This is a genomic window from Desulfoluna spongiiphila, from assembly GCF_900101345.1.
Taxonomy (GTDB): Bacteria; Desulfobacterota; Desulfobacteria; order Desulfobacterales; family Desulfolunaceae; genus Desulfoluna; species Desulfoluna spongiiphila.
In genome coordinates, this window is record NZ_FMUX01000016.1 from 115,343 (window position 1) to 155,901 (window position 40,559).

Here is a 40,559-nt window from a genome sequence, read left to right on the forward strand (position 1 = left end):
CCGGCGGGAAGCAAATCCACCACAAGGGCATCGGGGACTGCCTCGGCAGCTGTCACGCGAAGATTCACCAGCATGAGGGTCCCCGACGGCAGGATCTCGGGATCCAGGCTTCGGCCTTCAAAATCGAAATACTCACGGACAACACGGATACGCTCATCCATGGGAGACGGAGGCGTTTTGGCGTAGCCCGTGACCACGGCCGAGGCAAACAGGGGGGCCTTGCCCCTGGATGTGAGGGACAACCCAGAGGCCAGGGTCTTGGCGGTGAGGTTCATGGCAAAGGGGCCTTTGCCCTTGACGTCCCGGGTATCCGGGCCTTCGGCCACAGCAAGGGAGACGGTATCGTCGTGTTCGGCAAAGGCCAGGGCCAGGCGAAACAGGGCAAAACGCTCCTGGGTGCTCAACCACCTCCGTTGCCTGAGGTCTGTCTCCAGGGTATCCAGGATGTCTGCCATGGCAGGCACCGAAATCTTGTGTTCCGTAAAAAGGGCCACGGTCATGGACAGATCCCGCAGGTTGCTGCCGTAGTCCCTTCGCCAGAGCCCGGCATCGGCCCTCAGGGCCAGGGCTTTTTCTGAGGCTATCCGGCTTCGCCTCTTGTCCCCGGAGGTTTTGAGGGCAAGGGCGAGGCGGGCCACTGCCAGGGCATCGGCCGCGTCGTTGAGATGGTTATCGGCAAGGGTGCGAAGGGTTGCCAGTTGCCCTTTTCGAACCCGGGACAGGTTGTGTGCGGCGTAGCTGCGGACGGCAAAGGAGGCGGCCCGATCGTTTCGCAACTCTCCGGTGGGCCCTTTCACCAGCCAGGTCCGCTGGCGTTCCAACCCTCGACGCAGGGCGTCCGTGGGCACCCTCACCCCCATCTCCCGAGCGGAGAGGAGAAAATCCACGGCATAGCAGGAGAGCCAGGGATCCTCTGGCCCCATGGCATTCCAGAGGCCGAAGCCGCCGGTGTATCGCTGCATGGAGACAATCCGCGCAACGGCATCATCCAGAATCTCCCGACGTTTCTCCAAGGGCAAGGGTTCAATGCCCATGGCCTTTGCCCGCTCAGGCAGGAGCCAGAGCTGGGGAAATGCACGGCTGACAACCTGTTCCAGGCAGCCGTAGGGGTATTGGAGCAAGTCGCGAACATAGGCGTCGCTGCTCAGGGGCAGTTTGGTGGAAACCGCAACGGCACCGCCCACGGTGGCGGGGATAAGCTCTGCCATGGACCGGGAGTCAAGGGTCAGGCTCTCGCCGGGGTTGAGGCGAAGGCGTGTCTCCCGGGCCTCGCCGGGGTACCCGGGGCGAACGGGGCATTGCGTGGAGACGCGTTTCACCATCCCGTCCCCCTTCACCGTCATCACCACCTCCCCCACCCCGTAGGGAGGCAGAGCCTCGTCACATGCCGCCGCCACAGACCAGGACCGGATCTCTCTTTTTCCGGCAGAGAGCCTTATCTCTTCGGGCTCGGTGTCGATGCAGACAGGCCCCCTGGCTTCCATGGTGAGGGTATACTCCGCTTCCCCGTCCACCATGCGCGTCAAGTCTGCCGTCAGGGTAGAGACATCCCCGGGGGCAAGGAACCTCGGGGCAGAAAGCTGCACCACCAGGGGCGGGGTTACCGTGGTTTCGAATTCCGAGGCCCCGAAGCTCGTGTCGTCAAAGGCCACGACCATGAGACGAACCGTTCCCGAAAAGTCGTCCAGGGGAATCTCCGTGGTGATCTTTCCGCTGCGGTCGGTCTCAAAGGGGCCCATGACGCGGGAAAAGAGCGTCACCTCCGCCTGGGGCTTTCCACCGCCCAGGGAGATGTCCCCGTCACCGCCGAAGCGAATGGCTGCTCCAAGGGCCGTATCGGTCTCGATAACCTTTCCAAAGAGGTCCGTGCTCTGCACGTCATACCACCTCCGGGCAAAAAACCAGCCATAGGGATCCGGGGTGGGAAAGCTGGTGATCCCGAGGATCCCCACGTCCACGGCAGCCACCCAGACGCGGCCGTAGTGGGCCTGCCCCTTTTTTTTCACCGTCACGGTGACGGGCAGGGGCGCCTCCTCCTTCCAGGTACGGCTCACAAGGACCTCCACATCCAGGGCCCGCGGGTCGCGATCCAGGGGAAGGTGAAGGACACCTATGGCGCGCAAGGGGGTCTCGGGCTCCTTTGGGGCTGTTTTGCGCAACACCACGACGCTTACATAGATGTCGTGACTCGACCAGGACTCGTCAACGGGGATCTCCACCACGGTGCCTTCCCTTTCAACGGCCGTGCGCCGGGCCCAGAGGAGGGTCTTTCCCTCCACCATCACCAGTGCCTCCCCCTCATCGGGGGGTACCACCTTCACCCGGGCCACGTCTCCGGCCCGGTAGCTTTTTTTATCAAAGAGAAGATTGACCCTGGCGGGATGGGGCGCACCGTCGGTGCCGCCGTAACCATGGCCGGAAGAAAGGGAAAGGGTTGTGGAGAGACCGGTGCCGGGATCCACGGCCTCGATGGTGTACTCGCCGGAGGGCAGGGTCAGGTTATGGGTAAGGATTCCTGCGGGCAGGTCAATGAAGGACTCGGCAAAGGTATAGCGTTTCTCCGTGACCCGATGCTGCCACCCGGCCCCTTCGGTGAATTCCCAGTAGCTGTTGCGGTCGTTGCGGATGACTTTAAGAAGAAGCTGCTTTACGGCAAGGGGTTTTCCCTCGGTATCTGCCACCACAAGGTCCAGGCTGTGCGTTTCGATCTCCCCTGCCCCGCCCTGGCCTCCCTGGTACCGAATCCCCGGCATGCGCCTGTCCGGCAGCCACAGCAGAGAAAAGCGCCGGGTTACCGGGCGTCCCCCGCTTTCAAACAGGCTCACCTCCGAGGTCACGGAGAGGGGCGACCGGCTCTTTCCCGCCTCTTCGTCCACGGCAAAGGCGCCGTTACCACTGGCGTCCAGGGTAAGGCTTCCCAGCTCCGAGACGGAGAGAAAGTCCGCGTCCTCTTCCAGGCCAAAGGAAAAATCCTTTAACGCCATCGGAAAACAGGCTCTCCGGGTCCGCAGGGTGAGCCGGCCCTCGGCCCTGTTCCCAGCCGCAGGGGCCCCGTACAGATACCGCCCGGCCACCTGAAGGGAGTGGGCCATCTTTTTAACCAGCACGGCTTTGTCGGACGAGAGATCCATGGCCATGCGCTCCGGCAGAAACTCCTCCACCTGAAACCCGAAGGTGGAAACCGGGCTCCCCTTGCCGGGTCGCAGCCGCACCTCGGCACGCCAGCGCCCCGTGGGGGCGTTGCCGGGAAGTGTCGCGGTGGTTTGAAAATATCCGGAAGTGCCCGAAGGTGCCAGGCTCACGTTGCCGAACACCTTGCCCCCCGGCTTGACCCAGCGAATGAACAGGTTTTTCACGTCCACGGGTTTGCCGTCGTTGTCCCGCACCAGAAACGAAAGGGGGACGGTCTCGGAGGGCCGGTAAAGATCTCGCGGGGCCATGACGAACACATCCACGGGGCTGTCTTTGCGACCGGTGACCTCAAACTCGGAGAGATCGTTTCGGGGTGCCCGGGTGGAGAGAAAGGCAAGGTCCCCGTTATCGCTTTCTCCGCGAATGAGGACGGTCTTTTTGGCCCGTGGGTCCCGGGTCCGGTACAACCCCAGCGCATCGGTCCGCCCCTCTCCCAGCTTTCGGCCCTTGTCATCAAAAAACGAGACCCGAATCCCGGACAAGGCGGTCCCGTAGGCAAGGGAAGAGGCTGTGGCCACGGTCTCCTTTGCGTAGGACCGCATGGAAAGGCCCATGTCGGTCACCATGAAAAAGGTACTCTGGTATGCGTAGGCAAAGGTGCCGGGCCGCTTCATCACGGCAAAATAGAGGCCGGTCTCCGAAAGGGCTGCGATCTCGCGGATGGGAATATGGCGCACCACCCGGCGGTTTTTCACAGGGTCCAGGTCAAAGCGGGCCGAGTAGACCAGCTCCCCGTACTGGGGCATGTCCTCCAGCTGGTAAAGCCCCATACTGTCAGTGGGGTTGCGCCACTGGGCAAAGGATCTCAACCCCTTTTCGTTGATACGGAAAAACTCCAGGTCCACCGCCTGAACATTCACCGTGGCCACGGGCAGGCCTCCGGTAAGCCCCCGGGGCAGCACCAGGCCGCTTCCGGCAAAGCCCACCATGGGCTCCACCTTCCGGGTCTCCACCTGACGTACAACCGGCTCACCCAGAGTCTTTCCTGCGGCGGAGGTCAGCCCTTCATCAACGGAGACCGTGTACGTGGTCTCGGCCTCCACATGGGGAAACCAGAGCCGCCGCCCGTCGTCCGAGAGTACCCAGCCCCCGTCGGCAAGGCCAGTGCCCACCGTTACCCGGAGAAACCCGCCCTGCAGGACATCCCGGGCAAGGGGATCGGAAAAGAGGACGGACAGCGCCGGGCCGTTTTCATACTCCCGCTCGCCGATGTCCAACACCCGAAACCTGTCGGCGGCAAGGGAAACCGAGGCCGACAGCACCATTACCAGACTGAACAGAAGACAGACGAATCGTTTCATGGTGGAATCCTTCGTGTAGAAAACAGCTTAAAAAACGTAAGGTATTCGTTTCCACAGCTACCACACCGCCGGTACTGCCGCCATGATCCGGCTCACACCATGTTAACTCACCATGGCGGCGTACCGGTCGGCTTCGGGGGCATCCCCCTTGCTTCGATAGATGTCGCTGACGGCCTGATATGCGTAAGAAGCCGTTGCGGGGTCCTCCATGGCAAGCTTTAAGTAACGCTCGATAAGGGAGACGGAGGTATCGCCGTCCTCTTTGAGCAGGTTGGCGTAGGTAAGCTGAATATGGGAGGGGGGACGTTTTCCGCAGCCGGTGCACAGACCCATGCTTTTTTCCAGGAGCTTCCGGGCTGCCGGGGCATCGCCGTTTCCCTTTTTCAGGTTGGCGAGAAAAAAGGCAAGGTTGTCGTCCCAGTTGTGTTCCAGTCGGTCTCCGACCCAGGCCTCGGCCGCCCCTGCCTGTCCGCACTCAGCCAGCAGCCGGCCTTTCAGCAGGGCGAGGTCCACGGGATACCCCTCCAGATCTTTCAGGTTTTCATCCAGGGTGGCAAGGGCTTTTTCGGGCTCCCCCCCTTCCAGATAGAGGTGGCACAAAAGCTCCACGCCGTGGGTATGCCTGGGGTGATGGGATAAAAAGGTAAGCAGCAGGGCTTCGGCCTTGTCTCTTTTTCCAAGGTTCAGGCAGGCGGCGGCAAGTTCCAGGGGAACGTACCCCTCTTCGCCGTTCTCCCCAAGGGCCGCATCCAGTGCCGCTTCTGCGTCGGCAAATTCACCGGAGTTCAATGCGTTGTACCCGTTCCTGAAGGCATCGCCGTACCCCATGTAGGCATCGCCCTGCTCCTCGGGAAGAGACATGCACAGGGCTTCGAAGGCCTGATCCGCCTCACTGTAAGGGGCATCGCCCCCGCCCTCTTCTTCGTCGTCGTCCCACTCCTCCCCTTCCCGTGCCATGGAGCTGCTCAACTCCCCTATAAGGGCCTCAATGGCCTCCTTGGTCTCGGCTTCCCGGGCCAGCTGACCAGCTAGGTGAAGAAGGTGGTGGGCTTCGGCGTCAATGCCCGATTCATGAAGGTCTGCAGCATTTGCCAGGTGCGCTTTGGCCAGGGACTCTCCGCAGCCTGCGTGCTTCTCTTCGATGCGGGCCAAAAGCGCTTCTTGGCCGGCCTCTTTCCCGGCCAGCTTCTCCAGGGCCCTGGCGTATTGGGTGCGGGCAGCACCGTAATGTTCGGACAGGACAAGGGCGTCACCCTTTTTTTCGAGGTCTTCGGGTGATTTGACAAAAAGAGAGAAAAGACCCATGGAGGCTCCTTAGCAAGTGTAAAAATGAGGTAAAAGGGAAAAAAGCGGTGTCTACGTCCGTCCGGGTAACCGCCAGTGACCATTGGCGTTGGATCAGAACGGCCTGTATTGCCTCCGGCGGCCCTGCCGGGGGCTAAACTTTTAAAAAGTTTAACAAACAGGTTTTAAAAAAATGGATTCAGGCCAATCCAAGTCAAAGGCGAATGTGATTTCCCCCGAGGAATGAGGGGGAAAGCGCATTCGCAAGCTGCTTTCAAGGTGGCTCATCTTGCCGCCGGAGACATCGCTTTTGAATGTTTTATCTTACGCCCCGCCGTTGAAAAACGTTGCGTGCAACGCGCGTACCGAGGCCTTTAAATCCTCTTCACGGACGATGAAATACAGAGCCACCGGCGAGGGGCCGAAGGCGATCATCTCCACGTTGATCCCGGCATCGTCCATGGCGGAAAAACAGCGGGCGGCGACTCCTTTGCGGGCGTTCAGACCTTCCCCCACCATGCTGATCAGGGCCACGTCATCTTCTCTTTCCACCTTGCGGAAGGGATTGGGAGTGAGCTTTTCAAGGGCCCCGTACCCCCGGTCCATGTCTTTCTTGTCCAGGAGAATGGAGATACACGTCTGGGACGTGACCACGGACCGGATGTTGATGCCGCTGTCGGTGACGCAGCCCGTCACCTCGGAGAGCATGCCCGGCCGGGCGCCCATGCCGGACGCGTACACCTTGATGATGCCCACGTCGGTATTCTGGGTGACGCTCTTCACCACATGGGGTGCCTCGGGGCTGCTTTTGGTGATGAGGCTCCCTTCGGCATCGGGGTCCAAGGTGCTCTTGATGGCGATGTCCAGGCCGTAACGGCGAACCGGCTCCACGGCACGGGGGTGAAGGATCTTTGCTCCAAAATAACACAACTCGGCGGCTTCAGCATAGGAGAGAACGGAAATCAACTCCGCCTCAGGCACCATGCGCGGGTCGGCGCTCATAAACCCGGCCACATCCTTCCAGAACTCCAGAACCTCGGCCTCCATGGCCACGGTAGCCACGGCCGCAGAGTAATCGGTGCCTCCCCTGCCGTAGGTCGTGATGTTGCCCTCTTCGCTGATGCCGTAAAACCCGGGCATAAAGACCAGGGTCCCCTCATCAAGCAATGGGCTCAGGTGCTCCTGAAAATTTGTCCGGGTCACCTCAAGGTCTGCGGTGGCATCTTCGTACTTTCCGTCGGTGATCATCCCGATATTCTGGGGCATCCGGCAGACGGCCCGGACGCCCCGTGCGCTCATGGCGCAAGTCAGAAGCTCGGCGCTGAAGCGCTCTCCGTAGCTGCTGATGAGATCGCGCATCTTGGGAGTGCTCTCACCGGTATAGCTCAGGCCGTAGTAGTAACGCTCCAGTCGCTGAAGGGCCTTTCCAAAGGTTTTGGAAAACGCCTTCTGAAGGTCGGCATCGGCGATGATGTGCCGTGCCGTTGCCATGTGTTTGGTCCGCAGGCGGCTCATCAGCGGAGGGATGTTCTCTTCATCGGCCAGGGCATCGGCCATGCCGTCGATGAGCATGTCGGTGATGCCGTTCAACGCCGAAACAACGATGATATCGCCACCCACCCGACCTGCGAGGAGATCGAGGATCGATTCAATGGTCTTCTTGCCCTTGAGGCAGCCGCCGCCAATTTTTATCACTTTCATGGTGCTCGGGATTCTCCGTGAGGTTGCATCGTCAATAAGAATTGGTTTGTCTTACCATACTCATCCGGTAGCAAACAAGGGCAAGGTGAACCACCTTGAACGCCAGAATTGCGAATGGGCCCGGGCCCCTGTCGCGCCTCTGTTCGCACGGCGAGAAACAAAATGCATCGTGACGCAGGGCGCCTGCCAGGAAGGGGGAGAAACAAAAAAAGCCTTCCACCGTTAAAACACGCACAGTGGAAGGCCTTAGAAAATCTTCTTGCTTGAATATCGCTTTAAAGGCGGATGCGATTTATCCCGGAGGGCAAATCGCATTCGCAACCTGCTTTCACGGTGGCACACCTTGCCGCCGGAGGCAGCCAAGTTAAAGATGCCTCCGGCGGCCCTGCCGGGGGCCAAACTTTTGAAAAGTTTGATAAACAGCCCCCCCAAAAAAACAGATTCCGTTTAATCTGAACCAAAGGCGAATGTGATTTTCCCTGAGGAACGAAGGGGAAAGCGCATTCGCTACCTGCTTTCGAGGTGGCTCACCTCGCCGCCGGAGGCAAGCTTTTTCCACCCACTTTAACCATAGAAGGCACGTTTTTGTTTTTGTGTGATTTACCCGATGGGAAGCACCACACGACCGTATTGTTCATTGAGCACCTCGGCCATGGCCAGGTAGATGGCGCTCAGGCCGCAGATGATGCCTTCAAAACCGGCAATCACGCCGATGCGCTCGGAGCCGGTCCAGTGGTGGGCGGCCAGAAGGACAAACAGGATGGTCAGGGATCCGAATACAAACTGGAGCCCCCTGTTGGCCTTGAGGGTGCCGAAAAACATGAAAAAGGTAAAAAGCCCCCACATAAAAAGATACCACCCCATAAAATGGTGCTCCGTGGCTTCAATCCATCCGAATTTCGGCATGAGGATCAGCGCCACCAGGGTGAGCCAGAAATGCCCGAATGAGATAAAGGCGGTCACCCCGAAGGTGTTGCCCTTTTTGAATTCAAGGATCCCTGCGATGATCTGCGCCATGCCCCCGTAAAAAAGGCCCATGGCCAGGATCATGGCGCTCATGGGGAAAAAACCTGCGTTGTGAATGTTTAAAAGAACGGTCGTCATTCCAAAACCCATCAACCCCAGAGGTCCCGGGTTTGCCAAAGCATTGTCCTTCATGAATCTGTGTCTCCTTACCTGCCTGTTGCTCCATTTCTTTTTAAAACGCCGAAACCACGCCCTTGCACGTGGACAATGGGCCCGTCCGTTGCGTCACGTCCGGTGTCCCGCCAAGGGATTTGCGGCCACGGTGCCTCACCCTATATGCCGTATACACTCTGACAGGGAAGCCTTACCGCTTTCGTCCCGTCTGGGACGGGTCTCACGTATTTGGCGACCGCCTGTCGTTTATCCTGTCGGCACCTTCATTCTCTTCACGGAAAATAACGATGGGTTATATCAGAACCCTCCTGATGCTGGCAATCAAAATAGACCATTGTTCACATTCCTGCTCACCATTTCTACCCAGACAGGCCCACGTTTCCCTTGAGAGAGCCTCCACGCAGGTCTTCATTCACAATTGTCTGCTCGATTTCCTCACCCTTCGGGTGCCCTCCTTCTGCGTGACCAGAGCGTTGAAGGAAAAAGCTACATCTGCAGCTCTTGTGCCTTGAGTATGGGTGCACTCGACTCGTAAAATATCCGGTCTAATGGGTCGAGGCACGGATTCGGCAGTGCGACGATCTTACTTCGGGGGGAATTGATCCAGGATTTTTTTCACCAGCTTGTTGAGGGACTTGATGGCCTTGTCCGGGTCTTTGTATTCGGCGTAGCGCTGGGCGCCGGTCCCCCGCCAGTACAGGACTGAAGGGTCGCTGCCCACGAAATCAATGGTGAGGGACTCCTCGTCGTAATCGCTGACATTGGTTCCCGTGCTGAGGCCGATGCCGCCGTAACGGCCATGGCTGCCCCTGCCGAACCCTACGCTGCCGCCGGATCCGCTTGACTGGATTTTCATGCGAAGGACATACTCATACCGGAGAAAAAACGTCGCGCTTCCGTCGGTTGCCTTCTTCAGCCCCTTTGCCTTGAGCTGGCCCTCAATCGCAGCCCGGGTTCGGGTGTCACGCAAGGGGTTGTCGATGCGGGGGTCACCGGTCATGCCCTGGGTTTCCGAAGCCCAGTCATAGCTTTTGAGCCCACCGAAATGGTTGGACGGGTCGTAGTCCTGATTGACCCGGATCCCCGAACACCCGCCCAGCACAAGAGCCATCGCGACCATCCAAAACCATGTATTTTTCATGAATACCTCCTGGAAAATAAGATAACAGGCACGCCAACACGTTGCCCGCGGTACAAGGACCGCGACACCAACAGGGGGTTTATCAGGAAGAGAAGCCGGAATCCCGCCGGGAGATACCGGCCGAACACATCGAAGTCACTCTGGTATCCTATCACAGAACGCGCATCCATCCCAAGCCCCCGATCCTGCCGCTCCCACCCGGAAACTGGGGAGAGGGAAACGGGTCCGCAATTTTCTACAAGAAATATGGTCAGACACCTGATAGAATCGGCAGACCTTGACCAACACGAGATAATAACCGGTGTCTGCCCCATGAGAAAGTCTGAAAACACAACGTTTTATCGCCATCACGAGCTTAAGGGAATTGAAGTCACACGAGCCATTGAGAGCCATCACATTTTCCCCAAGCATGCCCATGACAACACCTATACCCTCGTTCTCGCGGACAGGGGGGCAAGTTACTGCGTGGGGCCTGAGGAGCACGAGGCCGTCGTCGACAGGCAAAGCGTTGCGCTGATCAACCCGGCCCAGGTCCACTCCGGCATTCCCATCGGCCGGGAGCAACTCTCGTACTGGTCCGTCAACATCATGCTTGATGTGATGACCGCATCCTTCCGGGATGTCTCCGGAAAAGACGCAGCAGCACCGGAATTCAAACGCATGGTGGTTCGTGACCCGGTCCTTCAGGGTCATCTCCTGCATTTTTTCCACCGCATGACCATGCATGGGGGGCGACTGTCCCTGGAAACAGCGCTGCTGGAGTCCCTTGGGCATCTTCTGATTCGTTACGGAAACGCTCAAACCCCCGAAGCCTTTCGGGGTGAGTCACACCGTGTCTGCCGTGCCAAGGAGTATCTCTCCGAGGAGCTGGGCCGTAAAATGTCCCTGGACGAGGTGGCCGAAGCCGTCGGCCTGAGCCGATACCATTTCCTCCGTGTCTTCAAGAATGCCACGGGTATTGCGCCCCACGCCTTTCGCACCCAGCGCCGCATTGACCTCTCCCAGCGCCTGATACGGCAAGGGATGCCCTTCTCCCAGGTCGCCCTGGAAACCGGGTTCAGCGACCAAAGCCATTTCACCAAACGGTTCAAACAGTTCACCGGGGCAACCCCCAGGCAATATATGACAAATCTATAATGGACCCGGCACAAAGCCAGCCCCACCGCAATTTCATACAATACCCTCCTTTTCCGATGCGATAGGGTTTGTATCAACCCTACACACAGGAGAGCTTCCCATGGAGACAGCCCAGGCCCGTTTGCACACCGAACCCCTCACACCCCCTTCCCCGCAACGCCTTCTCTTGCCGGTGGCGGCACTTCTGGCAGCTGTCCTGCTCTGGGGCGGCTCCTTTGCCGCCATGAGGATTGCCGTTGCGGTCCTGAACCCCTGGTCTGTCATGTGGCTCCGAATGACCACGGCCCTGCTCCTGCTGGCCCCTTTTGTCGGCAAATCCGCCTTTGCGGGCTATCGGACCGGGGACTGGAAACTGCTTCTCCCCATGGTCCTGTTTCAGCCCTGCCTCTATTTTCTGCTGGAATCCTACGCCCTCACCTACACGACATCCTCCCAGGCCGGCGTGATCTCGGCGCTGGTCCCCCTGTTCGTTGCCTTCGGGGCCTGGCTCTTCCTCAAGGAAAAGATCAACGGCCACCTCATCACAGGCCTCGGGATCACCATCACCGGCGTCATCGCCCTCACGATCCTGGACTCCCCGGGCAGCAAGGCCCAAAACCCTCTTCTGGGAAACGGCCTTGAACTTTGTGCCATGGTAAGCGCGGCCATCAACATGGTCATCGTCAAGCAGCTGTGCCAGCGCTACAATCCCTGGAGCCTCACCGGCATGCAATTGCTGGCAGGCACCCTCTTTTTCACACCCGGCCTGCCCCTTCTCCTTCAGACACCCTCGTCGGCCTGGACCCCGGAGCTCATGTTTGCCATGGCGTTTCTCGGGTTCTTTGTAACCCTCGGAGCCTTCGGCCTCTACAACTGGGGGATGAGCCATGTACCGGCCTCCAGGGCATCGATTTTCATCAACCTGGTCCCCGTCAATGCGGTGTTGATCGGGTGGGTGATACTGGGAGAAGCCCTCTCCTCCCTGCAGCTTCTCATGGCAGGGGCTGTGCTGATAGGTGTTGTGTTCAGCCAGCGCGCCGCGTAACAACCACCCTCCAAATCCGCGGGTGTGAGGTATTTTTACCCACACTCCCACCCCAGTGTCCCGAAACCACCCACTCCCCGGGACCACCACGGGGCACCCATACCGGCCCCCCCACGGCCACTCCCATAGAATTTCAGACGGTTCCCCGGGCATCTCCCCAACTGGCATGCCCGTTGCTACTCATTCTGACATCATGGCTTCACGCCCGGCAGCCAATCGCCTCCGCGGCGGGCCTGTGTGACCCTGCGCGGTCACCATGGTCCGCCCCTTACTCTCACACAAGGAACCCGATCCCCATGCACCATAGACACCCCCTCCGGCCCCTCACCACAGGCATCCTGTCCGTTTCTTTTGCTCTTCTCCTCATGGGATGCAGCTCGCCCCAAAAAATCCAAAGCGCCTGGCAACCCGTTGACACCCTCAGAATAGACGGCCAGGTTGACGAGTGGGAAGAGGTACGGCCCCAGTATTATGACGAAGACAGCCGTCTCGCCGTCCGAACCATGAACAATGCCGACAGCCTCTTTATCTGTGTCACCGTGGGATCGAGAAGCATGGCAAGGAAGGTTATGCACAGCGGCCTGACCCTCACCCTCGACCTGGATGACACCCAGGAGCCCGATGTGGCGCTGGAGATCAAGCCCTCCGACCTTCCTGAAAGAAACGCGCATGAAAAGAAGGATCCTTCACGCTCCCGAAACACCATGGCCTCCCCTGCCACCATCGCGATCACGATACCCCCTTCCGGGATCTCCATGGCCCTTACGCCGTCGGAAGCCCGCAAAAAAGGCATTGATGCACGGATGGCACAAGACAGGTTCGACCGACTGGTCATGGAGGCCAAACTCAACCTCAAGACCATGGCCCTTATGGCAAACACCACACCAGAGACCAAAATCACCCTTGGCATTGAGTCTCCTGAGACAAGCCCTGCCGACAGATCAGGAGACAAAAAATCGGGACGCAAAGGGGGACGGGGCGGCAGGGGCCGATCGAGAAGCGTTGCAACACCCCTGAAGGCTGAGTTGGAAGTCACCCTGGCTTCGCCTGACAGATGAGAGGCAGTTGTTGATCATTGGACCCTGACCTCATATAATGAAGCATTGAAATACGTTATTCATGCCCGGTTCTTTGCACCATGGGCTGCTGAGCCCTTGCCCTTCCCGAAGGGCGGCGCTCAGTGCCCCATAAAGCATCCTGAAAATTCACACGCCTTTTCACCCTCCCCTGAGACTCAACAGACTGACCTTCAACCGTTTGACATGGGTGCCTCTCCGGCATGAACCGCACAGGGCATATCGTGATAAAAAAACCGGTGAATCCAATCGTTGCGGCGGGCGCCATTGCCGTTCTCCTGATCTTTCTGCCCCTTCTTGGGGCCTGGCTCAACGGAAGCCCGCTTCTCCCCTACCTGTCGCTGACCTCGATACCGGAGTACATCCCTCCGGCCCCCTTTTCCCCCACGGCATTTGTCTGTCTTGTCATCCTTCTCACCCTGACCCTGGCGCCCTTTCTCAGGCATCTGGTCAGGTTTCAGGGGAGCGTTGCCAGGCAAAAAAAAACGCCCCTCGGTACACTGCCCTGGTGGGGACGCCTCGGCATTCTTCTGCTTTTGGGGTCATGGGTGCTTGCCTGGACCCGGTTCCCGTGGTTTGAGCCCTTTCAGGCCCATACCTTTGAGCCTCTCTGGCTCTCCTTTATCCTGGTGGCAAACGGATACACCCACAAGAGAACCGGGCGGAGCCTGCTGACACACGAGCCGGTCGCCCTGCTTTGCCTTTTCGTGGCGAGCGCTTTGTTCTGGTGGTTTTTTGAGTACCTGAACCGCTTTGCCACGAACTGGTATTATTACCGTGGCCCGGGCGAACCGATTGCCTTGAAAGCCTACGCCAGCCTCGCCTTTTCAACGGTCCTTCCCGGAATTGCAAGCACCTGCGATCTCCTGGCGTCCTTTCCCCGCACCCGGGCGGGTATGGACCGTTTTGTCAAAATAGACGTGCATGGAAACCCTTTTTCCCCCTGGCTTATGATTCTGTTGTCCTGCGCCGTTCTCATGGGCATCGGCATCCGGCCGGACCTTCTCTTCCCCGCCCTGTGGGTGTGCCCCCTTCTCCTTGGTGTGGCGGGACAACACCTGGCCGGGTACGAGACCATCTTCAGCCCCTTGAAAACCGGAGACTGGACGCAGCCCTGGCTCATGGCGGTGTCCGCCCTTGCCTGTGGGTTTTTGTGGGAGCTGTGGAACGCTTTGAGCCTGTCACACTGGGAATACGCCATTCCGTATGTGGGGCGCTTCCACCTCTTTGAGATGCCCATTCTGGGGTATGGCGGTTACCTCCCCTTCGGGCTGGAATGTGCGGTGATCTGTGATGGTGTGCGACGCCTGGCAAAAAAGGGAGGCAGGCCGTGACCGACCCGTATATTTTTTATACACACCTTTCCCGGGATGCATACAAACGACACACCGCCTGTCCCGTGCCCATGCCTCCCCGACACCCTGGGCAGCGATCCGATATTGAATTCACAAGCAATTCAAAAAGCCCATACCTGCTGGCATGGCCGTTGCTTTACTACGCTGTGGGGCGAGGCCCTCTTGCTGGGCGCCGTAACTGGGCAAAGAGGGGCCACGCAGACCAGGAGAAACAACAACCCTTTTTTACTATAGGAAAACCAGGGACAAGGATGAGCGGAGGGGCAGGCGATAATTCATTTTTCTTTTTGGGATCACGCTTATATAGTGAATGCCGGTGCGCGACCAGACAAAAAAAGGCACCCCAAAATGGAGTGCCTTTGTCTTTTTTTATGGTACGCCTGGCAGGATTCGAACCTGCGGCCATCCGCTTAGAAGGCGGATGCTCTATCCAACTGAGCTACAGGCGCATTAATTGATGCGAGAAGCTATTTAGCAGACGGTATTTCGTTTGTCCACACAAAAAACCGAGCCCCCCGAAAAAGGCCCCTTCCCGGGCCTTCATGCCTCCACCGAGGCGTGTCGGCCCGTTGCGAAACGGCCACACACATCAGATGACGACACAGAAAAGGTACCTTGGGAGGTCATGGGTGCTCGCTTTCGTTAAAATCCGGTCCGTTAAAAGAATTCGCCCGGTCAACCGATGGAAATCACGACCTCTTCAAGGGAGCGGTGTTTCCAAGGTTGGCAATTTGCCCCACTGTGATATATCGGGGATCGGGGAATGCAGACTTTTCACATAATCATCATTTCATGATACATTCAGAAAAGGCGACATCCACAACGAGAAATGCTCAACGGTTTTACGGCGGTATCCACGGGAGGTGCCCCACGCACAGGCGGCATGAAAGAAAGCCGATGATTCCCCTTTATTTTTAGTGATAATGTTCCGATATGAATATCAAAAGAGACAACAACAGCGTTTCCGAAAAAACCGATAAAAACGCTTCGCAAAGAGATCCTATGACATCTGAACCTGAGGTCATCGCCAAGGCTGCCCCAAAGAAGAAGCCTGCGTCAAAAAATAAAAATCTGCCTGTCAAGTCGTCCGGCGGCAATGCCGTCACGAAATTTGACCCGCTCCAGAGCTATCTTTCGGAGATCAGCAAGTACAAGCTGCTCACCCGTGACGAAGAGATTGAACTGGGTATCCGCATTCAGGAACACGAAGATCCCGATGCTGCCTACCAGCTGGTCACCGCAAACTTGCGCCTTGTGGTCAAGATTGCCCTGGATTTCCAGCGCGTCTGGATGCAAAACCTGCTTGACCTTATTCAGGAGGGCAACATCGGCCTCATGCAGGCCGTACGAAAATTCGACCCGTATAAAAACGTAAAATTTTCCTACTATGCCTCGTTCTGGATCAAAGCCTATATCCTGAAGTTCATCATGGACAACTGGCGCCTGGTCAAAATCGGCACCACCCAGGGCCAGCGAAAGCTCTTTTTCAAATTGAAAAAGGAGAAACAAAAACTCATCGAGCAGGGCTTTGACCCCAAACCGAAGCTTCTTGCCGAACGGCTCGGCGTCTCCCCGAAGGAGATCATCGACATGGACCAGCGCCTGGACGGCTGGGACGTCTCGCTGGATGCTCCCTTAAAGGAGGATTCCGACACGGAGCGGATTGAGTTCCTCAACTCCGAATCCGACTCGGCGGAAGATCAGGTTGCACGGAAGGAGTTGGAATCGTTGCTCCACAATAAGGTGGAGGCATTCAAGAAAGACCTTGCCGAAAGGGAACTGGAGATCTTCAACTCCCGTATCTTCTCCGAAGACCCCCTGACCCTTCAGGAGATCGGTGAAAAATACAACATATCCCGGGAACGGGTCCGTCAAATTGAAAAAAACATCACCCGACGGATGAAGGACTTCTTTCAAAGCGAACTTCCTGATTTTCATCTGTACACCGATCGGTCCGAATAGCTCCCTTCCTCAACAACATGGAACGGAATTTATGAACTTTTTTTCAGCCACGATCCGGGGGCTTCGACACGCCCCGGCCTTGATGTCGGCCCTGATTCTGTCGGTACTTCTCCTGTCGGGGTGCAGCCCTTCGGCCCGGGGCGGGCTCACCTCCGCCACATCCCCCCCCATGGCCCCCGGAGAAGCAACCGCCGAAGAGATCGACAGCCCAGACACCTGGTCCGGTTACCGCCTCTACATTGAGGCGATGCTGGCCCGCAAAGCCGAAGACTACGCCACTTCTGCGGCGTACCTCACCGCCGCCTCCCAAAAAGATCCCTCGGCCCTGATCCTCAAGCGGGAGCTGGCCGTGGTGTATCTCCTGGAAGGCGACAAGGCCAAAGCCATGGAGGTCATCGACGGCATCCTCGAAACCAACCCCGATGATGCAGACTCCCTTCTGCTTCTGGTCCGCATCCGCCTGGCCGAAAGAAGGGCCGGGCAAGCCGAAAAGCTCCTGCAACGGGTCATCGAATCGGACCCCACGCGGGAAGAAGCTTATTACCGGCTCGGGATGCTCCAGACCACCATCGGCAAACGGGACAAAGCCCTTGCGACCTACCTGAAACTCCTTGAAGCTTACCCGTACGCCTATGCAGGCCACTACTATGCCGCCCTTTTGTACAAAGATAAAGGCGAGACCGACAAGGCCGTGTCCCATCTCGAAGAGAGCTTGAGCATCGCACCGGAGTTCATGGAGGCCCGCCTGGAGCTGGCCGACATCCTTGTGGCCGAAAAAAAATACGATGAGGCCAAGGGGCAATACAGACTGGCCCTCACCCACAAACCGGGGGACATCCAGGCCAGCCTTGCCATGGCCCTTCTCCACCAGGCCTTAGGGGAAGAGGAGATGGCCCGGGAGCTCTTTGCGGAGCTCACCCAATCCGCAGACCGCTGGCCGGAGATCTACACCCTCATCAACCAGCAGTACATCGAACGCCGGAGATACTCCGAAGCCCACCGGCTCTTAACCGGTGTCATGGACGCCTATAAGGACAACTCCGAGTTCAACTACATGCTGGGGTTTGTCTGTGAAAAACTCGGAGACTCCGAAGAAGCCATCCAGTGCTTCACCCGCATTTCTCCGGCATCGGACTATTACGAACGGGCAATTCTTTTTGTCAGCGTCCAGCTCTGGGAACAGGACAGGCGGGAAGAGGCGATCCAGACCCTTGAGGAGGCCCGCGTGCAGCAACCCGAAAGCATCGAGATCCTCAGCTACCTGGCCTCCTTCTATGAGGAGATAAAGGCCTACGATAAAGCGGAAGCCTGCCTCGTCAAGGCCATTGAGATCAATGGCGAGGATCCGTCCCTGTACTTCCGTATCGGGGTCCTCTACGACAAGTGGGGCAAAAGCGAAGCCTCCACCAGCGCCATGAAAAAGGCCCTGGAGCTGGATCCTGAAGACCCCAACGCGTTGAACTACCTGGGCTATACCTACGCACGCCAGGGAATCAATCTTGAAGACGCGGAACGGCTCATTAAAAAAGCCCTGGAGCACAAGCCCGGAGACGGCTACATCACCGACTCCCTGGGATGGGTCTACTACCAGAAGGGACAGTATTCCAAAGCCCTGAGCACCCTGAGGGAGGCCGCGGCCCTCCTGCCCGAAGACCCCGTGGTCATGGAACACCTGGGGGACGCCCTGGTGCAGAACAACCTGAACCAGGAGGCCCTGAACTACTACCGGGAATCCCTGAAACTGGGCCATGAAGACGCCCCGGCCATCCATGAAAAAATCCGGTCCCTTGAAACAAAGGACGCAGCCAAAGACTAAGGGGTCACACTAAAAATAGATGTAAAAATCATGGTAGCCATTCAGCGTATGCCTCCGGCGGCCCTGCCGGGGGCTAACAATATTAAAAGCGCATTCGCAATCTGCTTTCAAGGTGGCACACCTTGCCGCCGGAGGCATCGTTTTTTCGTATGTTTTGGTTTTGCGCCGTCCATATTAAGATGTCGGCTGAGGCCATAGGCCTGTGCCATGGCGTTGCCCGCGCCCTTATCACTCAACCAGAGAAAGCAATCACCCATGCAACGCCCCGTTCTGATCCTCATCGTGCTCTTTGTCCTGCCCCTGTTTTCAGCCTGCTCCCTCTTCAGCCCCCACCCCGTCCGTTTTGAACAAGACGGTGCCGAAGAGGAGCTCATGCGCCTCTCCCGCCTCAATGAAGGGGTGACCACCTTCAAGGGGACCGGGTCGGTGGTCACCACCGACAAGGGTGAAACCCGGCGCTTTCGCATCGCCTGGGCCGGTGCCGCGCCCAACCTCCTGCGACTGGAGATCATCGCCTCGGCGACCCCCGTTGAATCCCTGGCCTACGACGGCACGCGCCTCAGGCTTCGGTCCAACGTGGGAAGCCACGCACCCTACGCAAAAAAAGTAGAAGACCCTTCCCTGGCACGTGCAACGGGCATTCCCCTGACCCTGTCCGAGATCCACGCCCTGCTCTCGGGCAAATTCCTGGTGGGTCCCTTTGAGTCCGCCCGGCTCCTTACCCCGGATCAGGGCCCCGAAACCCTCGTTCTCCGGCCCGACCGCAGCCGAACCAAAACCATCACCCTCAATGCCCACCGCCTCCCCACCCGCGCCACCCTCTCCAAGGCCGGTAAAACGATCTACGACCTTCGTCTCACCCCCAAGGCCGACCCGGGCGGCACCAACCGGTTCCGCACCATTGAGCTCACCACGGCCAAAGGGGTAAGCGCCACCATCCGCATCGACCGCATGTTCGTCAACCCTTCGGTGGACCAGACCATTTTTACCCTGGAACAGTGACACCGTAAGAAAAAGCCAAAAAGATGCCTTCTATGGTTAAAGCCTGATGAACCACAGGGGCAAGATGGCTCAGGTAAACACAAAGGCGATGCCTCCGTGCCACCTCGAAAGCAGATTGCGAATGCGCTTTCCCCTTCGTTCCTCAGGGAAAATCACATTCGCCTTTGATTCAGGTTTAATTGAATCTACTTTTTAAAACTTGTTTATTAAACTTTTTAAAAGTTTAGCCCCCGGCAGGGCCGCCGGAGGCATCTTTAACCGAACGGCCTCCGGCGACACGGATTTTTAAAACACAACAGGCGCGATCCATAACGAATCACGCCTGCTGACGAACATTGGAATGTCTTGTGCCCGGGCCCTTTGTCGCTTAGCCTTCGATGATGTTTTTCAGGGTCTCGACGTCTAAAAGGGCTTTTTCAATGGAGATCTGCTCCCACCCTTCGTCGCGGATCCGGGTGAGTTCTTCGATGAGCTTGCCAAGGGTTTTGCTGTACCGGGCACCACAGGCAAGGGACGAGGTGTTTCGGCCCTTGAGCTCTCCGCTCTCCCGCCTTATTTCCTGCATCTCGTTGAAGGCCTGGTTGATGGACTTTTCCCCGGACTCCACGGCTTCGCGAATGGAATCGTCGGCGTGTTCCATCACCTTTTTGGCCTTGTCGATCTTGCTTTCACTGGTGCCCAGTTCGCTTGCACGCTCCTTGATCTTTTCTCTTTTGGTGCGCTTTTCTCCGTCACTCTCCCCACGGGCCTCATCGATGGTATCCAGAAGCTGAAGGCAGCGCAGGATGTCCTCATCGGCCAGGTTCCTCCGGTTTCGCTGGAGGTGAAAAGCGTAGAGGATGGCGTCGTCTTCGTTTTCAAAATTCCGGATCAGGACGGGGACCGTTTCAAGCCCCACGGCCAGGGCCGCGGTAAACCGGGTGTGCCCGTCCACCACAATCCCCTTTTCTTCCCACACAATAATGGGAAACGCGTCGTCGTACCCGTTGGACTCCATATCCAGGCGGATTCCCTCAAGGGTGTCTTCCCCCACGGGAAAAAGGGTTGAAAAGGGCTCTTCCACCTTCAAGTCGGTGATGGGCATGGTGCTGATGTTCATGTTCTCTCTCCCATAAAGCCTCGCCACCCGGTTCCTTCGAACGGCACGAGACGTAAAAAACTGCCTCCGGCGGCCCTGCCGGGCCAACCATCTTGAAACGCTTGGCAAACAGGTTTTGAGTCGTTACTCGGTTAGGTCAACTGCCGGAGGCTTTTCGCTATACCGCCATGGCGCATTCACCACCAAAATGCTCTTCCCTCTCCTTTGCGACATCGGCGCTTGCCAGGTAGTCGTCAAAATCCATGAGCCGGTCCAGGCTGCCCCGGGGGGTGAGCTCCACGATGCGGTTGGCCACGGTGGAAACAAACTCATGGTCGTGGGAGGCAAAGAGGATCACCTCGGGAAAGGCTATGAGCCCTTCGTTCAATGCCGTGATGGATTCCAGGTCCAGGTGGTTGGTGGGCTCATCCATGACCAGCACGTTGGCGTCGGAGAGCATCATGCGCGACAGCATGCAGCGCACCTTCTCCCCGCCGGAGAGAACCCCGGTCTTTTTCATGGCCTCTTCCCCGGAGAAAAGCATACGACCGAGAAAACCCCGCGCAAAACTCTCGCCCTCGTCGGGGGGCGCGTACTGAAGCAGCCACTGCACCAGGGTCATATCGGTCTCGAAGTACTGCCGGTTCTCTTTAAGGAAAAAAGAGGGGCTGATGGTCTGTCCCCAGCGGAAGCTGCCGGAGTCCGGCTCCATTTCCCCTGAAAGGATCTGGAACAGGGTGCTCTTGGCAAGGCCGTTGTCTCCCACAAAGGCAATTTTGTCCCCGTTGTTGACCACCATGCTGAAATTACTCAACACCTCCTGGCCGTCGATGGTCTTGCTCAGGTTATCGATTTCGAGGATGACGTTGCCACAGGGGCGTTCCGGCTTGAAAGCCACCCAGGGGTATCGCCGTGACGAGACGGGCATGTCTTCCAGGGTCAATTTTTCCAGGAGCTTTTTACGGGAGGTGGCCTGCTTGGCCTTGGAGGCGTTGGAGCTGAAGCGCTGGATAAAGGAGGTGAGTTCCTTGGCCTTGTCTGCGGTTTTCTTGTTTTCGTTCTGCTTCTGCTTCTGAATCAGGCGGCTGGCCTGGCACCAGAAGTCGTAGTTGCCCACGAAGACCTGGATCTTGCCGTAGTCGATGTCGGCAATATGGGTGCACACCTGGTTGAGAAAATGACGGTCGTGGGAGACCACGATGACGGTATTCTGGAACCGGTCCAGGAAATCTTCCAGCCAGGCTATGGACTTCAGGTCCAAATGGTTGGTGGGTTCGTCAAGGAGCAGCACGTCGGGGTTGCCGAACAGGGCCTGGGCAAGGAGCACCCGCACCTTGTCCCCGCCTTCCAGCTCTTTCATCTTCAAATGGCGCATCTCTTCGGAGATGCCCAGCCCGTTGAGGAGAACCGCGGCCTCGGCCTCGGCCTCGTAGCCGTTCATCTCGGCAAATTCCGCCTCCAGATCACCGGAACGGATGCCGTCCTCTTCGGTGAACTCCGCCTTGGCGTAGATGGCATCCCGCTCCACCATGATATCGTAGAGCCGCTGATGGCCCATGATCACCGTGTTGATGACCGTCTCTTCATCAAAGGCGAACTGATCCTGCTTCAGCACGGCAATACGCTCGCCGGGCCCGACGCTGATATCCCCCTTGTCGGATTCGATCTCACCGGCGAGAATTTTGAGAAAGGTTGATTTGCCCGCACCGTTGGCGCCGATGAGGCCGTAGCAGTTGCCGGGGGTAAACTTGATATTGACGTCTTTAAACAGAACACGCTTGCCATAGGCAAGCGCCACGTTGGATGCGCTGATCATAGATGGTTCCTCAATTTGAACAATAAAAAAACCACGGGTCGTTCCAACCCGTGGTTCATGCGACGCCTGCTTATAACGTATCGCACTTAAATCAGCAATCTTTTTTCACGATTCATCAGGGGCTCTCCTCAAACATGGCCCCGGCCTCCCCCAGGGTCACGATGCCCAGATACCCGTCCACGGTCAAATAATCCCCGGTATCGATACGCGCCGTGGCATCGGATACCCCGGTCACGCACGGCAGGCCGTATTCCCGGGCAATGATGGCCCCGTGGATGAGCATCCCCCCACGGCGTTCCACGATCCCTGCGGCCAGGGGGACCACATGGGTCATGGTGGGGTCCACCACGTCACACACCAGAATCTCGCCGTATTTCAAGTCGGCAAGATCCCCGGGCCTGCGGATCACCCGGGCCTTTCCCCGGGCCAGCCCCTGCCCTGCGGGCTGCCCCATGATCTGACGGGCCTTGGCGGCCGAGGCACCGCCCGCCCCCAGGGCCGAAGCGCTTTGGATGGTGGGGCGACGCCCGAAGTGCTCCAGCTCCTCCCGAAGAGGCTCCACATCGGTCCCCGGCCCTTTCAGGTCAAGTCGCCTGCGCCCCTCCTCCACCCCGCGAAAGAGCTCGGCTTCAAGGCGGCCCATGTAGATGTTGTCATCGTCCCGGAGGCGATAACTGGACCGTCCCAGGGCCAGCACCCCTCGGGCGTACTCCCCGTCTTCAAGGGGAAAAGAGGCCAGGAACCGCTCTTCCAGGTGTGAGGTGTCCCCGACCATGGCCTCGGAAACGGGCGGGTGAGCCGCCATCTCAAGCAGCAGTGACACCAGGGCCTGCCGGGGCGACAGGTTCGAAGCGCCCGTTGCCCCCGCCCAGGACAGCTCTCCGTAGTCCTCAATGAACGCCGACACGGCGGCCTCGACCTCAGGGGGAAGCGAGTCACCGTGAAAGCCTGCCCCCCCGTTCCAATCGGGATGCTCCCGGATCAGGGACGCCAGCGCCCCCAGGCATCTGTTTCTCGCCATTCCCACAAGGGGTGTATGGGTGAGAAGCAGGGTAAATTCAAAAGGATCATCAGGTTTAACGGCATCGTTGTAGACCTGGCCGAACAGCCGGATCCCATGGGCGTACGGGATAAACTCCGACCAGTACACCCCCACCCACCGCTCGTTGATCTCAAGGCGCCGCCGGATCTCATGGGCCAAATCCAGGTTGGTGAGGGCCTCAAGGGAAACCCGGGCAAGCTCCTCTGCGGTTTCCGTCATCTCCGGCAAAAGCCGGGTCTCGATGTTCTCCCGCATGCGGCACAGGTTGTCGTAACTTCGATGCAGGCCTTTGTACCATGCCTGCCGATCCGAGGCCTCCCTGGAGTCAAGGGTGGTGATGGGCCGGGATTGAAGGGCGTGGACCCGTCCGCCTGCCAGGGTCCACTCCATATCCTGGGGAGCGCCGAACAGGGACTCCATGCGACATGCCACGGCAAAAAGATCCGCCACCTCTTCCGGTGCCAGCGGGGGTCGAGACGCCTTGGCGTCCGGGAGCAAAACCGTGCGGACCCCCGTATTTCCCACCCCGAGGCATGCGGCCCTGCATTCGGGAGCCCGGTGCTCAAGGACCCTTCCGGTGGCACGATCCAGCCGCCAGTGATCCGGCTCGATGGTGCCGTCCACCAGCCCCTGGTTCAGGCCATACACCGCCTCCACCACGCCCTCGGAGGCTGCCTGGGGACTTCGGCTGAAGGCTACCCCGGAGGCCTCGCCCGTGACCAGGCGCTGAACAAGGACAGCCATGGTCCCGAAATGAGCAGCCTCCCCCTGCTCCCGACGGTAGAGAAGCGCCCCGTCCGACCAGAGGGACGCCCAGACCCGTTTGATATGTTCAAGGGTGGGCCCCAGACCGCGGACATTGACATACGATTCGTGCAGCCCTGCAAAGGAGGCCCCTGCAGAGTCCTCCTCGGGGCATGAGGAGCGCACCACAAGGGGCCCGTCGCCCACAAAAGCGGCCAACCCGTCGGAAAGCGCCTCATGCAGCGCCGCAGGCCAGGGGGCCGTCAGGAAAAGGTTGCGGATCCGAAGGGCCGCGTCCCAGACCTCTTCCCACCTCATCTCGGAAAAAGGCTTGCGCTCCAGCTCCATGAGGATGCGCTCGGAAAGCCCGGCCTCGGCAACAAACACACCATAGGCATTGGAGGTCACGCAGACGGCATCCGGCACCAGAACACCGCTTTGTTTCATACGGGCCAGGGCCACGGCCTTTCCCCCCACCGTCCCGGCAGAGTCGGCACCGATCCGGGCAAGATCCACAAGAAAGGTCATGACGTCACCTCGTAGTCGGTGACATTCTGGAACCGCTCCACAAGGACGCAGCGCCGGACCGTCACCACCATAAAGGCACAGGTGGGGGCCGCCAGAAAGTCGTTGAGGTAGGGGTGACGTGCGAGATAGAGTTTTTTAAAGGGAGCGGCATCGGGGCCCGACGATTCGGACACCCGGCCCGTCACCGTCACGGCGCGGGCTTCATGGAAGTCGGTTTCCCCGTTGGACCGGCTGTCGATGAGCATTGCCACCCGGTCGTCAACGGCCATGTTGCCGTATTTTCGCGTAGAACGGGGGGTTGCGAAAAAAAGATGGGAAAGATCCTCCGTGAACCCGAAGGCCACAAGGGAAGCATAGGGGTGCCCCTGGCAATGGGTGCTCAGCACCCCCAGCCGCTGGGCTTCAAGGAGGGTTCGGATCGTATGGACCACGGCTGTGTCATGGGTCATGCGGGCCTGCCTTTTTATGGGATTTACCTACGAGGCGTAAAAGTGAAAGGATGCTTCATTATATCAGATGTATTGGCAGACGCCAGCCCCATCTCCCAGCCTCGGTGGTCCGTTGGCTTTTGGGCTTGACATGGCAGAACAGTCATTTTAATTTAGCCCATTGCCAACCCCAAAGGACAGGACCATGCCCCGCAGCAAAGAGTACGACCATCAGGACGTTTTGGACGCGGCCACCTCACAGTTCCTGGACAAGGGCTACAAAGGCGTCTCCGTCAACGACCTCGTCAAAGCGACAAAGCTCAACAAACACAGCATGTATCAGGAATTCGGCAACAAGGAAGGGCTCTTTTGTGCGTGCATCGACAATTACGTACAGACCGTCTACCGGAGCTTCGGGCATATCCTTCGCCGTCACCCCCTGGGCCTGACGAACATCGACGATTTTTTCCGCCACCGCATCGACTACGCCTACTCAGGCAAAGGCAACGGGTGCCTTTTGCTCACCACGGTGGCTGAAAAAGAGCAGGTGGACAAGGTGGTCCTGGACCGCGTACAGCATCACTGGACCCTGCAAAAGGCAGATTTCAAGCTCTGCCTGGACGCTGCCCGGGAGCGTGGAGACATCCCGGAGCACAAGGACACCGACATCCTTTCCAACCACCTGTTCTGTCAACTTATCGGCATGGTTATCATGATAAAAGGCGGGACCGATCGGCAAACCGTCGAGATGATGATCGACATGATCCTGGCCCACGTGCGGCAGTAAGCAGCCGGGCAGGCCACGGAAAGGAAACCGGCCCGGCAAACCCTGTAGATTCCCCGGACCAGATTCTCACCGTTTTTCGTATCCCCTACAGCTTAAAGTGTTCGACCATCCTTCTGAGCTGATCCGACAGGTCGTGGAGATCTTCGGCATTTTGCTTCACCCCGGCACTGCTCCCGGACATCTCTTCGGCCGCATCATTGACACTGCCAATATCCCGAGCCATGGACACTGCGACACCGGAACTCTCGGCCACGTTGTCGCTTACCTCGGTCATCCCCTGGGACGCCTGGGCAATGCTGTCAGCTATTTCACGGGTGGCAACCGACTGCTCGTCCACCTCCTCTGCAATAAAAGAGACAATTTCATTGGTCCGAAAGATCACCTCGGAGATGTGCTCGATCTCCTTGACGGTGTCATCGGTGGAGACCTGGATGCCGTTGATCTTCTGCTTGATCTCCTGGGTGGCTTCGGCGGTCTGGTGCGCCAGGTGCTTGATCTCGGTTGCCACCACGGCAAACCCCTTGCCGGCTTCTCCGGCCCGGGCCGCCTCAATGGTGGCGTTCAGGGCAAGCAGGTTGGTCTGGGCAGAGATCTCGGTGATCGCCTCGGTCACCGTGTTGATCTCGTGGGCCACGGCCCCCAAGGCCTTCACCTTCTCGGACGACCGTTTGGCGCTGGAGACCGCCTCTTTGCTGACGTGGCGCGCCTCCTCCGAATTGCCGGCAATTTTTTCAATGGTCCCTGTGATCTGCTCCGTCGCCGCAGCGACCCGGCTGATGTTCTGGGAGGACTGCTCCGCAGCCGCGGCAACAGAGGTCATGTTGGTGCTCAGCTCTTCAGCTGCAGCGGCCGACGTGTTTGTCTTTTCCATGGTTTCACGTGCACCGGAGGACATCTGCGCCGAAACCGCGGAGAGATCCGAGGAGGACGACGCAAGCTGGCTCACCCCTGCGGACACATCCCGGAACATGTCACCAAGGGTGCCGACCATGGTATTCAAGGCTCCCACAAGGGTACCGATCTCATCTTGCCTCCGGGTGGAAAGGGTTCGGCTAAAGTCGCCCCTTGCCACTGTCTCGGCAAAGTCCACAGCCCGCACAATGGGCCGGGTGGCACGCCCCGTGATAAAATAGACCGTGGCCACAAGGAGCAGCATCGCAACCAGGGCAACCGCAAGGCAGACATACCGTATGTTATGCGCTTTTTTCAAAACCATCGCCTTGGGGATGCTGATCATGGCCGTCCATGGCGTATCGGTCCTGCCGATGGAGATGGGGGCACTCGTCCGGACCACCTCGCGGCCCAGGGTCTCGGAAAAGTTGGCCGTTTGAAAGGCCTTCCCGCCCTTGATATCCTGCTCAAACGTCCCGCCCCAGGAGGTTGCCCTGTAAAAATTTTTCCCGAGCCGGTCCCCGTTGGGATGGGAAACATACACGCCCCCGTTGGAGATAATGGACAGATACCCCGTCCCGTAAACCTTTATTCCGGCAAAAGCGTCCTGAAACGTCTTCAGGGCAATATCCACGCCCACCACACCCAGGACGCTGCCGCCCACCACAATGGGGACGCTCACCGTTGTCATCAGGTGATCCCGACCACCGATGTTGACGGCATAGGGCTCGGCAAGAACCTCTCTGCCGGTTCGTTTCGGGACAAGGTAGTAGTTCCCGTCCCCCTCCCGCTGGTAGTTCAGGCTGGCTCTCAGCTGCAGGGAGCCTGAACTGCGGCTCCAGATAGGTACGAATCGCCCGGTGGCGTCATGGCCCTCGGCATTGACAAAATCGGCATCCCTGCCGTCCAGGGCGTTGGGTTCCCAAATCGTCCACACACCGTAAAAACCGGGGTTCTTGACGATCACCTGTTTCATCAGGTGCGTCAAAAATTCGCGACGGGGCAGGTCCCCTTCCATCTTGTCAAGGCCGGTGACCACCCCGCCAAAAACCTGGGCCAGGGTTCGTGCCGAGTCTGCTGCGACCTCCACTTCCGCTTTGACCACGCCGCCGTACCGGTGGGCCATCTGCTCCGCTTTTTCCAGCGCTTCCGTTTCTGCAAGGTTACCGGACATCATGGCAACGATCCCGATGGTAACCGTAAAGGCCAGTGCCATGACCGAACATATGCCCAAAAGCATGCGGGTTCTTAATTTCATTTTAGTCAACACGTCATATTCCTTCATGATGAAAACCAAGGCTCACACAAGCCTTGCAGTATGCCGTTCCATCGCCCCACAGAAGCGTACTTGCCTCAAAAAAGCGGGTCCCCCCCGGACATCGGCGGTTCAAACACAGGATCCATATCAAAACAAATGTTCTGTTTGGCGCAAAAAAAATCAGCCAGCCTCTCTCCCTGACCGTCGCCGTGCTCCCCAGGCCCTTTCAGGACGCATGTCGGGGAATCGCTTTCCCAGATAACGGATGTGCTCTTGCAACAGCACCACAAGACCATATCATCCGCCAAAAACCATTTGTTAGACGATGCGTCGAGCCATCGCCACTTGTCAACGGCACGATGCGCGGTGTTTTCTAAAATGAAAGTTCTGCAATGTCAATACAGAAAAGAAACAACGTTCCGCCTCATCCCCGGGTCCTGCGGAACCATAGACAAAAAAAGGGACGTGTTCACACAGAACACGTCCCCTTCGCGTAAGATCAAGGCAACGACTCAGCCCATACGATAACGAAAGAACCTCCGGCGGCCCTGCCCGGGCCAACCGGTTAAAAACCGTTGATAAACAGATTTAAAAAATCAAGCTCGCCCGAAGTCTCCCGACAGGAGCACCGGATCAATACCAAGGCGATCCAGGGCGTTTTCCCAGCGCATCTCCGCCGGGACATCAAAAATCAGGTCGCTTCCGGATTCCACGGTCAGCCACACGTTGCCCACAAGTTCCCCTTCGAGCTGGCCGGCGGCCCAGCCTGAGCTGCCGAGAAAGATGGCCACCTTCTCGGGCCCCTCTCCTTTGGCCACAGCGGACAGGGTCGCCATGGAGTTTGACAGGGCAACCTCCCCTCCCATGGGAAAGGTGCCTTCGGTGTCAAAGGGAGGGCCGTGCAGGAGAAAGATCTCATCGAGCTGCACGGGCCCGCCTGTGTACACAGGCACCCCTGCGGCGGTATCCACATGCTCCAGCTTAAACTCCTTATAGACGTCAAGGGCCGCCATCAGGTGACTTGGGCGGTTGACGATAAACCCCATGGCCCCGTCCACGGTGTGCTCACAGAGGTAGACCACGGTCCGCGAGAAGTTCGGGTCCTTCATGGACGGCATGGCCAGGAGAAAGTGCCCCTTAAAGGATTGAAACGCATCTCCGCTCATCGTTGGTCCCCACCTTCTGAATGGTCTGTTGTCATCACGACGCGGCTCACCACCATGCGCCTTCCAGCCGCAACTTATCGGCCGTAGTTATCTTCCAGCCGGACGATATCGTCTTCCCCGAGATAGCTGCCCGACTGCACCTCAATAAGTTCCAGGGGAATCTTCCCCGGGTTTTCCAATCGATGGACCGTGCCCAGGGAGATGTAGGTGGATTCGTCCTCCTTGAGAAGGATTTTTTCTTCATCCCGGGTGACGATGGCTGTTCCCCGAACCACCACCCAGTGCTCGGCGCGATGAAAATGCTTCTGAAGGGAGAGCTCGGCCCCGGGCTTGACGGTGATACGTTTTACCTGAAAGCGGTCGGCATTGTCGATACCCTCGTAGGACCCCCAGGGCCTGTAGACCACGGTGTGGAGCTGCGCCTCAGGGCGGGTGTCGGCCTTGAGCTGGCTGACAATCTTCTTCACGTCCTGTCCGCGGTCCCTTGGTGCCACCAGCACGGCGTCCTTGGTCTCCACAACGATCATGTCTTCGATGCCCACGGCTGCAATCATGCGGCTCTCTCCCTGGAGCAGGGAGGAGGAGACATCGTGGGTGATGACATCCCCTTTCACCACGTTGCCGTTTTCATCTTTTTTCCCGATATGCCAGATGGCATCCCAGGAGCCCACGTCGTTCCACCCGGCGGAAAGGGCAATCATCACGCCCTTGTCGGTCTTCTCCATCACCGCATAGTCAATGGAGTCCTCGGGACAGGCGGAAAACGCGTTGCTGTCCAGGCGAAAGAAATCGAGGTCTGCGGCCCCTTTTGCCACGGCTTCCCGACAGGAGGTCACGATCTCCGGGGCAAACCGTTCAAGCTCGCCCAGGACCTCCCGGCTGCCGAACATAAACATGCCGCTGTTCCAGCAGTAATCCCCCGAGTCCACATACGCCTTGGCCGTGTCAAGATCCGGTTTTTCAACGAATCGATCGATGATCACGGCGTCCCCTCCGTTCACCGGAGCGCCCTTGCGGATGTACCCGTAGCCCGTCTCAGCAGACTCCGGAACGATCCCGAAGGTGATGAGGCGTCCGCTTTCGGCCAAGGCGAGCCCCTCGCGCATGGCATCGTAAAGCTTGTCGGTGTGGGCGATGGTGTGGTCTGCCGGGAGTACAAGGAGGGTGGGGTTTTCGTCAATCTCAAGGGCTTTGCAGGCTGCGGCGGCCAGGGCCGGGGCCGTGTTCCTGCCCACGGGCTCCAGCATGATCGCCAGGGGGTCGATGCCGATGCTGCGCAGCTGCTCTGCCACCATGAACCGATGGTTCTCGTTGCAGATCACAATGGGGCGTCCCACCCCCTCAAACCCTGCGAGTCGCAGTACCGTATTTTGCAGCATGGTGTACTCATCGATGAGGCCGATGAGCTGCTTGGGATGAAGTTCGCGGGAAAGGGGCCAGAGCCGGGTTCCTGATCCGCCGGCAAGGATAACAGGTATCACCATGGTGAGTCCTCATTTGATGTCGATGATTGACGTTTTTCTTCTCATGCGGTTGCCGGTTGCGCAAAAAAAACCGGAAAAACAGATTCCAGTTGCAAGGGTCCGGTTTCCAAAGCACCGCACCTGTTCCAGACTAAGCCAGCTGCAAGGGCAAGTCAAGGGAGGGCTCCCCTGCGTTGACAATGGGATGACAACATGGTTTTCTAAATTGACGGATGCCCCACAACCGGCCCTGTTGAACCGATTGGCCCCTCAGACGCTGACCCTGCCCGGGCCGCCGGCGAACTGAATCGTGATAACAAAACTAAGGAGCGGTATGCCCGACCCCAAGCCCCCCGAACACGAGCCCTTAAAGCAAACCATCTGGCCGCCGGTTTTTCGGGCCTCCATCCTCGGAGCGGTCATCGCAAAGCAGGTCAACTACGTGGGATTTGCCGACAGGCGGGCGGCAACGGTCATCACCGTCAACTCATTTCTCATCCCCATCGCCCTGTCCGGCCTGGTGCGGCCACACTGGCACTGGGGCATCCTTTTCGGGGTCTCCGCCTCGGTCCTCAGCATCTTTTTTGCCGTGCTGAGCCTCATCCCCAGGCGCTACACGAGAAAAGGGGACCAAAAGCCCCCCTTGCTTCACTTTTCAAGCATTGCCGAGTACACCGAAGAGGCCTATATCGAAAAAATGGCCGAAATGCTGGACGATTCGGCAACCATCGGGACCATGGTGGCCCGGGACCTCTACCGCATGAGCACCGTGATCCTCACCCCGAAATTCAAACTGCTCAAGCTCAGCTACATCAGCTTCCTGGCCGGCTACGCCCTGGCCCTGGTCGCCATCTTTGCAGGTCAATTTCAGATTATGTAAGGGGCGGTACAAAAATAAAACATACAAACGCAATGCCTCCGGCGGCAAGGTGAGCCACCTTGAAAGCTGGTTGCCGCTGCGCTATGACCTGTCACCTGTTCCCCCTACCCCCATCCTTTGGGCCAATTTCACCCACTCGATCTCCTGAAGATTCTGGACGGTGTTGTGGATCAACCCCTTTTTGATGGTCTCGCGCTTTTCGGCCCGATCCGTGATGCCGTGGTAGGGCAGCATGGCCATGAGCGCTTTGTCCTTGGCCTTCTCATCCGGGGTCAGCACATCGCTCCGCCGGGTAAAAAACGGATCCTCGCCTTCGGCGCACGGGGTGTCGAAGACGTTAAAGTGACGGCAGGCCAGGGGACGCATGGGGTGAATACCGCAGCCTCCGTTCACAAGGAACGGGCACCCGGCCCCCGGTTGAAACCGGGCCAGCTGCCCCTGGATGATCGCAAAGGCCTCCCCTTCAAGGCACTCGATTGCATACCAGTAGATGCCCGCAAGTTCCAGGGGGTACACAGGGATGGTGACGTGTGTGGAACAGCAGGTGGAGCACCCTTTGGCGCATGCCAGCCGCCGCCCTTTTTTGAGTTGTGCCTCCACGCTGGCATGGATACCCTTGTCGGCAATGATGTAGGCGTCCAGAAGCATGGAAAGCCACGAGTGGGAGGTTTCCGCTTCAGGATAGGAGAGCCGCTTCGGCTCGGGGTAGTTGCTTGATCTCTTTTTCTTTGCCATGACGTCTCTGACAGAACCCGGCGGTTGTATGGGGGTGGTTGCGTACCCTGCGGTTGGGGCATCCGTTGCCGGGTTGCTGCATCATCGTCTGCCCCCACCAAAGCGGGCCTACCCTATTGAGGCAAAGCCCCGGAACCTTTGTTACCGGGGCTCGTAATCGAAAATAATTTTTTCCATTCTCGGTAAAAACAGGTAATGAATGGTCTCTTTAACCCACGCCCAGTAGGCATCACACTCTCCGTCCATGCCCAGGAACCGTGCATAGGTGGAGCTTGCACCAAGGTAATTGGCCGCAAGAACGGTGAAGCTGTAGACGAACTTACTGACCTCTTCGTCGGATGCGTTGTGGTGGACTTTCTGCCTGAAAGTCTTCAGGAAACTGTCATGGAACACCGCATACTGGGCCGAGGCCGGAAACTGATCAAAATTCTCCACATGGGCCGTGTTCTGCATGAGCGTCCGGAAAAGATCCTTGTTGGAGAGATGGAACGCAATGATCCGCTCAATAAAAACGGCCAGGCCCTTGTCTGTCGTGTAGGCGTCCAGGCCGTCAAACCAGTGCTCCATGAACACGCGGAACTCCGCCACATGCTCTTCCATGACGCACTCGAAAAGACCGGCTTTTTTCGGGAAGTAGTAGTGAATGATCGGATGATCAAAACCGCCTGCCTTCCCCACCATCCGGACACTGGCCGCATGGTAGGGGTGCTCTGAAAAAACCTTTCTGGCGGCGTCCAGAATGCGCCGCCGGGTGGCCTCTCCCTTGGTCAGGTTGCGGGGAGCGTTCTTCCCTGTTGCTTTGGATGTATCCATAGTCTCCATCGGGTTCATGGTCATTGGAATGATAAACGACAAAACACGGGCGTCTCCCTCACCGAAGGAGAGAGCAACTTTTTTACCACACGTTCAGGAATTATTAAAGCGAAACCGCCAAAAGCCTGACTTACCGCAGGGACTCCTTTCGAAAATCCGTCGGCTTCATGGGCAGGTTGTACCGGATTTCCTGGAGGAGAAGGCGTGTCTGTCCCCCTTCCGGTGCCCGGCTCATCACCACCTCATAGGGGGTCAGGATGCCGTCAACGGTCCGGATGTCCTTGTTCTCCAAAAACTTTAAGAGCTTGCCCTTGGAATAATAGTCCATTTTCCGCAGGAACCAGTCCTTTTCACTGATATAGAGCACCGTCTTGTCATACACCTTCTTTCCCCGGGTCCTGACACTCTCCACCTTGTAGCAGGGCTCACCGGCAACGGTTTCCTTGCCCAGAAGGGTGTAGGCGTAATCGTCCACGTCCCGGGACGAAATGTCTTCGTAGGTGAAGTGGGAGTTGACAAAGGCCTTCTTTTTCGAAGATTGGCTGATGCGCTTGACCCGGCCCGACGACATCTGAAGCCACTGATCGTCGTCCTTGGCCTTGTGAGTATGGGTGAGCAGCTTGATCCGAGACGGCTTGTGAAAGGCAATAAGGGCACGGTCCTCCCCGCTTTCATCATCCATGGCGGTGAGGGTAAAGGTCTTTTCCGTCACCTTGCCCTTCTTCTGGATCTCCATGACCACCTCGCTGGTGGCTGTGTCCGGGCTGGCAATCTCCTCCGACCGGTCCACCACCTCGCGCCCCGTCAAGGCAAAGGCCCCGGTGTGAATCATCACCCCTGCAACTGCGTAAACCATCACTTTTTGTACGGTCTTCATATCGTCCTCTCTTTCATTCTAACGTGCATCGCTGTGCTGCCCGCGGCACCCCTTTGTTTACTGTAACCGGAAACGTTAAAAAAACGGTAACTATTCAAATTATATCAACGAAAGCGCCTCCGGCGGCCCTGCCGGGGGCTAAACGTTTAAAAAGTTTAACAAACAGGTTTTAAAAACAGATTCAGTTCAATCTGACTCAAAGGCGAATGTGATTTTCCCTGAGGAACGAAGGGGAAAGCGCATTCGCAACCTGCTTTCAAGGTGGCACACCTTGCCGCCGGAGGCATCTTTTTGGTTTTTACTCTGAGCCCTCTTGCCCCTGTGGTTCATCCGACTTTAACCATAGAAGGCTGCTTTTTATTAAAATTGGTAATCCACCGTCACCATGAACAGGTCCCGATCCCTCAGGTACCAGAAAGGGGACCCCACCTCGTTCAGATCCGGAGCCGACCCGTCGTAAAAGACCAGAGAGCCTTCCACCAAAAGGCCGTTTTGAAAATCATACCCCACCTTGGCCCAGGTCATCTGCCCCTCGGCCTCTCCGTCCATCACCCAGAAAAGGGAGACGGGGACGTGGCTGCCGAAAAAACTGTCCTGATACCTGAAGGCAAGGGTTTCATCGTAAAAAGGGTCCCCCAGCCCGCTCCGCGTGTAGCCGGACCGATGGGCCTCCACCGTCATCACGGACTCCCCTTCATGGGCGGGAAACCAGTCCACCACGGGAAGAAACCAGTTCAACCCGGCCGACACGGACCAGAAATCCGAGTCCACAATCTCGTAAGGAAACACAATGGCAGACGGATCACTTGTGCCCTGGGTGACATACCCCTGTTTATCGAAGCTCCAGGCCCCTTCCACCTGAACCACGCACTGGCCGAGGTCAGCGGAGACGTCGGCGCCCACGGAGGTCACATCCCCATGGAAGGACCGGGCCACAACGGTCACCGGTTCCCCCGGGGCAATGGTCACCCGGTCCGGGGCCATGAGGGGCTCACGGTCCGGCCCGTGGTACGCACTCACGGACAGGTCGCAGCTGCCCATACTTCGGGCGGCTTTCATCCCCACCCCCGCGTTTTCTATTCGCACATCGGGCTCTTCATTTTCGGTGTGTTTCACGGGCAGGGAAAAGTTGTCGGGTTCGATGTAAAAATAATCTCCCTCCCAGGCATTGAGGCGTGCCACCCCCACGGGCATCAGCACCGCTTCCACGGAATAGTCCCCGATAAACCGCAGCATGGAGACCGCCGGCACCCCTTGAAGCAAAGCGTCCTCTTCTTTCAAAAAGAGCTCCCGGAGATCTTCGGGGTTAAAGTAGCTGGTGGGGTTAATGAAATCAGCGGTTCCCCAGGCAAAGACCTGGTTGCCCACCCGCCAGCGGCTCGTGTCCGTTTCCTTTTCCACGTAGAGTTCCCGGAACGAAAGCTCCGCCCCCCGGGACGACAGGGTAAGGTTTCGCCTCAGGGTGGTCCCGCTGTCGCTGTAGCGGATCTCCCCTCCCGGAGAGTCGCTGCTCACGGCATCGTTGATCCTCAATTCCGGGGTTGCATAGACGGAAAACCCCTCACACGCCCAGAAAAGCGCTCCTTCCACCCTCACCTCGTTGCTGATCATGCTGTCTTCGACATATTCCGTATTTTTCATGGGTGCCATGCTCTTGGCACCGATGGTCCACTCGGCTTCCACATCGTCCGGCAACCAGGCACACACCGGAAAAACCCATCCCACACACACGGCCCAGACCAGCACAACACAGACCACAACCCTACAACGCATCAGACACATCTCCCTGGGGCATCGCCTCAGCCTCTTCCCTGCACAGCGCAGGTTTTACAAGATAAATCAACGCCGGCAGGATCAGAAGATCCCCCAGCAACGCAAAAAACATGGACAGCCCCGCCAGCGCCCCAAAGGCGATGACGGGTTTCACAGAGCCCGTCATAAACACAAAGTAAGCCGTGCAGAGGACCACCGAGGTCATCACAATGGGCTTGCCCGTGTCCCGAAAGGTTTTGAGAAGGGCTTCCCGGGTGCAGAGACCGGCCTCGCAGTTCCGCCGGAACCAGGTGACAAAATGGATGGTGTCATCCACGGCAATGCCGATGGTAACGCTTGCGATCATGATGGTGGAGGTATCCAGGGGAATGCCGACCCATCCCATGATCCCCAGGGTGGTGCAGATGGGAAACAGATTGGGCACCATGCTGATCACAGCCAGAAGCGGGCTCCGGCACACAAAAAACATCATCACGAAAATCAGCACAAACGCGGTGCCGAAGCTGCGGATCTGGCTGATTTTCAGGTTCCTGTCCATGGTGTTGTAAAGGGAGGAGAGCCCTGTGAACCGGTACCGATAGCCATCTCCCAGGATCTGCCCCACCCGCGCCTCGGCAAAGGCCCGGACCTTTTCGGCGTTGGCGTTGGACCCGAACTTGGAGGCAAAGGAGATGCGCGCCATGCGGTAATCCGGGGACACCGTCCGCTCCAGCACCTCGGGGTCTGCCAGCTCGTAATAGTCCCGAAGGTCCATGCGGCTCTCCGGCAGGGCCCCTTTTCCGCTCTCCCCGCCGGTAAAGGCTTCATGGATCTCGGCAATATAATCAGCAACGGAAAACACATGGGTATACTGCCCTGCCATATGGGCCATAATCTCTTCCGCCACCTCATCCAGGACCTTCAACCCGTGGGGATGGGTAAAATCCGTCTCCGGGCTCACCGCCTCAATCACCATCTCCACGGGGACGGTCCCCCTGATGTTGCTCTCCACAAAACGAATATCCTCTTTGACCCGGTTTCCATCTTTCAGGTACGCGGCAAAATCCGTGTCAAACCGAAGGCGGGTCATACCGTACCCGACACCGGCCGCCGCCACAAGAAACAAGAGCATCACGGCCCCGCTGTGGCTCACCACCCACTCCCCCAGCCATGAGAGCAAACCGATGACAGGATCCCCCGACTCCCGAGCCAAAGGGGCCTTTTCCCTGTTTCTTTTCACGACGGATTTGCGAAACCCCATCAAAAAGGCAGGCAGGACCAGCACCGACATAAAAAAAGCGATCATCACGCCCATGGCCGTAAACACCCCCACGATCTTCACGGGCCTGACCGTGGTGGTGACAAAGGAGAGATAGCCCATGCCGGTGGTGAGACTGGTAAACAGACAGGGTCGCCAGAGGTTGCGGGCCGCCTCCCCCACCGCAGCCCGATGATCGCGGCCGTTACGGGTGTACAGGGTGCGGTAGTGGGAAAGGATATGGATGGAGTCGGCAATGGAGATGGCCAGAAGCACCGGTGCGATCACCACCGTTACCGTGTTGACAACCTCTCCGCACATCACGAGAAGCCCGACGCCCCATAAAACAATGATCACGATGTTCACCTGACCGAGAAGCGACAGGGCCGTATTTCTCAGCATGAGATAAACGATGACCATGATAATCAGAAAGGTCACGGGAGTAAAGAGCATGTTGTCGCGCCTCGTCAACGCGTTGATCTCCACCTCCACGCAGGGACCGCCCGAATACCGGAGACGCCGCCCCCCGGAAACCGCATCCGCTGCCGCCTGAATGCTCCGGATGACCTTCCCCTTCTCTTCATTGGACTCAAAAGGAAGCAGCTCCACCAGAAGGCAGGTGGTGGTGCCATCGGCGGAGATGACCTGACCGGTAAGGATGGCGTGGGACAGGGCCATGGCCCGGGACGCCTCCGCCACCTCGGGCGTCACCTCCCCGTCGGGCAGAACGGGCTCAAAGGCCACCGTGTCCTCTTCCCCCAGGGCGACCTCGGCGTTTGTAAGGGAGAGCACCCGCTGCACCCCGTCGTGCCGTTCGATGATATCGGTAAGACCCCGGATAAAGGCCAGGGTCTCGGGGGTAAAGATATCCGTATCCCTGAACACCACGGCCATCACCTCGTCGTTGCCGAACACCTCCTGAAAGGCCGTGTAATAGGCGATGTCCGCATCATCATCTTCAAAGAAATCGTTGATATGGTTACGAAAGCTCTGGTGTGCGTAAAACCAGAGAAAAGGGAGCGTCGCCAGGAACACCAGGAGCAGGACAAGGCGATAGCGTGACACCGCAACATCGATAAGTCGATTCATGGGACCTCTTTGCTGAAGGCACATCCAGGGGGCCATGTCCCGCTTCGGGACACAATGACAAACAGTCATGACAGGGGGGAAAACCCTAAAGGATGTACCGTGTCCCTTTTGCAGTGTCAACGAGTTATTAACAACGTTCACTATACAAACCACAAACCTCATAGAAAAAATACATACACCGACGTTTGAGCCCCCGACGAACCTTGTCAGTATGGCCGCCCATGGGGTATCCTGAGCGTCAAGAAAGGCCTCCCCACGCGGGGCCTTGCACACACCCTCTGCAACCAGGCGACCCGATACGCCGCATCAGGAAAACGACGCATCCATGAAAGACGCACAGACACTCCGGGAGACCCTCCGCCGTATCGACGGCAGGGGGTACAAAGCGTACAAAGAGCTTCAAGGGACCTACGCCTTCGAGGCCTTCACCCTCTTCATCGACCATGTCCAGGGAGATCCCTTTGCCCAGCCCTCGCGTCTCCGGGTCCGGGTGGACCGAACCGCCTCCGGTTTTGACGCCTCTTTCACCTCCGGACCGAGCCGCACCGTGGCCCTCTGCGACTACCTGACACGGCTCTTTTCACGCACCGCGCGCCGCGTAACCAAAGGCATCCGAGGCACAGGCAAGGGGGGGCTCATCCTCATCGACACCCCGGCACAGGAGATCCTGCCCCGCACCGCCATGTCCGTCACAGATAATCACGTGGAGGCCCGCTTCTTTCTGGGGCTCCCCGCCTTCGGGCGCCGCATCGCCGGACGGGATGCCATGGAGATGCTCCTCTCGGAACTGCCGGCCATCGCCACCGAAGCCCTCTTTTTCAAAGAAGACCGGCGCGCCGCCCTCACCGCCCACGTGGAATGCTGCGAAGACGCCGATGCCCTGAGAGAAAAACTTTCCGCCCTAAATCGAGTAGCTTTTCTGGCCAACGGAGCCCTGCTCCCCCGGGCCAGCGGCATCGACCCCCGCCCCCTTGGCTCAGGAGCCATTCCCTTCTCCTCCCCGGCCACCCTGCGCATGGAGGTGGAGCTTCCCAACCGGGGCAAGGTGACGGGCATGGGCATCCCCGAGGGGGTCACCCTCATCGTCGGAGGCGGATTCCACGGGAAATCCACCCTCTTAAACGCCCTGGAACTGGGTGTCTACAACCACATCCCCGGGGACGGCCGCGAGCTGGTCGTTACCCGGCCGGACGCCCTGAAAATCCGAGCAGCCGACGGCCGAAGCATCTCGGGGACGGACATCTCGCCTTTCATCAACAACCTCCCCTTCGGACGAAGCACCACGGCCTTTCACACCCAAAACGCCAGCGGCAGCACCTCCCAGGCCGCAGGGATCTGCGAAGGGATCGAAGCAGGGGCCCGGCTCCTCCTCCTTGATGAGGACACCTCCGCCACCAACTTCATGATCCGCGATGAAAAAATGCAGCACCTGGTGGCCTCGGAAAACGAACCCATCACCCCCTTCATCGACCGGGTCAAAGAACTCCACGACAGCCAGGGGGTCTCCACCATCCTTGTCATGGGCGGCTCCGGCGACTACTTTGCCACGGCCGATCATGTTATCCAGATGACGGACTATGCCCCCGAGGACGTCACCGAAAAAGCCCACGGTATCGCAAAGGAACATGCCGATGGACGCATGGTGGAGACAACAGGCCCCTTGCGCCCCGTGACCCACCGCAGCCCGCGTCCCAAAAGCATCCCCCTTGAGGAGCGGCGGGGACGGGTCAAAATCACCACCTACGGTCGCCACGAGATGGTCCTCGGCACCACCCGCATCACCTTTGACGACGTGGAGCAGATCGTGGAACCTTCCCAAACCCGCGCCCTGGCCCAGGCCGTTGCCATGGCAACCCCCCTCATGGACGGTGCCCGAACCCTCACAGACATCCTGGACCGGGTCATGGAGACAGTGGCGACCCAAGGCCTCGAATCCCTCTCCGACATCCTGCGGGGCGATCTGGCCGCCTTTCGAAAACTCGAACTCGCCGCCGTCATCAACCGCGCCCGAACATTAAAAACCGTGCCGTCTGAGGTCAACGGCGGACCCAAAAACATGCCTCCGGCGGCAAGGGACTGAACCCCTTGACATGTGCTGACGGGCTACGCCCGTGAGTGGCGCCCCATGTGTGTTCGTGCCACTCACTGATCATCATTTTCTATTCACCAATCACGGCACGCAAACGCACCGACACGTTAGAAAGGAAACACCTGCATGCAACTACGCATCTGGCCACCGGCCTGGCTCACCCTCATGGCCGCCCTGGCCTTTGTCACCGATCGCCTGCTCCCGGGCCTGAGGCTTCCGGAAAGCCCCTTTTACCTTACCGGCCCCATCCTCTGGGTGCCTGCCCTCTGGATCTTCTGGCATGCCGTCCGAAAGTTCCGGCAGGCCCACACCCCCACCCACCCCTTCACCCGTCCCAGGGCGTTTGTCGTCCGGGGCCCTTACCGCCAGACCAGGAACCCCATGTACGTGGTGGCCCTCATGGTCATGACCGGCTGGTGTGCGGTGCTGGGCAACCCCGCCACCCTGCCCTTTGTCTGGGTGCTCAAAAAGGTCCTGTACCGGTTTGTCATCTGCGGGGAGGAAAAACTACTGGAAGAACTATTCGGGGAGATCTACCGGGACTATTGCCAAAAGGTCCCACGGTGGATTTAAGAAATGCAGTAAAAAATCAAAAAAAATGCCTCCGGCGGCGAGGTGTGCCACCTCGAAAGCAGGTTGCGATTGCGTTTTCCCCTTCGTTCCTCAGGGAAAATCACATTCGCCTTTGATTTCGATTGGCCTGAATTTGCTTTTTAAAACCTGTTTATTAAACT

28 protein-coding genes and 1 tRNA gene (1 of these 29 cut by a window edge) are annotated in these 40,559 nt (G+C 58.3%); 11 read left to right on the forward strand and 18 right to left on the reverse strand.

All coding sequences use genetic code 11. From position 1 onward, the window contains the following. The 5 genes from BLQ12_RS19095 to BLQ12_RS19120 form a co-directional block, all read right to left on the reverse strand. Positions 1-4,493, reverse strand: the 5' portion of a protein-coding gene (locus BLQ12_RS19095; RefSeq protein WP_092213067.1) for an alpha-2-macroglobulin family protein. It extends 298 nt beyond the left edge of the window; the window shows 4,493 of its 4,791 coding nt (coding positions 1-4,493); it begins with the start codon at positions 4,491-4,493; the stop codon falls past the left edge of the window. Positions 4,494-4,595: 102 nt separating this feature from the next. Next, complete coding sequence (locus BLQ12_RS19100) at positions 4,596-5,798, reverse strand: tetratricopeptide repeat protein (protein WP_092213068.1); 1,203 nt, start codon at positions 5,796-5,798, stop codon at positions 4,596-4,598. Positions 5,799-6,101: 303 nt separating this feature from the next. Further along, complete coding sequence (locus BLQ12_RS19105; protein ID WP_092213070.1) at positions 6,102-7,478, reverse strand: aspartate kinase; 1,377 nt, start codon at positions 7,476-7,478, stop codon at positions 6,102-6,104. Positions 7,479-8,078: 600 nt separating this feature from the next. Beyond that, a complete protein-coding gene (gene satP, locus BLQ12_RS19115) occupies positions 8,079-8,636 on the reverse strand; it encodes an acetate uptake transporter (RefSeq protein WP_092213074.1) in 558 nt (185 codons plus the stop codon). A 565-nt stretch (positions 8,637-9,201) separates the two neighbouring features. Then, a complete protein-coding gene (locus tag BLQ12_RS19120) occupies positions 9,202-9,759 on the reverse strand; it encodes a DUF4136 domain-containing protein (protein WP_092213076.1) in 558 nt (185 codons plus the stop codon). A gap of 312 nt (positions 9,760-10,071) precedes the next feature. Between BLQ12_RS19120 and BLQ12_RS19125 the strand changes: the two genes are divergently transcribed. From BLQ12_RS19125 to BLQ12_RS19145, 4 genes are all read left to right on the forward strand, one after another. After that, positions 10,072-10,896, forward strand: a complete 825-nt coding sequence (locus BLQ12_RS19125) for a helix-turn-helix domain-containing protein (protein WP_175469937.1) — start codon at positions 10,072-10,074, stop codon at positions 10,894-10,896. Positions 10,897-10,996: 100 nt separating this feature from the next. Next, positions 10,997-11,920: a DMT family transporter gene (locus tag BLQ12_RS19135; protein ID WP_092213080.1), complete on the forward strand. Its 924-nt coding sequence runs from the start codon at positions 10,997-10,999 to the stop codon at positions 11,918-11,920. A gap of 296 nt (positions 11,921-12,216) precedes the next feature. After that, complete coding sequence (locus BLQ12_RS19140; RefSeq protein WP_092213082.1) at positions 12,217-12,978, forward strand: hypothetical protein; 762 nt, start codon at positions 12,217-12,219, stop codon at positions 12,976-12,978. A 242-nt stretch (positions 12,979-13,220) separates the two neighbouring features. Continuing rightward, positions 13,221-14,330, forward strand: a complete 1,110-nt coding sequence (locus BLQ12_RS19145; protein WP_139164040.1) for a hypothetical protein — start codon at positions 13,221-13,223, stop codon at positions 14,328-14,330. A 393-nt stretch (positions 14,331-14,723) separates the two neighbouring features. Here the strand turns inward: BLQ12_RS19145 and BLQ12_RS19150 are convergent. After that, a tRNA-Arg gene (locus BLQ12_RS19150) sits at positions 14,724-14,800 on the reverse strand. Between the two features lie 553 nt (positions 14,801-15,353). Between BLQ12_RS19150 and BLQ12_RS19155 the strand changes: the two genes are divergently transcribed. The 3 genes from BLQ12_RS19155 to BLQ12_RS19165 all read left to right on the forward strand — a co-directional run bounded on the left by BLQ12_RS19155 (position 15,354) and on the right by BLQ12_RS19165 (position 19,131). After that, on the forward strand, positions 15,354-16,313 hold the full coding sequence (locus BLQ12_RS19155) for a sigma-70 family RNA polymerase sigma factor (RefSeq protein ID WP_092213086.1): 960 nt from the start codon (positions 15,354-15,356) through the stop codon (positions 16,311-16,313). A gap of 31 nt (positions 16,314-16,344) precedes the next feature. Further along, complete coding sequence (locus BLQ12_RS19160) at positions 16,345-18,129, forward strand: tetratricopeptide repeat protein (protein ID WP_092213088.1); 1,785 nt, start codon at positions 16,345-16,347, stop codon at positions 18,127-18,129. 255 nt (positions 18,130-18,384) lie between these two features. After that, a complete protein-coding gene (locus BLQ12_RS19165; RefSeq protein WP_092213090.1) occupies positions 18,385-19,131 on the forward strand; it encodes a hypothetical protein in 747 nt (248 codons plus the stop codon). A gap of 367 nt (positions 19,132-19,498) precedes the next feature. Here the strand turns inward: BLQ12_RS19165 and BLQ12_RS19170 are convergent, their stop codons facing one another. From BLQ12_RS19170 to BLQ12_RS19185, 4 genes are all read right to left on the reverse strand, one after another. Further along, positions 19,499-20,230 carry a ParB/RepB/Spo0J family partition protein gene (locus tag BLQ12_RS19170; protein WP_092213092.1) on the reverse strand — a complete coding sequence of 244 codons (732 nt, stop codon included), beginning with the start codon at positions 20,228-20,230 and terminating at the stop codon, positions 19,499-19,501. 157 nt (positions 20,231-20,387) lie between these two features. Further along, entirely contained in the window at positions 20,388-22,025 is a 1,638-nt protein-coding gene (locus BLQ12_RS19175; RefSeq protein ID WP_092213094.1) for an ABC-F family ATP-binding cassette domain-containing protein, read from the reverse strand. Positions 22,026-22,140: 115 nt separating this feature from the next. Continuing rightward, positions 22,141-24,339 (reverse strand): PEP/pyruvate-binding domain-containing protein, encoded by a 2,199-nt coding sequence (locus BLQ12_RS19180; RefSeq protein WP_092213096.1) that lies wholly within the window; start codon positions 24,337-24,339, stop codon positions 22,141-22,143. Continuing rightward, positions 24,336-24,788: a pyridoxamine 5'-phosphate oxidase family protein gene (locus BLQ12_RS19185; protein ID WP_092213098.1), complete on the reverse strand. Its 453-nt coding sequence runs from the start codon at positions 24,786-24,788 to the stop codon at positions 24,336-24,338. The genes BLQ12_RS19180 and BLQ12_RS19185 overlap by 4 nt, the downstream gene beginning before the upstream one ends. A 184-nt stretch (positions 24,789-24,972) precedes the next feature. Here BLQ12_RS19185 and BLQ12_RS19190 point away from each other — a divergent pair, with 184 nt between their 5' ends. Then, the gene (locus BLQ12_RS19190) at positions 24,973-25,554 is read left to right on the forward strand and encodes a TetR/AcrR family transcriptional regulator (protein ID WP_092213100.1); all 582 of its coding nucleotides are present in this window, start codon (positions 24,973-24,975) and stop codon (positions 25,552-25,554) included. 85 nt (positions 25,555-25,639) lie between these two features. Here the strand turns inward: BLQ12_RS19190 and BLQ12_RS19195 are convergent, their stop codons facing one another. The 3 genes from BLQ12_RS19195 to BLQ12_RS19205 form a co-directional block, all read right to left on the reverse strand. After that, entirely contained in the window at positions 25,640-27,703 is a 2,064-nt protein-coding gene (locus BLQ12_RS19195; protein ID WP_175469938.1) for a methyl-accepting chemotaxis protein, read from the reverse strand. A gap of 596 nt (positions 27,704-28,299) precedes the next feature. After that, entirely contained in the window at positions 28,300-28,869 is a 570-nt protein-coding gene (locus BLQ12_RS19200) for a YqgE/AlgH family protein (RefSeq protein WP_092213104.1), read from the reverse strand. Between the two features lie 74 nt (positions 28,870-28,943). Further along, positions 28,944-30,353, reverse strand: a complete 1,410-nt coding sequence (locus BLQ12_RS19205) for a mannose-1-phosphate guanylyltransferase/mannose-6-phosphate isomerase (protein ID WP_092213106.1) — start codon at positions 30,351-30,353, stop codon at positions 28,944-28,946. Between the two features lie 313 nt (positions 30,354-30,666). On the opposite strand from BLQ12_RS19205, the gene BLQ12_RS19215 reads away from it, so the two are divergent. Beyond that, positions 30,667-31,212: a Pycsar system effector family protein gene (locus BLQ12_RS19215; RefSeq protein ID WP_092213109.1), complete on the forward strand. Its 546-nt coding sequence runs from the start codon at positions 30,667-30,669 to the stop codon at positions 31,210-31,212. An 81-nt stretch (positions 31,213-31,293) separates the two neighbouring features. On the opposite strand, the gene BLQ12_RS19220 is transcribed toward BLQ12_RS19215, so the two are convergent. From BLQ12_RS19220 to BLQ12_RS19240, 5 genes are all read right to left on the reverse strand, one after another. Continuing rightward, positions 31,294-31,947 carry a YkgJ family cysteine cluster protein gene (locus BLQ12_RS19220; RefSeq protein WP_092213110.1) on the reverse strand — a complete coding sequence of 218 codons (654 nt, stop codon included), beginning with the start codon at positions 31,945-31,947 and terminating at the stop codon, positions 31,294-31,296. 141 nt (positions 31,948-32,088) lie between these two features. Next, positions 32,089-32,760: a TetR/AcrR family transcriptional regulator gene (locus BLQ12_RS19225; RefSeq protein ID WP_175469939.1), complete on the reverse strand. Its 672-nt coding sequence runs from the start codon at positions 32,758-32,760 to the stop codon at positions 32,089-32,091. A gap of 130 nt (positions 32,761-32,890) precedes the next feature. Then, the gene (locus BLQ12_RS19230) at positions 32,891-33,637 is read right to left on the reverse strand and encodes an outer membrane lipoprotein-sorting protein (RefSeq protein ID WP_092213113.1); all 747 of its coding nucleotides are present in this window, start codon (positions 33,635-33,637) and stop codon (positions 32,891-32,893) included. A 360-nt stretch (positions 33,638-33,997) separates the two neighbouring features. After that, positions 33,998-35,410: a DUF1302 family protein gene (locus BLQ12_RS19235; protein ID WP_139164043.1), complete on the reverse strand. Its 1,413-nt coding sequence runs from the start codon at positions 35,408-35,410 to the stop codon at positions 33,998-34,000. Next, positions 35,400-37,736, reverse strand: a complete 2,337-nt coding sequence (locus tag BLQ12_RS19240) for an efflux RND transporter permease subunit (RefSeq protein WP_175469940.1) — start codon at positions 37,734-37,736, stop codon at positions 35,400-35,402. Before BLQ12_RS19240 ends, BLQ12_RS19235 begins: the two co-directional genes overlap by 11 nt. Positions 37,737-38,061: 325 nt before the next feature. Between BLQ12_RS19240 and BLQ12_RS19245 the strand changes: the two genes are divergently transcribed. Continuing rightward, positions 38,062-39,816 (forward strand): ABC-ATPase domain-containing protein, encoded by a 1,755-nt coding sequence (locus BLQ12_RS19245; protein WP_092213118.1) that lies wholly within the window; start codon positions 38,062-38,064, stop codon positions 39,814-39,816. Positions 39,817-39,951: 135 nt separating this feature from the next. Then, positions 39,952-40,398, forward strand: a complete 447-nt coding sequence (locus tag BLQ12_RS19250) for a methyltransferase family protein (protein ID WP_092213120.1) — start codon at positions 39,952-39,954, stop codon at positions 40,396-40,398. Positions 40,399-40,559: the final 161 nt, after the last annotated feature.

Coding starts and splice junctions, on each gene's coding strand:
- BLQ12_RS19125 (WP_175469937.1), top strand. CDS start 10,072: ATGAGAAAGTCTGAAAACACAACGTTTTATCGCCATCACGAGCTTAAG.
- BLQ12_RS19170 (WP_092213092.1), bottom strand. CDS start 20,230: ATGAACATCAGCACCATGCCCATCACCGACTTGAAGGTGGAAGAGCCC.
- BLQ12_RS19105 (WP_092213070.1), bottom strand. CDS start 7,478: ATGAAAGTGATAAAAATTGGCGGCGGCTGCCTCAAGGGCAAGAAGACC.
- BLQ12_RS19160 (WP_092213088.1), top strand. CDS start 16,345: ATGAACTTTTTTTCAGCCACGATCCGGGGGCTTCGACACGCCCCGGCC.
- BLQ12_RS19205 (WP_092213106.1), bottom strand. CDS start 30,353: ATGGTGATACCTGTTATCCTTGCCGGCGGATCAGGAACCCGGCTCTGG.
- BLQ12_RS19100 (WP_092213068.1), bottom strand. CDS start 5,798: ATGGGTCTTTTCTCTCTTTTTGTCAAATCACCCGAAGACCTCGAAAAA.
- BLQ12_RS19250 (WP_092213120.1), top strand. CDS start 39,952: ATGCAACTACGCATCTGGCCACCGGCCTGGCTCACCCTCATGGCCGCC.
- BLQ12_RS19120 (WP_092213076.1), bottom strand. CDS start 9,759: ATGAAAAATACATGGTTTTGGATGGTCGCGATGGCTCTTGTGCTGGGC.
- BLQ12_RS19180 (WP_092213096.1), bottom strand. CDS start 24,339: ATGACCTTTCTTGTGGATCTTGCCCGGATCGGTGCCGACTCTGCCGGG.
- BLQ12_RS19190 (WP_092213100.1), top strand. CDS start 24,973: ATGCCCCGCAGCAAAGAGTACGACCATCAGGACGTTTTGGACGCGGCC.
- BLQ12_RS19230 (WP_092213113.1), bottom strand. CDS start 33,637: ATGAAGACCGTACAAAAAGTGATGGTTTACGCAGTTGCAGGGGTGATG.
- BLQ12_RS19200 (WP_092213104.1), bottom strand. CDS start 28,869: ATGAGCGGAGATGCGTTTCAATCCTTTAAGGGGCACTTTCTCCTGGCC.
- BLQ12_RS19195 (WP_175469938.1), bottom strand. CDS start 27,703: ATGAAATTAAGAACCCGCATGCTTTTGGGCATATGTTCGGTCATGGCA.
- BLQ12_RS19140 (WP_092213082.1), top strand. CDS start 12,217: ATGCACCATAGACACCCCCTCCGGCCCCTCACCACAGGCATCCTGTCC.
- BLQ12_RS19225 (WP_175469939.1), bottom strand. CDS start 32,760: ATGGATACATCCAAAGCAACAGGGAAGAACGCTCCCCGCAACCTGACC.
- BLQ12_RS19215 (WP_092213109.1), top strand. CDS start 30,667: ATGCCCGACCCCAAGCCCCCCGAACACGAGCCCTTAAAGCAAACCATC.
- BLQ12_RS19165 (WP_092213090.1), top strand. CDS start 18,385: ATGCAACGCCCCGTTCTGATCCTCATCGTGCTCTTTGTCCTGCCCCTG.
- BLQ12_RS19220 (WP_092213110.1), bottom strand. CDS start 31,947: ATGGCAAAGAAAAAGAGATCAAGCAACTACCCCGAGCCGAAGCGGCTC.
- BLQ12_RS19175 (WP_092213094.1), bottom strand. CDS start 22,025: ATGATCAGCGCATCCAACGTGGCGCTTGCCTATGGCAAGCGTGTTCTG.
- BLQ12_RS19235 (WP_139164043.1), bottom strand. CDS start 35,410: ATGCGTTGTAGGGTTGTGGTCTGTGTTGTGCTGGTCTGGGCCGTGTGT.
- BLQ12_RS19185 (WP_092213098.1), bottom strand. CDS start 24,788: ATGACCCATGACACAGCCGTGGTCCATACGATCCGAACCCTCCTTGAA.
- BLQ12_RS19155 (WP_092213086.1), top strand. CDS start 15,354: ATGACATCTGAACCTGAGGTCATCGCCAAGGCTGCCCCAAAGAAGAAG.
- BLQ12_RS19245 (WP_092213118.1), top strand. CDS start 38,062: ATGAAAGACGCACAGACACTCCGGGAGACCCTCCGCCGTATCGACGGC.
- BLQ12_RS19240 (WP_175469940.1), bottom strand. CDS start 37,736: ATGAATCGACTTATCGATGTTGCGGTGTCACGCTATCGCCTTGTCCTG.
- BLQ12_RS19135 (WP_092213080.1), top strand. CDS start 10,997: ATGGAGACAGCCCAGGCCCGTTTGCACACCGAACCCCTCACACCCCCT.
- satP (WP_092213074.1), bottom strand. CDS start 8,636: ATGAAGGACAATGCTTTGGCAAACCCGGGACCTCTGGGGTTGATGGGT.